Genomic DNA, 56,768 nt, shown 5'->3' with positions numbered 1-56,768 from the left:
GAAAAGCCGCCCGCGCCCTTGATGCGCGGCGCCGAGCGCGGGCTGACCGCGTTGATCAGCTGCACGTCGCCGGAAAGCAGCGCGTTCACGCGCGCCGACTCGTCGCCGATGCCGATCAGTTCCACCTCGTCCAGATGCGGCAGGCCCGGCTTCCAGTATTTCTCGTTCTTCACGCCAACCGTGCGAACGCCCGGCGAGAATTCCTTCACTTTGAACGGACCGGTGCCCACTGCCGTTTTGAAGTCTTTGGTGCCGTCCTTGATGATGAGGAAGTGCGACGTGGCCAGAATCACCGGCAAGTCGGCGTTCGCGCCTTCGAGTGTGATCGTCACTTCGTCCGGACCCGTGGCCTTCACTTCCTTGATCTGATCGGCGAGCGTCTTGGCCTTCGACGCCGTGGCCGGGTCCTTGTGACGCATGATCGAATAGACCACGTCGGCAGGCGCGAGCGACTTGCCGTCGTGGAATTGCACGCCGCTGCGCAGCTTGACGACCCACACGGTCGCGTCTTTCGTGTCGAGCGACGTGGCGAGCGCCATCTTCGCGCCGAGATGCGAGTCGAGTTCGGTCAGGCCGTTGTAGAACATGTTGCAACGGACGTAGTCGGTGGCAAGCGACCCCTTCGCGGGATCGAGCGTGTCGGCAGCGGAGGCCGACTGCGTCGCCACCCGAATCTTGCCGCCCTGCTTCGGCTTCGCCTGCGCGAATGCCGCGCCGCTCGCGCTCAGCAACCCGGCGCCCGTCATCGACATCATTCCGGCCGCGGCCATCGCGCGCAGCACATCGCGCCGCGACGCACCCCTGGCTGTCAATTGCTCCAACCCGTTGCCGAGGTCAAGAGCGCCATGTTTCGAGTTTTCCTTATTCATCGAACTTCTCCGCGAGGGTGGGCAGTTGTGATGGCTGCGTGGGGTTGACTAACAAGCAACAACAACAGGACTTCAATAGAAGATGTCTTTGATACGGTAGTACGTCCCCACGAGCGGGAGGAACCAGGGCTTGCCGGTGTGGCCTGGAATCGCGGGCCATTCGCACTCGCCCCAAGGGTTACGGTCTTCGCGGCCGTCCATCACGTCCGCCATCACCTGGCCCATGTGGGTGGACATCTGCGTGCCGTGGCCGCTGTAGCCCATCGAAAAATAGATGCCGTCGTGTTGCCCGGCGTGCGGCAGGCGGTCGACGCTCATGTCCACGAGACCGCCCCAGCAATAGTCGATGCGCGCGCTCGCCAGCATCGGAAACATCGCGGCGAGACCTTGTTGCAGGATGCGCCCGCTCTTCGCATCCGACGGACGCTCGGAAGCCGTGAAGCGCGCGCGGCCGCCAAACAGCACACGCGAATCGGGCGTCACGCGGAAGTAGTTATGCATCAGGCGCGTGGTCGTGTACGCGCGGCGGTTCGGCAACACCTTCGCCAATAGTTCCGGCGGCAACGGTTCAGTGACGACGATGAACGAGCCAACCGGAGCAAGGCGTCGCCGATACCAGCCGAACGGCCCATGCCGCGACGGGCCGGTCGCGATCAATACCTGTTTCGCGCGCACTTCGCCGCGCGCGGTGACGACGCGATGTGCATCGCCGTCTTTCACGATCGACGTGACCGCCGCGTTTTCATACAGCTTCGCGCCGCGACGAACCGCGGCTTCGGCGAGTCCGACTGTGAACTTGCCCATATGCATCTGACCGCCGTGACGTTGCAGCAGTCCGCCATGAAAACCGTCCGACTGAACCTCGCTGCGAATGCGTTCACCGTCGAACAGTTCGATGTCGGTATCCACCGCGCGACGAATCAGATCGGCGGTCTTCTCCAGATGCGCGAGATGATGCGGTTTCGACGCAAGCTTCAGCTTGCCGGTCGCGATGTAATTGCAGTCGATGTTCTCGTCGCGGATCAGACGCTCGACCGTATCGACCGCATCCGAATACGCGCGATAGCACGCGCTCGCGCGTTCCAGGCCGAGTTGGGCGGCGAGCGCGACGAAGTCTTGCGCGACGCCCGTATTCACCTGACCGCCGTTGCGGCCCGATGCGCCGCCGCCCACGCGCCCCGCGTCCACCACCGTCACCGACGCGCCGCGCGTACCCAACGCCTGCGCCGCCGACAAGCCGGTGAAGCCCGCGCCGATCACCACCACATCGGCGTGGCCGTCGACCGGGCCTTCGCACGCCGAAACGAACGGCGGCGCGGTGTCGAGCCAGTAGGAATCGAGCTTCATCCGCTGTGTCCTTTGTTCGGCAAATGCTTACAGGCCGAGTTCGGCAGCCAGTTGCGGAATACCGTCGACTTCGTAGTACTGGTAATACGGCGTCGACGGTTCATGGCCGCGGTTGATGAACGCCTTGTGCTTGACGCCCATGTCGTGCACCGTCATCAGGTCGTAGCGCAGGCTCGACGACACGTGCAGCACGTCTTCCGGATTGCAGTTGAGCTTGTCGAACATGTACTCGAAGCCTTGCATGCGCGGCTTATACGATTGCGCCTGCTCGGCCGTGAACACTGCATGGAACGGCGCGCCGAGCTTGTCGACGTTGCTCTGGATCTGGTCGTTCGATGCGTTCGACAGAATCACGAGCTTGTACTTCTTCGCAAGGCGCGACAGACCTTCGGGCACGTCCGGATGCGGACCCCACGTCGGCACGGCCTCATAGATCTTCTGTGCACCGGCTTCGTTGAATTCGACGTTCATGCGCACGCACGCACGACGCAATGCATTCACCACGACATCGCGATACGGCTTCCATGCGCCCAGCACTTCGTCGCGACGATAGCCGGCGTAGAACGCGACCAGCTTTTCCAGGTCGTCGGCCTTCAGGATGTGGCCGTACAGTTCGCGCGTCATGTCGGCCATGCGGAATTTGGTCAGCGTGCCGTAGCAGTCGAAGGTGATGTATTTCGGTTCGAATTCGATCATGGTGCAGTCCTATCGTGGTGGTGAACTCGCGTCGAGCTCATTGGCGAAAACACAGTGAATGCTCATCTCTGTGAAAGATTTAATCAGCGCAAAAACATAGATGTTCCTGATTCGCGCGTTGCTTGTGACACAAACCATGCGTTTTGAGGCCGTTGCGCAGCAGAGTCTGCGGTTGCCGGCTGCAAGCCTTGCCAGGCTTGGGCTGGCGTGGTACCAGGAGAGGCTTGGACCGTAGCGTCAGACGCGACATCGCGGGCCGTATGGTGGGCCGAATCGCGGGCCGAAGTCAGGCGATGACGCCGCGCACGCTGCGGCGCTCGTCATTGCCTCAGATCGATCAGCACGCTTTTGAAACGCAGATTGGCCTCATAAGCCTGGCGTCCCAGATCCTTGCCGATGCCCGAGCGCTTGTAGCCGCCCGTTGGAATCATGAAGTCGGACGTGCGGCCATAGCGGTTAACCCATACGGTGCCCGCTTCGAGTCCGCGCACGAAACGCAGCGCCCGGCCCAGGTCGGCGGTATGCACGCCGGCCGCGAGCCCATACTCGGGATGCTGCGCAAGCGCGAGCGCTTCTTCTTCGGTGTCGAAGGTTTGCAGCGTGAGTACAGGGCCGAATACTTCTTCGCGCACGGCTTCCGAGTCGGCGGTGACATCGGTCAGCAACGTCGGCGTATAGAAGGCGCCCGCTAATGCGCCGGACGCAGCGCCGGAGGACGAGCCGCCCGCATCGGCACGCACGCCGCCGTAGCGCAGCGTCGCGCCCGAGCCGAGCGTGCGGCCCACAATGCTTTCGATGCGCGCCGCCTGCGGCTCCGAAATGATCGGTGAGAGCGTCGTGCCCGCAGCCCACGTCGCGCCTGGCTTCAATTCCGCGAAGATCCTGCCGATGCGCTCGGCAAGCGGTTCAGCGAGGCTGCGCTCGACGAGCAGCCGCGAGCCCGCCACGCACACCTGCCCGGCGTTGCCGGTAATCGCGCCCGCGATGCGGCGCGCCACGTCGTCCAGACGCGGCGCATCGGCGAAAACGATTTGCGGGCTTTTGCCGCCCAGTTCGAGCGTCACGGGCTTCGTGCCGCTATTCGCGCACGCCGCCATGATCGCCGCGCCGGTGCGCGTCGAGCCGGTGAACGTGACCTTGCTGATCTTCGGATGACGCACGAGCTCGTCGCCGGTCGTTCGCCCGTCGCCCTGAATCACATTGAAGATGCCCGCTGGCACGCCTGCCTGCACGGCGAGCTCGGCGAGGCGCAGCACCGAGAACGGTGTCATCTCCGAAGGCTTCAGCACGACGGCATTACCGGCGGCGAGCGCGGGCGCGATCTTCCACGAAGCCATCACGAGCGGGAAATTCCACGGCGCGATTGCGCCAATTACGCCGTATGGCTCGGCGATCGTCATGCCGAGATGATCGTGGTCGGTGGCCGCGACGTCGCCACCGAGCTTATCGGCGAACTCAGCGTAAAAGCGGATGCCTTCCGCGGTGAAGGGCACGTCCCACGAAACAGCCTGCGCGACCGGACGTGTCGAGCCGAGCGCTTCGAGGCGGCCGAGCGCGAGCGCGTCGGCTTCCACGAGATCGGCAAAACGGCGCAGGATTTTCGCGCGCTCACGCGGCGCCATGCGCGCCCAGCCGCTCGTGCGGAACGCCTGCCATGCGTTCTCGACCGCGCGATCCACCATGTTCGCATCGGCCACCGGCACGCTTGCGTAGACCACGCCGTCCGACGGCCGCGCGACCTCCATGCGCCGCGCGCCGTGCTCGCCGCCTTCCACATACTCGCCGCCGATGAAATGGCCGCTGCGAACCGTGACTTCGTCCGGATTGAAGCTGTCCATGAGAAAGTGTCCTGAGTGAGGGCTGAATGGAGACCGCGGGCGATGCGCCTGTAGCACGCCATCGCAATGACAAAATCGTAGAGCCGCGCGCCCGGCATATGTCGCCGACAAAATTCGCCGCGCAGCAGAACCCGCTTGTAATGCGCGTCCGGACGGGGCGTTTTGCATCGAATTGCGATGCGGCCCTCCGAAGCGCGCCGGATAAAAAGATCGTCCTAGTCACACTGCGCCCCGGATGACACAGTGACGCGTAAGCCTTTAGCCATTCAGGGAGTGGGGCGTGCCCGATTCGATTACCTATAGACGCTTTACCCTTGACGACATCGCCGCCGCCCATGCGTTGACGGTCGAACTCAAATGGCCGCATCGCGCGGATGACTGGAAATTCGTCGCGCAACTAGGCGTGGGTTTCGTCGCCGAAGACGCGAGCGGCGTGATCGGCACCGCGCTCTGCTGGAAGTACGGCGCGGACCGTGCGTCGCTCGGCATGGTGATCGTGTCGCCGGAGCGGCAAGGGCGCGGCATCGGCAGAAAGCTGATGGAGCTTCTGCTCGAAGAACTCGGCGGCCGCATCACGTTCCTGCACGCGACCACCGCCGGTCAGCCGCTCTACGAAAAGCTCGGCTTTCGCGCGGCCGGCACGCTCGATCAGCATCAGGGGGCGGCATTTCAGCCGCCGCTCGTGTCGTTGCCGCCCGGCGAGCGTCTGCGCCCATTAGGCTCGAGCGATATGGCGCGACTCGTGGAACTGGCTTCGCAGGCAAGCGGACTCGATCGCGGCGAGGTGCTCCCCGCGCTGCTCGAGAACGCCGACGGCATCGCGCTCGACCGCGACGGCGAACTGGTCGGCTTTGCGCTTTTTCGGCGCTTCGGCCGCGGCTTTGCGATTGGCCCGGTAGTCGCGCCCGCGTCCGAGGATTCGAGCCGCGCGAAGGCGCTCATCAGTCACTGGCTCGCGCTCAATGAAGGCGTGTTCGTGCGCGTCGATACACCCGGCGATAGCGGCCTGACCGAATGGCTCGAACAACTCGGCCTGCCGCGCGTGGACACCGTCGTCAGGATGGTGCGCAATGCCACGCCCGAGAGCATCGCAACCAGGGCGGCGCCTTGTTTGCAGTACGGCATCATTAATCAGGCGATTTTCTGACCCGTCATGGCCTTCCTCTATAAAGCCGATCCGGCGCGCGGCGCGCAGTGGGCGAAGCTCTTCGCCGAGAAGGCACCCGACCTGCCGTTTCATATCTGGCCCGATCACGGCGATCCGGCGGCGATTCGCTATCTCGCCGCGTGGCAGCCGCCTGACAATCCCACGCTCACGTTTCCCAATCTGGAAGTCGTGTTTTCCGTGGGCGCGGGCATCGACCAATTCGATCTGTCCGGCGTGCCCGCGCATGTGCCGGTCGTGCGGATGATCGAGCCGGGGATTGTCGAAGGCATGGTCGAATACGTCACGCAGGCCGCGCTGACGATTCATCGCGATCTGTTCGACTATGGTCTTCAGCAACAGCAACAGGTATGGCGCGAACTGCCGCTGAAGCCCGCAGCGCAACGGCGCATCGGCGTGCTTGGGCTCGGCGTGCTCGGCACCGCGGTGTTGGAACGGCTGCGTCTCTTCGGCTTTGCCTGTGCCGGCTGGAGCCGCTCGCCGCGTGAAATAGAAGGCGTCGAATGTTATGCAGGCGAAGGCTCGCTCGACGCATTTCTCGCGCGCACCGACATACTCGCTTGCCTGTTGCCGCTCACGCCGGCCACGCGCGGCCTGCTCGACGCGAAGCTGTTCGCCAGGCTGCCGCGTGGCGCGTCGCTGATTCAGACCGGGCGTGGCCCGCATCTGAATCAGCAGGATTTGCTGGCGGCGCTCGACAGCGGCCAACTGCACAGCGCGATTCTCGACGTGACCGATCCCGAGCCTTTGCCGGCCGGTCATCCGTTGTGGACGCATCCGCGTGTGCGCATCACGCCGCATATCGCCAGCGCGACGCGGCCCGATACCGCCGTCGACGTGGTGCTCGACAACTTGCGCCGTCATCGCGAAGGTCTGCCGATGCTCGGTCAGATCGACCGTACGCGTGGCTACTGAAACGCCGCGCATCTCATCGAATACACGCGCGGCGGCACTTTTCAACGTCCGCAGCACAAAATGCTAAGGGCATGCATCAAAACGCGTTGTGCACGCTTTTCAGGCAATTGTTTAGGCAAGCGGGCAATCGCCGCAGATCAGTAGTATGGAACGGTCAACAGCCCCTTTCCGCGACGAGAACCCACCATGCCGATTCAATCGCTCATCGAAGCCGACCGCCAGCATCTGATCCACCCCGTCATCAACTACCGTGCGCACGAGGCGCGCGGCGTCACGGTTCTCGAATCCGCCAGCGGCGCATTTCTGCGCGACGCGGCGGGCAATGAACTGCTCGACGCCTTCTCCGGCTTGTGGTGCGTGAACGTAGGCTACGGCCAGGAGAGCATTGTCGAAGCCGCCACCGCGCAGATGAAAAAGCTGCCGTACGCGACCAGCTATTTCCATTTCGGCTCCGAGCCTGCTATCGAACTCGCGCAGAAACTGGCGGGCGTGGCGCCCGCTTCGCTGCAACATGTGTACTTCACACTCGGCGGCTCGGACGCGGTCGATTCGGCCATTCGCTTTATCACGCATTACTTCAATGCGACGGGCCGCCCGTCGAAGAAACACATCATCGCGCTGCAACGCGGCTACCACGGCTCGTCGAGCATGGGCGCGGGGCTCACTGCATTGCCCGCGTTTCACCGCAATTTCGATCTGCCGTTGCCGAACCAGCATCATTTGCCGTCGCCGTATGCGTACCGCAATCATTTCGCCGACGACGCCGCGCTGATCGCCGCCTCGGTCGCCGCGCTCGAAGCGAAGGTCGCGGAACTCGGCGCGGACAACGTGGCCGCGTTCTTCTGCGAGCCGATTCAAGGCTCCGGCGGCGTGATCGTGCCGCCGGTCGGCTGGCTGAAGGCGATGCGCGAAAGCTGCCGCAAGCTCGGCATTCTGTTCGTCGCCGACGAGGTCATTACCGGCTTTGGCCGCACCGGTCCGCTCTTCGCATGCCAAGGGGAGAACGTCGAGCCCGACCTGATGACGGTTGCCAAAGGTTTGACCGCAGGTTATGCGCCGATGGGCGCCGTGCTGATGTCTGACGAAATTTATCAAGGCATTGCCGATGGCGACGCCGAAGCGATTGTCGGTCACGGTCACACGTATTCGGCGCATCCGGTGAGCGCGGCAATCGGTCTCGAGGTGCTGCGGCTTTATCACGAAGGCGGGCTGCTCGCGAACGGCGTGGCGCGCGGGCCGCGTTTCGCGCGCGGTCTCGACGCATTGCTCGCGCATCCTTTAGTGGGCGACTCGCGTCACCGCGGGCTGCTCGGCGCGCTGGAACTCGTCGCCAACAAAGACACCAAGGCGCAATTCGATCCCGCGCTGAAACTGTCCGAGCGCATTGCCGCCGCCGCATATGAAAACCGCCTGATCTTCCGTGCCTTCGGCGACAACATTCTCGGCTTTGCGCCGGCGCTCTCGTACACCGAATCCGACTTCGACATGATGTTCGAGCGCCTCGAAAAAACCCTGGACGACGTGCTCGCGCAAGCCGAGGTTCGGGCAGCGCTGAGCGGCCAAACCGCGGTCAACAGCCAGGTCAAAAGTACTGCCGCTGCATGCTAGAGTAGAGGGCACCCCAGAGCCCCTTACCTCAACCGCCGGAGCCACAACGTTACGATGAGCAGCGACTGCAAGCTGGACCGTATTGACCTGCGCATACTTTCGCAGTTGCAGAAGAAAGGCCGCATAACCAACGTCGAGCTTGCCGATGCGGTCGGCCTTTCGCCCAGCCCTTGCCTGATTCGCGTCAAGCGTCTGGAGAAAGCCGGCTACATCATCGGCTATGGTGCGCAAATCCAGCTCGAAAAGCTGGGCGACGTGCAGATCGTTTTCACCGAAGTCACGCTCGCCGATCATCGGCGGGAGGACTTCACCAAGTTCGTGAATGCGATTCGCGATGTCGATGAAATTGTCGAATGCCATCTTGCGAGCGGCGGCTACGATTACCTGCTCAAGTTCGTCACGCGCAGCGTGAGCCATTACCAGAGCATTATCGAAGGCTTACTGGAACGCGACATCGGCATTGAGAAGTACTTCAGCTACGTGATCATCAAGTCGCCATTCGTGAAGAGCCACTATCCGCTTGAAACGCTGTTTTCGCAGAATCATCACTAACTAGGCGCTTTCGTTCGGCGGGCTCCATTGCGCGAATTCCTCGCTCAGAAAGTCCACGCAAACCCGCACTTTTGCGGACTGCGCGAGCCGCGCCGGATACACCGCCCACAAATTCGCCGGTTGCGTCACGTCCGGCAACACCTGCTGCAACTGGCCGCTTTCCAGCAGCGGCCGCACGTCCCACATCGAACGCAGTACGATGCCGCGCCCGGCCAGCGCCCATTGCACCGCCACCTCGCCATGATTGGTCGACAACGGTCCAGTCACCTTGATCGACGCCGCCTCGCCGCGCACGGTCAAGCGCCACAACCCGAACGGATGATCGCGCTCCTTGATCGCGAGACACGCATGCGACGACAGGTCCGCAAGCTGACGCGGCGCGCCATGCCGCGCGAGATAGTCGGGCGACGCGCATAGCACACGATGATTCGACGCAAGCCGCCGCGCGATCAGATGCGGCGCGATGTCGTCGCCGATGCGAATGTCGAGATCGAAACCTTCGCCGGCTACATCGACAAGCCGGTCGAACAGATCGAGCCGCACGCTCAACTGCGGATAGCGCTCCGAAAAGCACGCGAGCGCGGGAGCCACGAAGCGTCGGCCGAAACCGAAACTGCTCGAAATGCGCAGCTTGCCGCCTGGAATGCGCCGCGTGGTGGAGACGTCTTCCACCAGCTGATCGACGTCGTCCAGAATCTTTTCTGCCCACGTATAGACGCGCTCGCCGGCTTCCGTGATCGCGACGCGCCGTGTGGACCGGTGCAACAAACGCGTGCCGAGCGTAGTCTCCAGAACATTGATCCGCTTGCTGACATACGCCGCGGACACGGACAACGCTTCGGCCGCCGCGCTGAAGCTGGCTTTGCGCGCGACTTCGCAAAACACGCGTAAATCGCCGAGATCGGGTGACGGGACGGCATTCATGGGTCGCTCGGTGGCGTCGAGGTTGTATGCGACGTTTGTACACGAATCGTGCACAGTGGCTTAACTAAAGCAATCATTTTAGAGCCAAACAGCAGGAATAAAATAACCGTTATCGAATCAGTACTAGCCCTAATGGAGGAGCACAACATGTCGAAGAAATATCGGATTGCTGTCATTCCCGGCGACGGCATCGGCGTCGAGGTCATGCCCGAAGCGCTTCGCGTGCTCGACACGGTGAAGACGCGCTTCGGCATCGAGCTGGAGTATCAGCACATCGAATGGGCAAGCTGCGAGTACTACGCAAAGCATGGCCAGATGATGCCCGACGACTGGAAAGCGCAACTGCAATCGGCGGACGCCATTCTGTTCGGCGCGGTGGGCTGGCCCGACACGGTGCCCGACCACATCTCGCTGTGGGGCTCTCTGCTCAAGTTCCGCCGCGAATTCGACCAGTACATCAACCTGCGCCCGGCGCGTCTTTTCGCCGGCGTGCCTTCGCCGCTCGCGGGGCGCAAGGCGGGCGACATCGACTTCTGGATCGTGCGCGAGAACACCGAGGGCGAGTATTCGTCGGTAGGCGGTGTGATGTTCGAGGGAACCGAGCGCGAATTCGTGTTGCAGGAATCCGTGTTCACGCGGCACGGCAGCGAACGCGTGCTGAAGTTCGCGTTCGACCTCGCGCAACGCCGCGAGCGCAAGAAGATCACTGTCGCCACGAAGAGCAACGGCATCGCGATCAGCATGCCGTGGTGGGACAAATGCGCGGCTGGCATCGCGGCGCAGTACCCGGACGTCACGTGGGACAAGCAGCACATCGACATTCTCTGCGCGCGCTTCGTGCTGAACCCGGATCGCTTCGACGTGGTGGTGGCCACCAATCTGTTCGGTGACATCCTGTCCGACCTCGGCCCCGCGTGCACCGGCACGATCGGTCTCGCGCCGTCCGGCAATCTGAATCCCGACCGCAAGTTTCCGTCACTGTTCGAGCCGGTGCATGGCTCGGCGCCGGACATCGCGGGCAAGAACATCGCCAATCCGATTGCGATGATCTGGTCTGCCGCGATGATGCTCGACTTCCTCGGCAATCACGAAGGCAAGGAGCGGGAGGCACACGACGCGATTCTGACCGCAATCGAAGCGACGCTGGTTGAAGGCCCGCATACGGGCGACCTCGGCGGCAAGGCGAATACGACGGAAGTCGGCCAGGCCATCGCCGCGAAGCTCGGCTGAGGCCCGTTCAAACTTTTGTCAGGACACTTCCGCATGAGCATGGAAAGCTATCCCATCGAAGTCGAGTTTCCCGATATTTCGGTGCACGAACAATCGTCGTCGGGAATTTCGTACGTTCATACGTTCGACTCCGGCGTGCCGGGCCCGCACGTGATGATCAACGCGCTCACGCACGGCAACGAAGTGTGCGGCGCAATTGTCGTGGACGAACTGCTGCGCCGTGCGTTGCGCCCGCGCTGCGGGCGCCTCACGCTCGCGTTCGCGAACGTCGCGGCGTATCTGAGCTTCGATCCCGCGAAGCCGGACGCCGCCCGTTTTGTCGATCAGGACTTCAATCGCGTGTGGACCACCGCCGTACTCGACGATGCATCGCGAACGTCCAGCGAACTGGCGCGCGCGCGAGCAATGCGGCCGGTGATCGACAGCGTCGATGCACTGCTCGACCTGCATTCGATGCATGAGAAGAGCAAGCCGCTGATCGTCGCCGGGCCGCTGCAAAAAGGCATCGACCTCGCCATACGGCTCGGCACGCCCGCTACCGTCATCTGCGACGAAGGCCACCCGGAAGGCCGCCGCATGCGCGACTACGAAGGCTTCGGCGACACCGCCAGCACGAAGAACGCGTTGCTGATCGAATGCGGGCAACACTGGGAAAAGAGCGCGGTCGCAGTGGCGCGCGACACGACCGCGCGTTTTCTGCTGCTCGCCGGCGCGATCGACAAAAGCGATCTGCCGCCTGCCTGGCTCGCGCCGTTGCCGCCTGTGCAGCACATTGTGCGCGTGACGGAACCGGTCGTCGCAACGAGCATGGACTTTCGTTTTGCGGCGCCGTACACGGGCCTCGAAATCTTCTCGGATGCAGGCGCCGTGATCGGCTGGTCGAACGGCGAAGCGGTCACTACGCCCTACGACAACTGCATGCTCGTGATGCCTTCACTGCGGCAACTGCGCCCCGGTGTGACCGTCGTGCGCCTGGGCAAGATCGAGCAAACCGTTGCCAACACTTCAACCAGCGACCTGTAAGCGGGCGCGCGCATCTATATAAAGGCAGCACAAGCCATGAAGGTTCAACAAATCAAACAAAGCGTGAATCTGCAAAATCTCGAGGACTGGGGTACGGCTGGCCTGCCTGGCACCACGCCGATCCGCGTCTCGGGGGTGCAACGCGTGATCAAGGGCACGGAAGCTATCGACACGGGCATCTTCGAATGCTCGGCCGGCACTTACCGCCGCTCCGTCAAGCAGGCCGAGGTGATGCACATCATCGCCGGGCGTGGGCGCTTTACGCCCGACAACGAGGAGACAGTCCACTTCGCAAGCGGCGACACGCTGTTCTTCGAAGCCAATACAGAAGGTCTTTGGCAAGTGGATGAGACCATGCGCAAGGTCTATGTGATTCTTTGATACGGCTCTTCCCGTTTTACCCCGGCGCGCGCAGCCGCGCCGCGGCCCTCCGCGCTTTTCGCAAACTCCCCGCCCCTTTCCTTTCGACGTGGACCGGCAACAGTGTCGGGTAATCCCGCGTTGACCTGCCGTTATCAAATTACTTACAGTGGCGCTTGTTCGCCAAAAGAATCGTAGTTCTATATACGAACAAATAAAATTGATGGCGACGGCCACCCTGTCCGCATACCATGCATGAATGAAGCGGACAGAGTCGCAGGCGCAGGCATCGCGCGCCGCCCAATGGCGCGCGATCGTAAAGTAAGACGAGGCTCGCTCCGACGGGCCTTTTTGCAGTCAGGAGACGCATCATGAATCGCAGCAACGCTGTGAACGTTCAGACCTTCCTCAACGAGCATCCGTTTTCGCCGTTCCAGTGGCTGGTATTTTTCATGTGCTTCGTGATCGTCCTGCTGGACGGTTTCGACACGGCCGCGATCGGCTTCATTGCACCGTCGTTGCTCGCCGAATGGGGCATCGCCAAACCGGCGCTCGCGCCCGTGCTGAGCGCGGCGTTGTTCGGCCTCGCCTGCGGCGCGCTGGCTTCGGGGCCGCTGTCGGACCGGCTTGGACGTCGTTGGATGCTGCTCGGCTCAGTCCTGCTGTTCGGCGCCGCGTGCCTCGGCTCGGCCTTTTCGACGAGCATCGAGTATCTGACGGCGCTGCGCTTCATCACCGGCGTCGGCCTCGGTGCGGCCATGCCGAACGCCGTCACGATGATGGGCGAATACTGTCCGGACAGCCGCCGCGCAACAGTGATCAATCTGATGTTTTGCGGCTTTCCGCTTGGCGCGGCATTCGGCGGTTTCCTCGCCGCATGGATGATTCCGCATTTCGGCTGGCGCAGCGTGCTGCTGCTCGGCGGTATCGCCCCGCTTCTGCTGCTGGTGCTGTTGATGATCAAGATGCCGGAGTCGGTGCGCTACATGGTCGCCAACAATCAGCCGGTCGCGCGCATTCGCGCCGCGCTATCGCGCATTTCGAGCGAAGCCGCGCAGGCCGACTCGTTCATGATGACCGAAACTGCGCCGCAAACCGGCAGCAAAGGTGCGGGCGTCGTGCTGTCGCGCGCATACATCGTCGGCTCGTTGATGCTGTGGATCACCTACTTCATGGGCCTCGTGATCTTCTACGCGTCGATCAACTGGATGCCGATTCTGCTGAAGGAGGCAGGTCTCACGCCGCAACGCGCGACGCTGATTTCTGCGCTGTTCCCGCTCGGCGGCGTCGGCGCGGTGGTGTGCGGTGTGCTGATGGATCGCTTCAACGCGAACCGCATTATCGCGGCATGCTACGCGCTGACCGCCGTTAGCGTGTACTTCATCGGCCAGGCGGTGGGCAATGTCGGCGCGCTTGTGTTCATCGTGTTCGTGGCGGGTGTGCTGATGAATACCGCGCAATCGTCGATGCCCGCGCTCGCCGCCGCGTTCTACCCGACGCAGGGCCGCGGCACGGGCGTCGCATGGATGCTCGGCATTGGACGCTTCGGCGGCATTGCGGGCTCGTTCCTCGTTGCCGAACTGGCGCGGCGTCATTTCACGTTCGCCGGCATCTTCGCGACGATCGCGGTCGCCGGCGTGATTGCGTGCATCGCGCTGCTGATCAAGCAGGCGGCGCGGCCGCATGTGGCGAATGCGTCGGTGCCAAAAGCGGAGTCGTTCGGACATTGAGCGCCTCGCGCTGGGATCACGTTGCTGATCTGCTGAAGCCGCCTTCCGAGGCGGCTTTTTCTTTTGACGCCAGAACGTGCGCTGCCGGGTTCGAGGATTGCTGCAACCAATGCGGACAATCTTCCGGAGCACACGACATGAACCTCCATTCCCTTGCCTGCGCGGCGCCCGCTCGTCACATTGTCTTTGCCAGCATGGCGGCCGAATCCGATCCACCGACCGGTGAAAACGACGACGACCTCGACGACGAGCTCGACGAAACGGGCGCCGTCACCAATAGAAGCAACGGCAAAAGCGGCACCGACACGGAAGCCGAGCCCGACAAGAAGTGATTGTGCGGCAGCGACGAATCGACGCGGGCAGCGAGCATTCGCTGCCGCGTTAAACTGCGGCCTTTGTGTCAAACAGGATTCGTCGTCATGAAACGCGTAGTGATATCGGCATTGCTTGCCGGATACCTCGTGCTGCCGGCCGCTCATGCCGTGGCACAAACGGTTAGCGATCAGTGCTTTGCTATCGGCGATATTGCCGGTCAGGTCGCTTCATGGCGCGCGCACAAAAAGAGCAAAGCGCAAGCGCTCGATCAGGCCGCAAAGTACTATCACGACGATGCGGACCGCCAGACGTTTGCTGCGATCATCGAAAAAATCTATGCGCCGAACGCGCCCCGCATGACACCGGATCAGGCCAGCATGGCGTTTACGTCCGATTGCGCGATAGCCCGCAAGGAGCAGGCGTTAGCGCGCTAACGCCTGTTTTGCGAAGCGTTAATTCATACACCGAAAACTGTAATCGCAAGCGTTACAGCTGGCGGAACGTATCCAGAGAACTCAACGCGTTGCCGTGAAAATCGAACAACGTATTGTTGTCCCATTGATCACCCGCGCCGACTTTCCACCCGACATTCGGCGTGGGAATCCATTCTGGTTCCCACCAGAACACACCTTTACCATGACCGTCTGGAATGGCCTTCACGACCTCAGCAACTGCCGCGAGGAATTGCGCCTGGCCCGCAGGCGTTTGCGGAAAAGTGGTTGATCCGGTATTGGTCATTGAGTTGGGTTCGGAATCGCCGTCGCTAGTGGTCCACGGATACGCCGTTTCAACCACCATCACGTCCTTGTCGTAGCGCGTCGCAAGATCATTTGCGTTGGTTTGCAGATCGCCGAGCGCGCCCTGCCATTGCGGGTAATACGAAAGGCCGATCATGTCGAAGCTGACGCCTCGCTGTGTCGCGCTGTCGAACCACCAGCGGCTTGTTGCGTTGTTGCCGCCGCTGTCGATATGCAGCATGACCTTGATGCGCTCATCGACCGATTTGACCGCGTCATGCCCCGCCTTCAGCAATTGCGCGAGGTTGTCCCACTGATCGTATTTGCCGAGCGGCCACAACATGCCGCCAGTGATCTCGTTGCCCACTTGCACCCACTCGGGACGAACACCGTCGCGCTTGAGCATGTTGAGCACGTTCGATGTGTACTCCGACAACAGCGCGCAAGTGTCCGCAATGCTCTTGCCGGCCCACGCATGCGGTGGGTACTGCTTGCCCGGATCGGCCCACCAGTCGCTGTAGTGAAAGTCGATCAGGATGCGCATACCGAGCGCGGCCGCACGACGCGCCAGCACGCGTACATGCTCCGCGTTGTTGTAGCCCGCCGCGGGACTCTGGTCGGCGGGGAAAAAGTTCGGGTTGCCAGGATCGTTCCAGACCTTGATACGGATCGAGTCGACGCCGTGACTCCTCAGAAGCTTCAGACAGTCGTGCTGCGTGCCATGCTCGTAGAACCTCGCTCCGTTCGCTTCCAGCTCCAGCAACGTGGAAACGTCCGCGCCTTTTGCAAATCGCCCACCCCGTCCCGGCGATTTCATCTCAGCCGCTATTGCCGGCGCTCCGATCATCGAGCTTGCGCCGGCTGCTGCCGCCGCGGACGCGAGCCATCCCAGCATGTCTCTTCTGTTCATCTGTCATCCTCCGTGTATCGAATGGCGGCTCTTTGATAGGCTCGCCTGGTTTCAGATTGAAGCTTTCGAATACCACTGGTTTGCTGCGCTGCGCTGTGCTTCACGCTTCTCGCCACACGCAAACGTCGCCGGTGCCGAGTTGCGACTGGCCGAGTACAAACGTCGCATTGGCCGGCGCCGGAACGTCCACCAGCTGTGCGCCGAAGTTGAACGCGAACGTCAAATTACCGCGACGACGAATGCGCAAGCCCTCCGGCAGCCATTGCGTCGCGATGCCGGCCTCCTGCGCCGCGTGCTGCAACACCTCGCGATGCAATGCATGCGACAGCCAACCGGCCACATAACGCACTCGTCCATGCGTGAGAATCGCGGGCCACGTATCGTCGAATTGCGCGTCGATGCGTGTCTCGCCGTTAGCCCGCACATGCTCACGCCAATGCATCGCGACACCGTGAGTGCCGCCAACAGAAACCGTCGGCGCGAGCGACGAACGCAGGCTTTCCACTTCGAGCACCTGCATCGGCAGTAAGCGTTGCAGCGCGCCGGGCGGCAGAGTCAGCGGAATCGCAAATGCAGCGGTTTTGGAACCGCTGCGCGGGCCGAACACGCATTGCGCAGTGCCGCGCTCGATCTGCGCGATTAGCGCGTCGTCGATCACCGCAAGGCTCGGCACGACTATCAGCCGATAAGACGAAAGGTCCGCTTTGCTCGAAACAATATCGACGTCTAACGCAAGCTCTCGCAGCGACTCGTAGTAGTCGAATACGAGCGTCTGATAATCGAAGCCTTTTCCATGACGCTGAATCTCGAACATCCATTGCGTCTCGTAGTCGAAAACGAGCGCTGTAGCCGCACGCGCGGGCGCATCGAGTCGCGAGAACTCCGGTACGGACGCAATCTCACGCGCCGCCTGTTGCACTTCGAGGCCGCCAGGCGACAACTCGTTGTTCGGCAGATTGAGGCCCGAATGCATCTGCTCTTGCGCATACGGACACTGGCGCCACCGGAAATACGACACCAGTTCGGCGCCGTGCGCAAAGGCTTCGTATGCCCATAACCGCACCATGCCTTTAGCCGGCACCGGATTCCACGGCGCCCAGTTCACAGGCCCCGCCTGCTGCTCCATCACCCAGAAACGCCCACGGCCAATCGCGCGGTAACGGTCGTGATCGAAAGCAGAGACATCGGGATGCGCGGTGCGCGCGTAACGCGCCTTCTGTTCTTCGGACAATGCAATCGATTCGGTTCGCGCAATCGGATAGCTGTCCCATGCGGCGACGTCGAGCGCATTGTCTTCGGCAAAGCGGTAATGATCGAAAGTGGTGAAGAAACCCATGAAGTTGTGCAGCACGTCGACCATAGGCGCATGGCGCCGCAACACCTCGACTTGCTCGCGATGAAAACTGGCCACTTCGTCCGACATGAAACGGCGAAAGTCGAGCAGGTGAATCGGATTCGCGTCGGTCGGCGTGAGGTTCGGCAATTCGATAGCTTCGAACGACGCGTACTCCATGCTCCAGAACACATTGCCCCACGCGTCGTTGAGCGCCTCGACAGTTTCATAGCGCTGCCGCAGCCACGCGTGAAAACGCTTCAATGCAGCGGGCGAATAGCTCGGCACCGTCTCGTGGCAACCGAGTTCGTTATCCGTTTGCCACGCGACGATCGACTGATGCCGGCCGTAACGCTCGACCATTGCAGTGACGATGCGCAAGCACTCACGCCGGTACGTGTCGCTCGAAATGTCGTAATGACGGCGCGAGCCGAAGTTCCAGCGCGTGCCGTCGGCGCGCATGGGTAATACATCCGGATGAGCGTCGATCAACCACTTCGGCGGGGAGGCAGTCGGCGTGCCGAGGACGATTTTCAGCCCCGCATCCGCAAGCGTGGCGATCGCTTCATCGAGCCATTCCCACACGAATTCGCCCGCGCGCGGTTCCATTCTGCTCCACGCGAATTCAGCGATACGTACATGCGTGATGCCGAGCTCGACCATACGCTTTGCGTCGTCGGCCCACATCGCGCGCGGCCATTGTTCCGGGTAGTAGCAAACACCAAGTTGCATGAGAGTCTCGTTGTGAGTGACGTCGAACAGGCGCTCAGCCCTTGCTTGCACCAAAGGTCAGGCCGGCGACAAAATGTTTTTGCATTGAGAAGAACATCAGTACTGAGGGCAGTGCCGCGAGTACAGAGCCCGCGGCCACCAGGTTCCATGCGGTTGTCCACTGCCCCTTGAGCGCAGCGACGCCGACAGTGATCGGTGCGGCCTCATCGCCTTGCGTAAGACACAGCGCCCAGAAGTAGTCGTTCCAGACGAACGTAAACACCAGAATGCCGAGCGCGGCGAGCGCGGGACGAATCAGCGGCAACACGATGCGCCAATAAATCGTCCATTCGCTTGCACCTTCCACGCGTGCCGCCTCGATCATTTCGAACGGCAACTGCTTGATGAAATTGCGCAGAAAGAGCGTGCAAAAACCGGTCTGGAAAGAAACGTGAAAAATCACCAACGCCCACACGCTATTGAACAGTCCGAACTTCAACGCCATGTCGCGCACCGGAATCATCAGAATCTGGATCGGCACGAAGTTGCCGGCGACGAAGCCGAACAGAATCACCGTAGTGCCCGGAAAGCGATACGTGGCCAACGCAAAGCCGGCCATCGACGCAAGCACGATTGCGCCGAGTACCGATGGCACCGTGATCAGCACGCTGTTGGTGAAATAATGCAGCATCGGCGTTTGCGTGAGCGCCGTACCGTAGTTTTCGATCAACGCAAAGTGCTTGGGCCAGGTCCAGTAATCGCCTTGCGAAAGCTCGTCGGAAGAACGAATCGACGTAACGAGCACCGCGAGCATCGGCAATAGCCAGATCAGTAACGCAATTGGCAACGACGCTTTATAGAGCGTGCGATTGAGTGGTTTCCAACGTTCGACGGGAAGCGGGTACATGACGCGTAACTCCGGTAATCAGCGTTCTTCGCGCAGCATGCGGCGCAGATGGAACACGATGTAGACCAGCATGATGGCGAACAGCACAACGGCGATTGCCGCGGAATAGCCTTCGCGGTAGTACTTGATCGCCTGGTCGTACATGTAATAGGCAAGCACGGTGGAGCTGTCGAACGGACCGCCGCCGCTCATCACCGCAATCAGATCGAAGCTGCGCAGCGCGCCGATCACCGTCAACACGACAGCCATGAACGTGGCGGGCCGCAATTGCGGCAGGATCACGTGCCACAAAAGACGCAGTCCTTTCGCGCCTTCCATGCGCGCCGCCTCCACTACTTCCGGATTGATGCCCGTTAGGCCGGTGAGATACAACACCATGCAGAACGGCGTCTGCGGCCACAGCGCGGCGAAGATAATGCCGAACGTCACGGTCTTCGGATCGCCGAGCACGGGAATGCCGTGACCGACAATCAATCGCAGGAGACCGAATCCAGGATCGTAAAACCAGCTGAACACAAGACCGACCACGACACCGGACAGCACGAATGGCGCGAAGAAAAGCGACTTCACGACGCGCATGCCACGAATGTGCTGATTCAGATAGAGCGCGAACAACAGACCGAGCGGCGGGGCCAGCAGGAACAGCGCGAGCCACAGCAGATTGTTTTTCAGTGCCGTATAGAAAGTGTCCGCGTGAAATAGCTCGATGTAGTTATCAAAGCCCGCGAACGTCTTCGGCGTCATGCCGTCCCAGTGATAAAAGCTGAGCGAAATGCTGCTGATGATCGGATAGATCACGCACAGACAGAACAACGCACAACCCGGCAACAGGAACATCAACGCCGCACGATGCTGATGACGGCGCGTCGTCGAGACGTGACGACGCCGGGCCGCGGGAAGGCGGCGCGCTGCAGAATGAGACATGGATCAGGCCTCGTCGAAAGTCGAAGGCGTGCGCCGGCGCTGCTCTGCGCCGGCGCGGCGACGTTATTTCTTGTAGATGCGCTTGCGGGTTGTTTCGAGGCGGACGAGTATCGCGTCGAGTTGCGACGGATCGCTGTAGAACTGCTGCATCGCTTTCATGCCTTCGTCGGCCATTTCTTTCTGCATGTCGCGATCGTAGAACTGCGCGATGCCGCCCTTGGTATTCGCGAGCGTCTGGAAGCCGACCTTCGAAATGGGATCGTCAGGTTCGGCCGCCTGGCTGTTCGAGGGCAACTGTCCCCATCCGCGCGCGAGATCTGCGTTGATTTGCGGCTGCTCCATGAACGCGAGCAGCTTGTGAGCGTCGGCCTTATTCTTCGCCTTCGCCGGAATCAGCAGTACATTGACTGGGCCATCTTCGGCCATCGGCACATTCGCATCGATCACGGGGAAGCGGAAGAAGCCCGTTTGCGGTTTGATCGACGCGGGAATGCTCGCCGAGAAGAACGTCCCCATCAACATCATCGAAGCCTTGCCGTTCACGAGGAACGGGGCGATCGAATCCAGATCGTAAGAGAGCGCGTTGTCGATATAGTAGTGATCGTCGATCAGCTTCTTCCACGCGGTGTAGACCTTCTTCACGCGAGCGTCGGTGTAGGGCACTTCGCCCGCCATCAGCTTCTGATGGAATTCGTTGCCGTTGATACGCAAGTCCAGATAGTCGAACCACGCGGCGAGTGTCCAGCTATCGCGAGCGGCAACCGCAATCGGCGCGACACCGCTTGCCTTCAACTTCTTGCAGGCGTCGAGAAACTCATCCCACGTCTTCGGCTCACTCTTGATGCCCGCCTTCTCGAACAGATCCTTGCGATAGAAAAAGCCATACGCGTCATAACCGAGCGGCGCTGCGTACTGCTTGCCCTTATATGTCGACGCTTCCTTGACCGACGCGTACTGCTGCGACCAGCCGTTCTTGTTCCAGTCCGGCGTGAGATCTTCGAGCAGGCCGCGTTGCGCGTAATACGCCATGCGTTCGCCGTCGTGCCACGACACCACATCGGGCGGATCGGTCGCGAGCCAGCCGCCCATCTGCACCTTGTACGCTTCCTCGGTGATGTAAGTCACCTTCAGATCGACATCGGGATTGGCCTTTTTGAACTTGTCGAAAGCATCCTGCCATGTCGAACGCTGGTTGCCGCGCGCGGACACGTTGACGGTCAGCGTGGCGGCGTCGGCTATGACGTAGCCGAGCGTGCCCGCTACCAGCGCGGCTGCAATCGATACGCGCGCAAGACGGCGAAGGCGAAGAGCAATCATCTTTTGTCTCCTTGACTACCTTGTTGGCTGGCAGCGATTCGCTGCCAACGTTGTGAACCGCTCTATGGCGGAATCCGACTTGATGAAGCGACTACTGCTTGCAGTGATGCTTGAATCGAAGCACATTCATGCGGCAATACGCTCAGGGTCGAACGTGCTACGGCGCAACGCGATGCCTTGCGCGTCGAACAGATGACATGCGTGAGGCGGTACGTGAATGCGAATGCGCTCGCCCGAGCCAATCGGTGTATCGCCCGGTGCTTTCGCGACGAGCGGTCCCGTCGCGTGATCCGCGTGAATGTAGCTGTGCTCGCCGAGCCGTTCCGACAACACGGTCGTGCACTGAATGAACTGGTCGTCGCCATTCAGACGCACATGCTCGGGACGCACGCCAAGCGTGACGGACTGTCCGCGTTGCAAGCGTTGACCATCCACGTAAGCGCTCAGCTGTTCGCCGCCTTGCGCGAGCGTCACCGACACTTTGCCCGGCTCGATTGAATCGACTACGGCGTCGATAAAGTTCATGCGCGGGGAGCCGATGAAGCCCGCCACGAAGCGCGACTTCGGATGGTGATACAACTCGAGCGGCGCGCCGCTTTGCGCGATGCTGCCGAAGCGCTCGGCGTCGGCGCCCGCATGCAGCAGGACGATCCTGTCCGCAAGCGTCATTGCTTCGACCTGATCGTGCGTGACATAGACCACGCTCGCGTCGGCAAAGCGCTGATGCAGACGCGCGATTTCAACGCGTGTCTGGCCGCGCAACGCAGCGTCGAGATTCGACAGCGGTTCGTCGAAGAGAAACACACCCGGCTCGCGCACAATCGCCCGGCCAATCGCCACGCGCTGACGCTGGCCGCCAGACAGCGCTTTCGGATAGCGGTCGAGCAGACTGTCCAGTTGCAAAATGCGCGCGGCTTCACGGACCTTGCCGTCTATTACGTTCTTCGGCTGCTTCGCGAGCTTCAAACCGAAGGCCATGTTTTCGAACACCGTCATGTGCGGAAACAGCGCGTAGCTCTGAAAGACCATCGCCACACCGCGCGCCGCCGCGGGCACGTCGTTCACAAGGCGTCCGCCGATATGCAATTCGCCGGCGGTCAGATCTTCGAGGCCGGCGATCATGCGCAGCAATGTCGACTTGCCGCATCCCGACGGTCCCAGAAATACGCAGAACTCGTGCTGCGCGACTTCGAGATTGACGCGTCGGATCACCGGCGGGTGGTCGCCGTAAGACTTCTCCACGTTTGTAAGACGAATGGCCGCCATCTTGCCTCCTCCGGATTTAACCGCTTAAATTTCACGGAAAAACAAACGGCCGCCCCTTGTGCAGCAGGCATTTAATCGCTTAAATTCGGGGTCGAGGGGAAAAGTCATGATGAGTGTCTCCGGTGTGTTTTCAGCAAGTTAGCAACGTCGCGCGCTGCTTGCAACATTTGAAGCGCGCTCCCTGAATTTGGGATAAAAACTAAATGGTCACATTGTCCGAAGTTGCAAAGCGCGCCCACGTCACGGCAGCCACGGTCTCGAACGTGCTGCGCAACCGCGAGAAAGTACGCCCTGAAACGGCCGAACGCGTGCTGAAGGCCATCGCGGATCTTGGCTACCGGCCGAACCTGAACGCGCGCGCGTTGGCCGAGGGCCGGTCGTCGACATTGGCTTTGATGCTGTCGAACATATCGAACCCGTTCTACCCCGAGTTCGTGCTAGCCGCCGAACGCGCCGCGCGTAAAGCCGGCCATTTCCTGATGGTCTGCAATACCGACGACGACGCCGAGATCGGCCGCGCGTATCTGAACCAGATCGCGGGTACGTTGGCCGACGGTGTGCTCGTGATGAACACGGACATCGCAATCAACGACCTGTGCGCGTCGGCCATGCATAGCGCGCCGATTCTGCTGGCCATGTGGGAACACCCTGAGACGCCGCCCGCGCTGCCCTGCATCGCCGTGGATTTTGCGCGCGCGGGCGAGCTTGCCGCGCAGCATCTGCTCGAACTGGGCCATCGCGAAGTGGGCCTTTTGATCGGCGACGGTTGCGGCGGTTTGCAGGACGCGCGCTCCAATGGTTTTCGCGCGACGATGCGCGCCGCCGGAGTGGAAGCGGATACGGCCGCGGTATTGCAGATTCGCGACTCGATCGACGCCGGCTACGCCGCGTGCATGCAACTCATGGCGGTGCGGCCATTCGTTACCGCGATCTTCGCAACGAACGACCTGCTCGCGATCGGCGCGGCCCAAGCCTTGATCACGCTGGGGCGAGCGGTGCCCGACGACGTCTCGGTTATCGGCATCACCGATATTCAACTCGCGCATCAGGTGCACCCGGCGCTAACCACTGTCGCAATTCAGACCGCGCAAATCGCCGAGTTGTCGATCGAGAGTCTGATCCGCCTCGTCCACACGCCAGAGCGGCAACCGTCGATGGTGCTCGGGCCGCCGCCGCAACTCGTCGTGCGTGCGTCGACAGGGCCATGCCGCAGGCGCTGACTTCGCAATGCATTCAGCAGAATATGCTGTAGGCGGCCGAAAAAAGCGATGCGCACATCGCGAGCCGCTTTTTGAGGCGATTCATTGACTGTGGGACACGCGTAGCATCGGCTTATTGAACGAGTGCCGCGCGGCACTGCATGCCGCTGCGCACTCTTACGCGAACCGCACGCCTGACCCAGTCAAAGGGCAAACCAAGGAGCCACGCAATGTCTCTCGCATTGACGCGCAATGAACTGATCCGCCCGCTCAATTTCATCGGCGGCGAATGGATGGCCGCCGCGAACGGCGCACGCTTTCCCGTCACCAATCCGGCGACCGGCGAAACGATCGTCGAGGTGGCGAACAGCGGTGCCGCAGACGCACGCGCCGCCACCGACGCCGCGGCCCGCGCGCTGCCTGCATGGCGCGCCAGGCTGCCGCGCGAGCGTGCCGAAATTCTGCGCCGGTGGCACGCGCTGATCGTCGCAAACACCGAAGACCTCGCAAAGCTGATGTCGACGGAACAAGGCAAGCCGCTCGCGGAAAGCCGCGGCGAAGTCGCATACGGCGCATCGTACGTCGCGTGGTTCGCGGACGAAGCAACGCGCATCTACGGCGACATCATTCCGCAGCAGCAACGCGGCAAGCGCATGAGCGCGGTAAAGGAAGCCATCGGCATTGTGGCCGCGATCACACCCTGGAATTTCCCGCTCGCGATGATCGCCCGCAAGATTGCACCGGCACTCGCAGCCGGTTGCACGGTAGTCGCCAAGCCCGCCGAAGACACGCCGCTCACCGCGCTTGCACTCGCCGCTCTCGCACAGGAAGCAGGCGTGCCCGACGGCGTGCTGAACATGCTGTCGGCTTCGCGCGAGCAAGGCATTGAAGCGGTGGCCGACTGGCTCGCCGATGCGCGCGTCCGCAAGATCACGTTCACCGGTTCGACGCCGGTCGGCAAGCATCTCGCGCGCGAGTCGGCCGCCACATTGAAAAAACTCTCTCTGGAATTAGGCGGCAATGCGCCCTTCATCGTATTCGACGACGCCGACCTCGACGCCGCCGTCACCGGTCTGATCGCGGCCAAGTTCCGCAACGGCGGACAAACCTGCGTATGTCCGAATCGTGTGTATGTGCAAGCCGGTGTCTACGAGCGTTTCGCCGATCTGCTCGCGAAACGCGTGGCTGCGTTAAAGGTTGCACCCGCAACGGACACGAGCGCGCAGATCGGCCCGATGATCAACGAACGCGCGATCGACAAGATCGCGCGTCACGTGGAAGACGCAGTAAAACAAGGGGCCAACGTGTTGACCGGCGGCAAACGTCTAACGGAACTGGGCCCGAACTACTATGCGCCGACCGTGCTGACCGACGCGCAGGACGGCATGCTCGTGTGCTGCGAAGAAACCTTTGGACCGGTCGCGCCGCTGTTCCGCTTCAAGGACGAAGCGGAAGCACTGCGTCTCGCTAACGATACGCCGTTCGGCCTCGCCGCTTACTTCTATACGCAGAATGTGCAGCGTATCGACCGTGTCGCCGCTCAACTGGAAGCAGGCGTGATCGGTATCAACGAAGGTGCGGTGTCGAGTGAAGCTGCGCCGTTTGGAGGCGTGAAGGAATCGGGCTACGGCCGCGAAGGCTCGAAGTATGGGCTCGACGATTATCTGTCGATCAAATACCTGTGCCAGGGCGGCTTCGATCAATAAGCCATCATGCTCGCGTTACGCTAAAGCGTTGCGATGGGCTTCCACCAGTTCGGCCATGCTGTTAAAGCGAAAGTCGATCTTCGGCTGGGAGCCCGGGTCCATTGTCGCGCCAAAGCCTTTTTTGGCGTGCCGGCGATAGATCCAGCACGACGTAAGTCCGAATTCATTCGCCGGCTTGTGATCGTGAAAGAGACTTTCTGCCGTGTGCAGAATCTTTTCCCTGGCGAAGCCGCGTTCACCCAGCTTCTCCAGCATGTACTCGAAATTTCGCGGCGAGGGTTTGTATGAGCCGATATCTTCAGCGGTAAATATCGCGTCGAATTCGACGTGCAGCTTTGCATTGCTATAGCTGAAACTCTCGTTGTCCACATTCGAAAGAATAACCAGCTTGTAGTGCTGTTTCAGGTACTGCAAAGCGGCGGCCGAATCGTCGAATGCCGGCCAGTTCTGAATTGACCGGCCATAAGCTGCGCATTCTGCGAGCGTGTACGGCACGCGCCATTCTTCAGCGAGGCGCTTATAGACGATTGGCAACAACTCCTGATAGCGCCGGTAAGGCGTGTACTTCTGCTGCGACGATTCGTGCCGCGCGTGTGCTTCGAGTACCTGATCGCGCGTGAGCGTTGGCCCGACGCGTTCGAGAAGCGGCCGCAAGCCTTCGAAGATGCCGGTTTCCCAGTCGATCAGCGTGCCGTAGCAATCGAATGTGAGCGTGTCGAAGTCGGTCAGTCGCATTGAATGCTCTCCTCTTTTTCGCGGATCAAAAGCCACAGTGTAGGTTATCCTGCGCGTACCGACGTCAAACAGAATCGCTATGAATCTTAGGGCTCTAATATCTGAACGCTGCAACGCTTCTTGAATTCGCGCGTGCCGCAGAGGCGCGCACCACCGCGCCATGCACGTGCACGAAAACGCCGCTCGACGGCTGGCAATCGCAACCGCTTTCTCTCGACGAAACGCAGTTCAGGGAAATCGGCACGCTGTTGCCGGAAGACTATGCCGAGCCGACTTTCAGCGAGTACCTGCCCGGCAAAACGACCTATTGGTCGGCCGACGCACCCATTGCGCCGCGCTACTTTCCATACAACCGCTGTTCAGTGTGGGAATGCGCGCTATGCGGACGTCTCTATCTGCACTACACCGAAGGCGGCGGATATTTTGTCGATCGCAGGATTCGCGCAGTGAAAGCCGGGCTGATCGAGGATGTGCCCTTGCCGCCGTGACGCGTTAGCCGCTCGCCAGTCGAGCGATATGCGTGTCGGAGATCGCGCGAACATCAACGCGGCGCGGCAAAATCGCGTCGCGGTTCGCACTGTCGGCCACTTTCTGAAGCGTGGCAATGTCCGTGTCGTTGACGAAATGCTGTTTGAGCGACGCGCGCCGCGTAATCGTTTTCGCGGCATCGAGCGGAGAGCGGGTCAGCGTTGCATAGATCTGTGCATATGCATCGGGGTTTGCCAACGCCCAGTCTCCTGCACGTTGCAGTCTCAAGAGCACGTCCGCGATGGCCGCGCGTTTGCCCGCGTCCGCGAGCGAGGCACTCGATGCAGTGATAAAGCCGAGCCCGCTGTTGATGCCCGTGCCGTCGCGCAAAATGCGGGCGCCGCGTTGCACCGCAATGCCGTAGTAAGGATCGAATGTCGCCCAGACTTCGATTGAGCCTGACGCGAACGCTGCGAATGCATCGACCGGCAAAATAAATCGCACCGTCACGTCTTCCTTCGATAAGCCCGCTTCGGCGAGCGCACCATACAACTGGAATTGCGAAATGCTGCCGCGTGCCGATGAGACGAACACCGTGCGCCCTTTCAACTCGGCAACCGTGCGTATCGTCGAATTCGGCGCGACCAGAATGCCGAGTTGCGCACCCGAGCCGACGCGAGTTGCAACGATCCTCAGCGTCGGATCGCCGACCGCCGCCGCGAGTACCGGCAAATCGCCTGCCGGCGCGAGATCGACCGCGCCCGCGCGTTGCGCTTCGAATAGCGGCGCCGCGCCCTGAAAATTGGCCCAGCGAAAAGCGTAAGGCGCGCCGTCGAGCACTTTGGCAGCCTCGACGAGCGCACGTGTGCCAGCTGCCTGGTCGCCGAGCACGAGCGTGGTCGATGCGAGATCGCCGGCTCTTGCGCGCTGCGAATGAAGAGTGCCGGTCGCGGCAAGCACGGGCACGGCGCCCAGCAGCTTCAGCATGCGCCGTCGCGTTGAAAAAGATGTCGGAGCAGAAACAGCCATAGACCCTCGCGTTCGGTTGATGCATCAGCGTACCGAGCGGCGAGAGGCATGGGAATCAAGCGATTCAGATAACGTTATCGATGAGTGCGCTTTAGCATCGACGCGTAGCGCGCCCGCGTTGGCGGACGCGCTACGGAGTGTGAAGCGCGAACGAATCGCGCCGTCGTGATTCCAGAATGGATGCGTCAATGATCGTCGTCGTGATCGGGTGCGCACACGTGCTCATCGTGACCACGCCCTTTGCCTCGGCCAACGCCAACGAGCTTTTGCGCGACGTATGCCGGCAACTCGCTCGCGTCCCACGCAAACACGAAGAACCGGTTCGGATTCGCGATACCGGCGGGATGATTCGTGTCGGTGACCGTGCCGATGAAGTCGTTGTCGTTGGCGACAAAGAGCGTGTGCTTTTTCACGCCGCCAACCACGACATCCGGGCCGAATGCGAGGCCCTCGAGCTTCGCCGGAATGTCGTTCGGGCTATAGCCATGCGCGCTCAGTTGCGCGACCACATCGAGAAAGAGTGCTTTCTGCACGGCATACGGTGCGAGGCCGGCCTGGCCACTCGCGCTGCTCACGTCCTGCGCGCCTGCCAGGTCGATGTGGAAAACCCTCTTGAAAGCAGCGGTCGAATTGTCGCCGAGACCTTTGCCGTCGCGCTCGTCCACCAGCAACTCGTGATCGTTGACCGCGACCACGTCGCTGATGGTCGGATATTTCGGCTTCGCCGTCGTGCCGATGTTCGTGAGTGGATACGCGAACTGCATGGTCTTGCCGGTGCGAACGTCGATCTTCACGATGCGCGTGTAGGCGCCATCCGTGCCGCCGTCCTGGATCAGCGGGCTTTGCATCGCGCCGAAAAGCGTCTTGCCGTCAGGCGAAATTGCAAGACCTTCCATGCCCTTGTTCGCGACGCGGCCCGCCGTGTTCTGCGCGATTTCATTGTTGCCGATCGGGCTGAGCGCAGACACTGCAAACATATCCGGGAGCTTGTACGTGTCGATGCGCAGGCCGGTGCGCCGATCGAAACGATAGACATAGGGACCGTACTCGTCCGAGATGAATACGCTATCTCCGTCGTTGCTCACGCGCACGCTCTCGGGATCGAAACGCCCGTCGCGGTCGTTGGTCGAGAGACGCGTGGGATCGAAATTGTCGGAACGGCCCGTGAAGTAATGCGTGCGATGGCGGACGTTGAGCGCGGGCGCGCCGTCGGGCACACCTGCGGCCGCGCCCGTTCCATAGACGAGTTTGTCCGAGGTATGCAGCAACGTCGTAGCGATCAGCTTCGGCGTCAGCGAATACGGCAGCGTGGCGCCGGCGGCGCTCAGTTCCAGATGCAGGCGCAAGGTCTGGAAGCGATTGATGTACGACGCGGTATCGTCGATGGCCGCGTTATACGACACGGCATTCGGGCCGCGGTCGGGTACGGCGACGAACGTATGGCATCCCGCGTACGCAATGCCTGAACCGAGCCCACCGAGCAGATTGCCCGCTACGCCGTTTTCGAGCGGCGCCGCCGTTTCCTTCGACAGATCGCCGGTCAGGCCCCCAAGCTGGCCGACCGCGATGAGATCGACCGCGGCATGCGCCGCCGTCGCGAACATGAGCGACGAGGCGATCGCCGTGACAGCAATCAGTGTTGAACGAGACACGATGTCTTCCTTTGTATGGACGCTTGTTGTAGACGTGTCCGGCGCCGGACTTCATCCAGGTACTTGCCGGCATGGATGTTCAAGCATGAGGAGACATGGCCAGCGCGCAGGCGTTGGCCGAGCAATGGCCGCCGGTAATAGTGAGTGAGGTATATGACCGGATGGTGACGCTTGCGCTGGCCCGGCTCGCGTGTTGGCTGAACGCTTCCGAACAGCGTCCGCGTATCGTCGATCACTGAGCTTTCGGCGACTGCAGCCAATTCGGCCAGATGATGAAATTCCCGTCGCGGCCTTTCCGCGCATGTCCATGCCGCTACAAGGCGCCGTCGGCTAGCGGAGGCTCACGCGCCGCGACCTATTACGGCGCCGTCACCGCGCCGAGCCTCGCCAACTAACCACTTGCGCGAACCCACCGCTCGCCGCGAACCCGCCTGCCGGGAACGTTCGCTGCGAGCGTGAAGCAGGGTGCCCGCCATCGCGACGACGCAAGTCCTCCGCGAATCGGGCGCCGGTCACTTTTTTCAACGCTTCATGTAACCCTTTCACGCGATGCTTTCGCGTGAAGATTTTCAGCGGACTCCGCGAAACGGAAATAGCGGCCGGCGTTGCGCGCCGCCTACCGTCGAGTCCCTAACGGCAGGAGTAGCGACATGCAGAACGCAGAACAGAATCCCTCGCAAAATCAGCAGAATGAAATGGCCGCAAAGAGTCCGGCGCATACACCGGCCACCGGCACGGCCTCTCCGGACGCTCGCACTCAAGCGAAGGAGTTCGGCAGCTCGCCCAATGCTGGCGCAGCGGAGCCGACAGGACGCACGAACAACCTCACCGTCGATTCCCCTGACCCGGTGCAGCGAGCAAGCAGCCGCACCGTCTCGGTCGATGCAGCCAACACGGCCTCGACCGACAACACGGTCGACACCGACGGCAAGAGCCTCGAAGCGAAGCGAGGACTTTCCTCATGGCACGACAACGTGATCTCGTCGAACGCGACGCTGGAAAACAACGTCCCCGCGCCCGCGACGGGCCTCGGCGGCATCGACAGCCGCGCCGGCGGAAACCTGCCCATGATCGCGCCGCGCGACGGCTGGCATGTGACGCATCGCGGCACCGTCTACATCGAGCGAAGGAACGGCTCATTGGCGGAGCACGTCGTTCAGTTCGACGCGCCGGGCACAGACGGCGCCAACGAAACCTGACCCGCTGCAATACAGGGTTCCGGAGTTGCCGCGCAAGGCACGACCCTTGCGTAATCTCTTCGCCGGTCACATGGAACGCCTCCTTCCCCGGAAGCAAACCTTGTCGCCTGCCGGCGCGCAAATTCGGGAAGGGCACCATGCAACTCGTCGACGAGAGCGATCGGGGCCGCGCGAGCCGCGTGCGCGGGCGGCGGCGCTCGCGCGTTCTGTCCCGCTATGCGGGTCGGCCGCTGCGGCTCATCTGGCGCTACGTCGGGCGCCATAAAGTGGCTCACGCCGTCGTGCTCGGTAGCGTCGTGGCCGCGGTCGGTTTCGCGCTCGCGTCGCAATACGGCATCCGCAATCTGATCGATGCGCTCCCGCGCGGACACTCGCATCCCGAGGCGCTCGGATACGCGTTTGCCGTGCTGGTCGGCCTCATTCTCGCGGACAATTTGATGTGGCGCGTCGCGGGCTGGGTTGCCGCGCGTGCGTTCGTGCGCGTGACGGGCGACATTCGCCAGGACATGTTCGACTATCTGCTCGGACACGCGCCGTCTTTTTTCGCGGATAAACAGCCGGGCGTCCTGTCGAGCCGTGTGTCGGCCACGGCCAACGCGGTGTATGTGATCGAAAACACGGTTGCATGGACCGCGTTGCCGCCGACGCTCACGGTGATCGGCGCGATTGTCATGGTCGCAACCGTGAGCCTTCCGATGAGCGTCGCGCTCGTCGCCATCGCCGCGCTGCTCACCGCGTGTCTGTTCTGGCTCGCGCGCAAGGGCACCTCGCGGCATGAGGCCTTCGCGAGCCAGGCCGCTGCGGTGGACGGCGAACTCGTCGACGTGATCGGCAACATGGGACTCGTGCGCGGGTTCTGCGCAGTAAATGCGGAGCTGCGGCGTTTCGACGGCCATCTGCACGCCGAGGCCGTGGCACGCAAGCGCAGCCTGTTGTACCTGGAGAAGCTGCGCCTGCTGCATGCGCTGGCCACCGCGTTGCTGTCGGCCGGCGTGCTCGGCTGGACCATCTGGCTATGGACGCAAGGTAGAGCGACCACCGGCGACGTGGTTCTCGTCGGCTCGTTGGGCTTTGCGATCCTGCATGGTTCGCGTGACGTTGCGGTGGCATTCGTCGACTTGACGCAGCACGTGGCGCGTCTCGCCGAAGCATCGCAAACCTTGCTCACGCCTTATTCGATGCCCGAAGCACCGAAGGCGATACCGCTGACGGTGCGTGAAGCGACGGTCGATTTCGACAAGGTCTCCTTCGCTTATCCGGGCCGCAGACCCGTATTGAGCGAGCTCACGCTGCATATCGAAGCGGGCGAACGCGTGGGACTGGTCGGGCCGTCCGGCGCGGGAAAATCGACTGTGCTCGCGTTGCTTCAGCACTTCTACGAGCCGGCCGCCGGATGCGTGCGCATTTCCGGTCAGGACATTTCGCAAGTGACGCTGGAAAGCCTGCAAGCGGCGATTTCGGTGGTGCCGCAGGACGTGACGCTGCTTCATCGCTCACTACTCGAGAACATCCGCTATGGCTGTCCCGATGCAAGCGAAGCCGATGTGAAGCGCGCCTGCGAAGACGCGAGCTGCATGGATTTCATTGCGGCATTGCCGGACGGTTTGAACACGATAGCGGGCGACCGCGGCACGAAGCTCTCCGGCGGGCAACGTCAGCGCATCGCGATTGCCCGCGCGATCCTGAAGGACTCGCCAATACTTCTGCTCGACGAGGCGACCTCCGCGCTGGACACCGCTTCGGAAATCGTCATTCAAGCCGCGCTCGAACGCCTGATGAAAAATCGCACGGTGATTGCGATTGCGCATCGGCTATCGACGTTGCAGTCATTCGACCGCATCATCGTGATGAACCGGGGCCGCGTCGTTCAGGAAGGCACGCCTGCCCGGCTGGCTCAGATACCCGGCATTTATCGCGATACGCTGGCGCGCCACGGCCGGCGCACCCCGGCGCATACGCTGAACTGAGCGCGAGTTGCTCGACGCCTGCGCCGCAATGCGGGGCGAACGCTAGCCGTCCATGCGCTCGCCTTCTGCCCTCATCAACTCGATCAGACGCTGGGCGGATATCCGGTAAGTGGTGAGCTGCTGAACGCCCCATTCCGAGCGCTCCGTTTCGACCAGCAAAACGAACCGGCCGTCCGGGCTCGCCTCCAGGTGCTGCATGTTGAGCATTTCCTCGCCGGCAATATCTGTTTCCTGCCCGAGCGTCATGACACCCTTCGCGCCACATCCCATGCCACGCCTCCATGCCGTTGCCACCAGCAATCGCGGGCCTGCTTCGTCGTCTGCATCGACCCGAAAAAAAGCCAGCAAAGCGCGTACCGGCGAAGCAGTTGTCCAGCTTTGACGGATAATCACGGCTGCGTGTGCGCAGTTGCTGCGCCGCAGCCAGGCTGCTTTCATGGCTTACCGCACTGTTGCGCTCGCCTTTGCAATGCGAGCATCGGCAACGCTTCATAACCGACACTCAGAAGACTTCGCCATGCGCATACCACCCGTCAAAGCCATCATCGCTTTCGAGAGCGTGGCCCGAACCGGGAGCGTCAATCGTGCGTCGGAGGAGCTTGGGTTGACCGCTTCCGCGGTGAGCCATCAGATCAGCAATCTCGAGTCGATCATCGGCCAGGCACTGTTCTATCGCTCCGGCCGGGGCCTCGTGCTCACGCCGACAGGCGAGCGCTATCTGTCGGACGTGACGGGTTCTCTCGCGGATCTGAGCCGCGCGACCGAGCGCGCATCGAGCCGTAGAGAAGTCGAGATTCTGCGTGTGCATTCGAGCCCAAGCTTCGGGCTCATGTGGCTGCTGCCGCGGCTCGCGTCGTTTCAGGAAGCGAATGGGGACATTCAATTAAACCTGGCCTGCTCATACGAAGACGTGTCGTTCACAAGCGGCTATTACGACATCGACATACGTCACGGTTACGCGAACTGGCGCGATCTCGAAGTGCGGACGCTGCGCAACGAGTTCATCGCGCCGCTCGCATCGCCGGCATATTTGCAGAACCACCCGGTGAAGACGCCGGAAGATCTGCTCGCGCATCGCCTGATCTACTCGGAGACACCGCTCGTTCAGTGGAAGCAATGGTTCGGGCGCACCGGGGTGTCCGCCGCACACAAGACCTTCGATTTCTCTTTCGACCGTTCGTACATGTCGCTCGAAACCGCGGCGCTCGGGCTCGGCATCGCGCTCGAAAGTCTGATGCTTGCGTCGGTGCGGATCAAGGAAGGCGCGCTCGTGCCGGTGTTCGATCACTCGCATGCAGTCGAGGTCGGCGCGCATCATCTCGTATATCCGCCACAAAATGCGGAGTTGCCGCGCGTCGCGCGATTCATCGCGTGGATCGAGCGGGAGATCGGTCATAGAGCGCGCGCGGCCTAGAAGTCGCCGGCAGATCGACACCAGGGTATTCCAGCATCTTCCTCGTTCGTGGATAGGTTCGCGGCCCGCAAACCGTGGCGCAGCAAGCGCCCCGCTCTCCCAGACGGACACCTGAAAATTTCTCAAGCATAGTTGAGCCGGACCGCGTTGATGCGACGCGCGGCGTGCCGGACACTTGCGCCATCACATCAACATTCAGGAGACAAGTGATGCTGCTCGAGAACAAGGTGGTTATCGTCACGGGCGCGGCTTCCCCGCGTGGAATCGGCAAAGCGACTGCCCAAGCACTGGCAGCACAGGGCGCGCGCGTCGTGATTCTCGATCTGCGCGAGGAAGACGCCAAAGCAGCCGCCGCCGACCTCGGCGCGGCACACCTCGGCCTCGGCTGCGACGTCACCGACAAAGCCGCGTGCGTGAAAGCCGCAACGGCGACGCTCGAACGCTATGGCCGCATCGACGGCCTCGTCAATAACGCAGGCATCACACAGCCGGTACGCACGATGGATATCACCGCCGACGGCTTCGACGCGATCGTCGATGTGAATCTGCGCGGCACGCTCTACATGTCGCAAGCCGTATTGCCGGCGATGAAGGAACAGAAGCACGGCAGCATCGTGTGCATGTCGTCGGTGTCGGCGCAACGCGGCGGCGGCATTTTCGGCGGCCCGCATTACAGCGCGGCGAAAGCCGGTGTGCTCGGTCTTGCGCGTGCGATGGCCCGCGAATTCGGTCCCGACAGCATTCGCGTCAACTCGATCACGCCGGGTCTGATCCAGACCGACATCACCGGCGACAAGCTCACCGCCGAGATGCGCGTGGACATCATCAAAGGCATTCCGCTCGGCCGTTTAGGCGACGCCGCCGATGTCGCGAACGCGTGCCTCTTTCTCGTGAGCGACCTCTCGACGTATCTGACGGGCATCACGCTCGACGTGAACGGCGGCATGCTGATTCATTGACGACAGCCGCCCGCCTGCGAGGCGGCGTGGTGTTCGCGGCACCCGGGCGAACCCGGGGCTCATGGAAGGAGACAAACATGAAATCGAAGTACAGTGCTTCGCCCATCGACGGCGATCTGTTGACACACGCGGACTCGACGAGCTTCGAGTCGCGCACCTATGCCAAAGTAAGCCGCAGGCTGATTCCGTTTCTCATGCTGTGCTATCTGGGCGCATATCTGGACCGCGTCAACGTCGGCTTTGCCAAACTACAGATGCTCAATGATCTGCGTTTCAGCGAAACCGTCTACGGCATGGGCGCGGGTATCTTCTTTCTCGGTTACTTCCTGTTCGAGGTGCCGAGCAATCTTGTGCTCCATCGTGTCGGTGCGCGCAAGTGGCTCGCGCGAATCATGCTGACGTGGGCGGTAATTTCGGCATCCTTTGTTTTCGTGAAGTCGCCCACCGCGTTCTATGTATTGCGCTTTCTGCTCGGCGTTGCGGAAGCGGGCTTCGCGCCCGGTGTGATTCTTTATCTGACGTACTGGTTTCCCGCTGCGCGCCGGGCCAAGGCGCTTTCGCTCTTTTTTATGGCGATTCCGCTTGCGGGCATAGTCGGCGGTCCGGTGTCGGGCTGGATCATGCATTCGCTTCACGGCGCAATGGACATGGCCGGCTGGAAGTGGCTGTTCATGCTCGAAGCGCTGCCGTCGCTCGTGCTCGGCGTCGCGATTCTTCTTTATCTCGACGACGGCATTGCCAAGGCGAAATGGCTCACCGAGTCGGAAAAGAATCTGCTTGCACGCAATGTCGCCGGCGATAACGCGCACACCACCGCTCACGTTTCGATCCGCTCGTTCATCGGCGACCGCCGCTTGTGGCTGATGGCCGCGATCTATTTCTGCGTGGTACTCGGCCAGTACGGGCTGACTTTCTGGCTGCCGACGATCATCCGTAAATCAGGTGTCGCCGATCCGCTGTGGGTGGGCGTGTTCACCGCGATTCCGTATCTGTGCGCGATCATCGCGTTGCCGCTGATCGGCATGAGCGCGGACCGCCGCCGTGAACGCAGGCTTCACCTGGCCATTCCGATGCTGATCGCGGCAGCGGGCTTTGCGGTCCTGCCTACGCTCAGCAGCGTGCCCGCGTCGATCGTGTGTTTGAGCATTGCGGCTGCCGGCATCCTCGCGTCGTCCTCGCAGTTCTGGTCGCTGCCGACGGCATTGCTCGGCGGCATGTCGGCCGCAGCCGGCATCGCAGCCGTGAACTGTTTCGCCAACCTCGCGGGCTTCTTTTCTCCCGCAATCGTGGGCTGGCTCAACGATCTGACAGGCCGGTCGACCGCGGGGCTGATCTTCATTTCGGTTGCAGTCACGCTTGGCGCCTGCCTCGTCTTTCTGGTGCCCGCGAAATCCGTCAACCGCTGACCCTTTTCAACTACTCCGCTGATCACAGGAGACGACATGAACAATCCAACTGATGCGTCGACGGCATCGCTTGCCGAGCACGCTTATCGCATCCGAAAAAACGCGCTGTTAATGGGCGAGGTGCAGGGCCAGGGCTATATCGGCCAGGCGCTCGACATTGCCGACGTGCTGGCCGTCGCGTACTTCGGCGCAATGCGCTATCGCCCGGAAGATCCCGAGTGGGAAGAACGCGACCGCTTTCTGCTCTCCAACGGACACTACGCGATCGCGTTGTACGCGGCGCTGCTCGAAGCCGGCATTCTGCCCGCCGAAGAACTGGAGACCTACGGCAGCGACGACAGCCGTCTGCCCATGTCCGGCATGGCGAGCTACACGCCCGGCATGGAGATGTCCGGCGGCTCGCTCGGACACGGCCTGACGATCGCGGTCGGCCGGTGCCTCGGACTCAAACGCAAGGGCTCGAAGTCGTTCGTGTATACGCTGTTCTCCGACGGCGAACTCGATGAAGGCGCGATTTGGGAAGGCATCATGTCCGCGAGCCACTGGAAGCTCGACAACCTGATTGCAGTGGTAGACGTGAACAACCAGCAGGCCGACGGACCGTCGACGCAGATCATGGCGTTCGAACCGCTAGTCGAAAAGCTCGAAGCGTTCGGCTGGTTCACGCAACGCGTGGACGGCAACGATATCGGTGCCGTGGCCGCCGCGTTCGATGCAGCCCGCAAGCATTCCGGCACGCAGCCGCGCATGATTGTCGCGGATACGCGCATGGGTTGCGGAGTGCCGTTCCTCGAAGAACGCGAAAAGAACCACTTTATCCGCGTCGATGCGCACGAATGGCAATTGGCGCTCGAAGCACTGGAAGCAGGGAGACAAGCATGACAAGCATCAGCAACGCAACCACGAGCAAACCGCGCCTGAAGACTTCGGCGATGATCGCGTCCATTGCCGGTGAAGGCCAGCTCACGCGCTCGGCGCCGTTCGGTCACGCGCTCGTCGAACTGGCTCGACAGAAGACGAATGTTGTCGGCATGACCGCCGACCTCGGCAAGTACACAGACCTGCACATCTTCGCGAAGGAGTTTCCCGAGCGCTATTACCAGATGGGCATGGCCGAACAATTGCTGATGGGTGCGGCGGCGGGTCTCGCGCACGAAGGCGCGCAGCCGTTCGTCACGACCTATGCGGTGTTCGCGACGCGCCGTGCGTATGACTTCATGCACCAGGCCATCGCGGAAGACAATCTCGACGTGAAGATAGTCTGCGCATTGCCGGGTCTGACGACGGGTTACGGCCCAAGCCACCAGGCCGCTGAAGACCTCGCGCTGATGCGCGCAATGCCGAACATGACCGTCATCGATCCGTGCGATGCGCTCGATATCGAACAGATGGTGCCCGCGATTGCCGCGCACAACGGCCCTGTATATGCACGCCTATTGCGCGGCAATGTGCCTGCCATGCTCGACGAATACGACTACACGTTCGAACTCGGCAAGGCAAAGATGCTGCGCGACGGTGCCGAAGTGCTCGTCATCTCGTCGGGCATCATGACCATGCGTGCACTGGAAGTCGCGAAGGCGCTGGAACGCGAGCACATCGGCGTGGGCGTGCTGCACGTGCCGACCATCAAGCCGCTCGACACGCAGACGATTCTGCGAGAAGCGAAGCGTTCCGGCAGGCTCGTCGTGGTGGCGGAGAACCATACGACGATTGGCGGGCTCGGTGAAGCGGTTGCAGCCGAACTGATGCGCGCCGGTGTGTCGTGTGCGTTCAAACAGGTCGCGCTGCCCGATGCGTTCCTCGCTGCCGGGGCATTGCCGACGCTGCACGACCGCTATGGCATTTCGACATCGGCGATGATCGAGGCGATCAAGGGCTGGCTGGTTTAATCCGCGTATGGCGATTCCATTACCTGCGAGGTAATCGACACACGGCCGGACGAAGGCAATCATACGCAGCATGCAAGTTCGAATTTCTCCATGCGTAAAGGAGTGACCATGACTGCGTATGCGATTGCCCATTTGCACGAGGTTGATATGTGCGCCGAAATCGTCGAATACCTTGAACGTATCGACGCCACGCTCGCGCCGTTCGGCGGCCATTTCATCGTGCACGGTGCACGACCGGAAATCGTCGAAGGCGAGTGGCACGGCGACCTGATCGCAATTGCGTTTCCCGATCTCGCGGCAGCGCGCGCCTGGTATGCGTCGGACGCGTATCGGCGCATCCTGCCGTTGCGCATGCAGCATGCTCGCGGACCGGTGATTCTCGTCGACGGCGTGGACGGGAATCACAAAGCGACCGACATCCTGCGTTGAATCCTGCGCCGGGCACGATGCGACGCGGCGCTGCCCGAAGCCCACAGCCCGCGGCCCGGCTGGCGGCCCGGCTCGCGGCCAATCCGCAGCGCAACGAGTCCACAACCCTCATAATGCGATCATTCGAAGCCACAGATTCGCGCCACGATGATCGACACTCAAGCTCAAGCCAGCTCCTCGCCCCGCCTGACCAGCCTGTCGCACGGCGGCGGCTGCGGCTGCAAGATCGCCCCCGGCCTGCTCGCAGATCTGCTCAAGCGTAGCGCGCCGCTGCCGTTCTTCCCCGACCTGCTGGTCGGCAACGATACTGCCGACGACGCCGCCGTCTACAAGCTCAACGACGAGCAGGCCATTGTCGCGACCACGGATTTCTTCATGCCGATCGTCGACGATCCGTTCGACTTCGGCCGCATTGCCGCGACCAACGCACTCTCCGACGTCTATGCAATGGGCGGCAAACCGCTGATGGCACTCGCCATCGTCGGCATGCCGATCAACGTGTTGCCGCACGACGTGATTGCGGCGGTGCTCAAAGGCGGCGAGTCGGTGTGCGCCGACGCAGGCATTCCGCTCGCGGGCGGGCATTCGATCGACTCAGTGGAGCCGATCTACGGTCTCGTCGCGATTGGCGTGGTCGATCCGCGGCGGGTGAAGCGCAACGCGGGCGCGCAGGCCGGCGACGTGCTGATTCTCGGCAAACCGCTCGGCGTCGGCGTGCTTTCGGCCGCGCTGAAGAAAGACCGGCTCGACGCAAGCGGCTACGCCGCGATGATCGGCGCGACGACCAAGCTCAACCGGCCAGGCGCCGAACTCGCCGCGCTCGACGGCGTACATGCGCTCACGGACATCACCGGCTTTGGGCTGCTCGGCCATACGCTGGAACTGGCGCGCGGCTCGAATCTGACCGCACGTGTGCGTTACGCCGATCTGCCGTGGCTGCCGGGCGTCGTCGAATTTGCTGACGCGGGCGTTTTCACGGGTGCGTCCGGTCGCAACTGGAACGCCTACGGTAAAGACATCACGTTGCCGGCGACGTTACCGGCGAGCGCGCGCACCTTGCTCACCGACCCGCAAACCTCGGGCGGCCTGCTGGTTTCCTGTTCGCCGGATAGTGTGGACGACGTCCTCGCGCTTTTTCACGCCGACGGTTTCGGCGACGCTCGCGTGATCGGCCAGATGGTGGCAGGCGAAGGGCGCGTCGAAGTGGTCTGAGAGAAAGTGGTCGAGGAGAAATCAGCGGCTGGCAAGGCGCCTGAAAGGTCCTGGAAAGCAGCGCCCTGCCGCCACTCGCGCCGCATGCGATAATTTCGGCCTTTCCGGCGTCCTTTGTCCGCTTTTCCTCCGTACACCCTTGAAAAACCTACTCGTCAGTCTCGATCAAGCAGGTGATTTCGATGAAATCATCGACGTACGCACGCCTCTCGAGTTCGCCGAGGACCATATTCCGGGTGCGATGAACGCGCCGGTGCTGAGCAACGAGGAACGGGTTCTGGTTGGCACGATGTACAAGCAGGTGTCGCCGTTCGAGGCCACGAAGGTCGGCGCGGCGCTGGTGGCCCGCAACATCGCGCGTCATCTGGAAACGACGTTCGCCAACCGGCCGCGCAACTGGCGACCGCTTATTTATTGCTGGCGCGGCGGCAAGCGCTCGGGCTCGGTCACATCGCTCTTCAACATGATCGGCTGGCCCGCGCGTCAACTCGACGGCGGCTACAAGACCTATCGGCGCGCGACCGTCGAGGCGCTCACCACGCTGCCGAGCCACTTTCGCTATGTCGCGCTGGTCGGCCCGACCGGCAGCGGCAAGACGCGGCTCCTCGCCGCGCTCCACGAAGCACGTGCACAGACGCTGGACCTCGAAGCGCTCGCCGCGCATCGCGGCTCGCTGCTCGGCGCGTGGGCGGGCGTCGCACAGCCGTCGCAAAAGGGCTTCGACACGTTGCTCGTGAGCGCGCTGCGCGGCTTCGATCCCGCGCGGCCGGTATTCGTCGAAGCGGAGAGCCGTCGCATCGGCGCGATCACGCTGCCGGTCGCGCTGCTCGAAACATTTCATCGCGGCGATTGCGTGGAAGTGGCGACGAGCCGCGAAGACCGCTCGGCGTTTCTGCTCAACGACTACGCACAGCTGTTCGACGATCCCGAATCGCTGAAGGCGCAACTCGAACGTTTGATCGGCTTGCATAGCCGCGAGCGCGTCGCCGGCTGGCAAAAACTCGTCGACGAAAACCGGCGCGCCGAACTCGCGAACGAGCTGATTGAACTGCACTACGATCCCGCCTACGCGCGCAGCAGCCATCAGCATTTCACACAACTGCCGCACGCGCTGCAAATCCAGTTCCGGCCGAACGACGCCGACGTCGTCGATCAGGCTAAAGCGCTGCTCGCGCAACTCGAAAAGCGCTCACCCATTCTTGTTTGATCCAACACCAACGCTCACAACAACATGCAATCAACCCTTCGACAACCCCGCGTCGCACTTGGCTGGGTGGTGTTCCTCGCGATCGCGGTCATCGGACTCTTCTACGTGAAGTGGTTTCCGTATTACAACCGCGCGTTCGTCGCCGCGAGCCAGCATTCGATCGGCAAGTCGATTCTGATGGGTACGTCGGCGAGTGCGCCGCAAGCGTCGTGGCAGTCCGCAATCGACTACGCGTTCGCCTACGGCAAGGCCATCTGGCAGGCAATGGTGCTGGGGCTTCTGCTTGGCTCCGCGGTGCAGGCGCTGATTCCGCCGCAATGGGTCGCACGCGCGCTCGGCCGCAGCGACTTCAGCAGCGTGGTAAAAGGCGGCCTGATGTCATTGCCCGGCATGATGTGCACGTGCTGCGCCGCGCCGGTGGTAGCGGGACTGCGCGCGCGGCAGGCGGCGCCCGGTGCTGCCATCGCATTCTGGCTCGGCAATACCGCGCTCAATCCCGCCACGCTGATCTTCATGGGCTTCGTGCTCGGCTGGCAGTGGATGGGCCTGCGGCTCGCTCTCGGTCTCGTGATGGTATTCGGCCTCGGCTATCTGGCGAACCGCATGGTGACGCCGAAGGAAGCCGAGGCGTCGCGCGAAGCCATCGCGCAACTCGTCGCCGCTGAAGAACCGGGCACCGCATTCACGCGCTGGGTGAAGATTCTCGGCAGGATGACGCTGCGTCTCGTGCCCGAATACATCGTGCTGGTGCTAATTCTCGGCGCGGCGCGCGCGTGGCTCTTTCCGCACATCGGGCCGGATATCGACAACAGCGCGTTGTGGATCGTCGCGCTGTCCATCGCCGGCACGCTGTTCGTGATTCCGACGGCGGGCGAAGTGCCGATCATTCAGGCGATGCTGTCGTTCGGCATGGCAGCCGGCCCGGCCGGCGCGCTGCTCATGACGCTGCCGCTGATCAGCGTACCGTCGATGGCGATGCTCGGGCGTTCGTTCCCGAAGCGCGTGCTGACCGTCGTCGCGTTCGCGGTGGTGGTCTGCGGCGTGGTGAGCGGCCTGCTCGCGGCGGGCCTGGGGCTCCGATGAAAAAGCTTGCCGTCTTTTCGCTCTCGTCGTGGTCGGCCGCGGCGCTTCTCTACTTCGGCCAACATTCGGTGGCGCTGATCGCCGTGACCGGTGTGGTCGTGCTGGCGAGCTTCGATCTGCTTCGCCCTTGAGGCGATTCAACAGCGTGTTATCGCGGCCGGGCGCACGCACGGCCGCTTCTTTATCCAGTGTGTCTTAACTAGACCGCACCGCGCCTGCTTCGAGTGTCATACGACGGCGCGCGCCGATCATAGCGGCAATGGCCGTACCGATCCCCAAGGTCAGCAGACATGCGGTGGGCACCAGCATCGGCGCGATCTGGCTGTGCGCGGTCTTGCCGACATAAGGCATCAGGTTCTGTCCCGCGAAGCCGCCCAGATTGCCGATCGCATTGATCGCCGCGACGCTCGCCGCCGCACGCGCGCCCGAGAAAAAGCGCGGCGGCAGCGACCAGAAGCACGGATACAGCAACGGAATGCACGCCCCGCCCAAGCACAACGCCGCAAAGCGCAGCGTCGCGGTCGGCAGCACGAGGCTCGACGCGAAGCACACCACACCAACGCCTGCCACGCTGCTCATCGCCTTCAGCACCACGCGCTCGCGCTTGAGCTTGCCGGGAAGCCACAACAGAAGCAGCGTCGCCAGCCCCCACGGAATCATATTGAGCACGCCATTGAGCGACGACGACACGCCATCGTTTTTCAGCAGCGTCGGCATCCAATATGTGACGCCGTAGAGCGACGTCGACATCAGCATGTAGGTCAGCGCGAACATCAGTACCTTGGGATCGAGCAGTGCGGCCCACGGATGCGTCGCCTTTGCATCGTCCGATGCCTCGCGCTTGAGTGCGGCGATCACCACATCCTTTTCCTGTTGCGAGAGGAACGGCGCGTCGCTCACCGAATTCGGCAGATACTTGAGCGCGACAAATGCAATCACCACGGCCGGCAAGCCGGTCGCGATAAATACCCACTGCCAGCCGGCAAATCCCCATGTGCCGCCTAGCGTGAGCAACAGGCCGCCGATCAGCGAGCCGAGCATGTTCGCAAGCGAACTGCCGAGCGTGAAGAAGCCAAGCACCTTCGTGCGATAGCTTTGCGGAAACCACTGCGTGAGGTAATAGATGACGCCCGGATAGAAACCGGCTTCAGCAACGCCCAACGCGAAACGGAACGAATAGAACACCGGCAGCGAACGGGCAAACGCCATCAGCACCGTCACGATGCCCCACGTCATCATGATGCGGGCGAGCCAGGCGCGCGCGCCGAAGCGATGCAACGCGAGCGTGCTCGGCACCTCGAACAGCAGATAGCCGATGAAAAAGAGCGACGCGCCCAGTCCGTACGATGCTTCGGTCATGCCGAGGTCGTGCACCATCTCCAGCTTGGCGAAGCCGACGTTCTGGCGGTCAATGAACGAAATCAGGAACATGACGATGAGAAGCGGCATTAACCGCCACGCCATCTTCTTCATGACCTGCTGCTCGAATGCTAGTTGTGTGGACATGGTTTCTCCGCTTGCCCGGCCCAATCGGCAAGTCAAATTCATGCAGTCATATATATGACTGCATGAATTGCGCACCGAGCGCCATGAGGTGATACCCGCATAGCGGGCCGAGTCGCCTCTGAATCGGAGTGCCCTCGCTCGAAAAAGCCAGCGAACGCAGGCCTAGCGGATTTCGACCTGATACTGGAATGTATCGGCCGCGCCGCGCGTGCTGCGCCATTCGAACGGCGTGCCGGCGAAGTCGGAGGCAACGCGGTGAACCAGGATCACCGGGCTGCCCGTTTTGATGCCGAGCAGGGAAGCTGTTTCGGCGGTAGCCTGTTCAACGCGGAGTACTTCCGTCGCCGACGCCACCATCTGCTTGCAGAGCCGTTCGTAGAGCGGGTACAGCAGGTCTTCGAATTTGTCGAGCGGCAACGTGGCAAGCGCTTCGAAACGCGAGCGCGGCAGCCAGATTTCCTCCGACAGAACCGTGCGCCCTTCGATCATTCGCACGCGCGACAGATGAATTGCCTTTTCCGACGCCTTCATCCCCAGAGCGTTGCGGACCTCTTCGTTGGGCTTCACCACTTCGCGCTTTAGCACGCGCGCAGTGGGCCGCACCGGCTCGCCGTCGCGCGAGACGAAGCGAAAGAAGCGGAACAGCGACGAGTCGAAGCGCGGCCGCCGCACGAACGTACCCTTGCCTTGAGTGCGCGTCAGCACGCCGTCGCTCACCAGCAGATCGATCGCCTTGCGCACGGTGCCGGTTGAAACGTTGTAGAACTGGCCGAGCTCGGCCTCGGTCGCGATGGCCTTTTCGGGCGCCCACTCGCCGGCCGCAATGCGGCTGACGAGATCGTCGCGCAACTGCTGGTAACGGGGTAGCCGGTCATCCGGCCTGGACACGAAGGACGCCGTATTCATGGATTCATACAGTTATGCAGAGGAGTAACTACTGTACCGCATTGCGCGATCCGCAGGTGAGCAAGGGTTATCCCCCAATGACCCGGCGCCGGATCGCGCGCAAGATACATACAGTCCTATATATGAATAGAGAAACGGCAGGAACGAACGGACGGAGATGGCTATGTTCACGTGGTACAAGCAAAGCACGCGAGTCGAGCGCAATACCTTCTGGGGATGTTTCGCGGGATGGGGACTCGACGCGCTCGATGTGCAGATGTTCACGCTCGCCATTCCGGCGATCATCGCCGCCTATGGTATCGACCACACGCAGGCAGGCGCTATCAGCAGCGTCACGCTGATCTCGTCGGCTCTGGGCGGCTGGATTGCAGGCGCGCTGTCGGACCGCTTCGGCCGCGTGCGCACCTTGCAGATGACGATTCTCTGGTTCGCCGGCTTCACCTTCCTATGCGCATTCGCGCAAAGTTTCCCGCAGTTGTTGCTGCTTAAAGCGATGCAAGGCTTTGGCTTCGGCGGCGAATGGGCTGCGGGCGCGGTCTTGATGGCGGAGACGATCCGCACCGAACATCGCGGCAAGGCAATGGGCGCGGTGCAAAGCGCATGGGCCGTGGGTTGGGGTGCCGCGGTCCTCGTCTACGCCGCGGTATTTTCATGGCTGCCCGCCGACACCGCCTGGCGCGTGATGTTCGCAGTCGGTCTGCTGCCCGCCGGCCTCGTGCTGTTCGTGCGGCGCAATCTGAAAGAGCCGGTGCGCGTTGCGTCCGTCGGCGCCGGCGCCGGCGTGGGGCCCAAAGTCTCTGCGTTCGGCCAGATCTTGCAGGTATTCCAGCCGCGCGTGCTGCGAACCACGATCGTCGGTGCCGTGCTGGGCACCGGCGCTCACGGCGGCTACTACGCGATCATGACGTGGCTGCCCACGTTCCTCGCGAAGGAGCGCCATCTGTCGGTGTTGAATACGGGCGGCTACCTCGCCGTCGTGATCGTCGCGTTCTGGTGCGGCTGCATGCTGAGCGCGTATTTGCTCGATCGCATCGGCCGGCGCCGCAACATCGCGTTGTTCGCTTTGTGCTGCATCGTCACCGTGCTCGCGTACGTCATGCTACCGCTGACGAACACGCAGATGCTCGTGCTCGGTTTTCCGCTGGGCCTCTTCGCCGCGGGCATTCCAGCAAGCCTTGGCCCGCTCTTCAACGAACTGTATCCCGCCGACATGCGCGGAACCGGCGTCGGCTTCTGCTACAACTTCGGGCGTATTGCGTCCGCGGGCTTCCCGGTTCTGGTCGGCTACATGAGCCATTCGATGTCGCTCGGCGCGGCCATCGGCATCGACGCAGCCATTGCGTACGGGCTCGCGATGATCGCGGTGCTGCTGCTTCCCGAAACGCGCGGCAAGCGTCTGCGTGGCGTAGCGCCGGAGCAGTCCGCCGATGCCAACGATGCCACCGACGCAGCGCGTCTGAACCTGAACTCTCCACGTAGTTGAACATGAACGCCTTTGCATCCTCACCTCCGTTTGCACGAGGTGGCGTCGACACGCACGCGCATGTTTTCGAGCAAGGTTTGCCGTTGACGTGCGACCGGCGCTACGCGCCCACCTACGACGCAACGCTCGACGACTATTTGCCGCTGCTGAACGAGCATGGAATCACGCATGCTGTGCTCGTGCAGCCGAGCTTTCTCGGCACCGACAATCGCTATCTGTTGCAGGCGTTGTCCGCGAACAGTCAGCGTCTGCGCGGCGTCGCCGTCGTGGCGCCCGAGATAACCGCCAATGAACTGGCGGACCTGCACCGGCGTGGCGTGACGGGAATTCGCCTCAATCTGATGGAGCAGGCGCTGCCGGACCTGCGCGCGCAGCCGTGGACCTCGTTGCTCGACAACGTTGCGCGACTAGACTGGCATGTCGAACTACACAGAAACGCAGCGGATCTGGCGCCGATGATCGACCGGCTCCTGGAGCGCGGCCTGCGCGTCGCCGTCGATCATTTCGGCCGGCCCGATCCCGCTTTGGGCACACAGGACAGCGGCTTCAAAGCGTTGCTCGGTTTTGGCAAGACGGGGCGCGTGTGGGTGAAGGTGTCGGGAGCGTATCGCTGTGCGGCGCCGGGCTCGCCGTTCGTTCGCGATGCAACGACGCAATTGATCGAGCAGTTCGGCGCAGAGCGTTTGATGTGGGGCAGCGACTGGCCGCACACGCAGTACGAAACGGTGACGAGTTACGGCGACGCTTTGTCGACGCTGCTTAATGTCGGTCTCGATTCGGTCGCTCTCCATTCGGTCGGTCTCGATTCGGCCGCTCTCGGGGCGATTTTGCGAACCACTGCTCTTTCGTTCTATGGATTCGACGTTGAGCCCGTCGCGCACAATGCATCGCCAACGACCGCCGCTTTGCAACGCGCGACGTATTGATTACAGGGAGAAGAAAGCGAGGAGTTGAAGCGGCTGTTTCGACAGGACAGTAGACGAAAGCGGAGCCGCTTCCGTCTACGCCACTGATGCGTTGGTAGGCTCGATTGGATTCGAACCAACGACCCCCACCATGTCAAGGTGGTGCTCTAACCAACTGAGCTACGAGCCTGTAGAGGCGCGAATTATAGAGAGTCTCTCGGAACTGCACAAGAGCCGGACGGCATTGATGCTATCGATGCTCGCGACGCTCAATGCGACGCTTCCCACTCGGCGTGTGCATCGAGTGGAAAGACCGGGCGCTTGACGTTCCTGAAAGCGAACAGGCCATAGTCGGAACTCGTCACGCCGCGGCTATCGCACTCCACGAGCCCGGCGGAGATCGGTACGAAAACCGGGCGGCAATACATGCGCGATTTGAGCAGCAGGAAGCGCGCGCGACGCGGGTCGATGCCTACGCTTTCGAACACGCCGAGATCCCACGGTTCATGGGTGTGCTCGGTCACGACGAGTTTCACCATGCCCGTGTCGAGCACCGCAGCGCGTCCCATGTGGGCCCGCTGCCCGGTGTAAGTCGGCCCGCTGATCACATACTCGCCGTCGGTCAACGCTCGTACAACACCGGTCATCGCGACGGGCGCACGCGGCGTCACCGCACTGCTTCCCACCTTGTTGCCGATCGTGATGGTCACGGTGCTGCCGACACCCGCGGCCATCAACGCGGCCACTGCTTGCGGATCGCACAACGGCCCGGTGACGATGCCGTCGAGTTTCTGGCGGAGCGCTTCTTCGAGCAGGTCCATTGTGTCGCACGTGCCGCCCGACATGCAGTTGTCGCCATGATCCAGCAGCAGCACCGGCTTGTCGGCGTCTTTTGCAAGCGCAGCGGCTCGTGCCACCGATTCCGCGAGCGGCGCGCTGCGATAGACGAACTCCTCGCGCTCATTCCAGATTTGCCGCGCGATGCGCTCGGCCACCGCTTCTGCTTGCGCGAGTTCGCCGTTGCCGACGACCACGACGCTGATACACGGCGCCTCGATATCCGCAAGCGAAAAGCCGGACAACACCGAAACCGCGAGCATGCCGTCTGCTTCGGCGGCGCGAGCTGCATCGACGGCACGCTTCATCGCACCTTCAGCGGTCGCGCTGCGCAGCGTGTGCGTGAGCAGTGGCGGCCGACGCCAGGCGATCACCGGCTTCGCTTCGCCATGCATGAGAGCAAACAGCAGACGCGCCGCATGTGCGCCGGTTTCATACATATCGACGTGCGGATAAGTCTTGAAGCTAACGATCACGTCAGCGTTGTCGATCATTTTCTGCGTGACGTTGCCGTGCAAATCGAGCGCGACGGCAATTGGCGCATTGGGCAGTGCAGCGCGCACGCGTTCCAGCAGATCGCCTTCGCCGTCGTTCGAATTCTCCGCGACCATTGCGCCGTGCAAATCGAGCATCACCGCATCGCAACCGCGTGCGGCTGCAAGAATCGCGTCGCAGATCGCGTCGTATGCGGCGGCCTCGACGGGTCCACTCGGATTGGCCGCCGCCGACACCGGCGTGACGACCTGCGCGCCTTCGCGCGCAGCGGCGTCAATGAACGCAGCCATCGCGGTCTGCATGCCCTTGTTGTCGTTGAACGCGTCGTCGCCGAAACTCGGGCCGATGTTCGTACCGTTCTGTCCGAAAGCGGACAAGGGCGTCGCCACCGGCGAGAATGTGTTGGTCTCGTGATTCATCCGCGCGATGAGGATTTTCATACGTTCGAGCCCTCCGACACTGGCGCTGTCTGGACAGTTTGCGCCGCTTTCAACATCGCGTGCAACAGCACATTGCAGCCGGCTTCCAGATGATCCGCGCGCGCGTCCTCGATCTCGTTGTGGCTGATGCCGTCCTTGCAAGGCACGAAGATCATCGCAGCAGGCGCGACGCGCGCGAGATACACAGCATCGTGGCCCGCACCGCTGATCACGTCCATCGAAGACAGGCCCAGCATATCCGCGCCTTGCTTGACGGCGGCCACCAGTTCCGCGGCGAACGGTTGCGGCGCGAAGTACACGACCGGCTCGATATCTACAGCGATACCCGCTTTGTCGCTCGCGACCGCGCACGCTTCGCGCAGCGCGCTATCCATTGCGGTGAGCGTGGTGTCGTCGGCAGCGCGCAGGTCGACTGTCAACTTGACGCGACCTGGAATGACGTTGCGCGAGTTCGGATGCACGTCGACGCAGCCGACCGTGCCGCGGCCATGCGGCGCATGGCCGAGCGCGATACGGTTCACGGCGTGAATCAGATCGGCGGCAACGAGCAGCGCATCGCGGCGCAATTCCATCGGCGTGGGTCCTGCATGCGCTTCCATGCCGTGTACAGTCACGTCGTACCAGCGTTGACCGAGCGCGCCCTGCACGATGCCGATGGTTTTATCGTGCGCTTCGAGCACCGGACCCTGCTCGATGTGTGCTTCGAAATATGCAGCAACGGTATGCGGTTTCGCATTTTCGCCAATGTAGCCGATTGCCGCTAACGCATCGCGCACGCAGACGCCGTCGCGATCGCGCTGCGCAAGCGCATGTTCGAGCGTGAAGGCGCTGGCGAAGACACCCGACCCCATCATCACCGGAACGAAGCGCGAGCCCTCCTCGTTGGTCCAGACAGCGACTTCGAGCGGCGCTAGCGTCGTGACGTTTGCATCGGCCAGCGTGCGCAGCACCTCGAGACCGGCGAGCACCCCATAATTGCCGTCGAACTTGCCGCCGGTGGGTTGCGTGTCGATGTGGCTGCCAGTCATCACCGGTGGCAGGTCGTCGCGCAAGCCCGCGCGGCGCGCGAAGATATTGCCGATCGCGTCGATCCGAACCGTGCAGCCAATTTCCTTTGTCCACCTAACGAACTGATCGCGCGCGATGCGATCGAGTTCGGTCAGCGCTAGCCGGCAGACACCGCCCTTCTCCGTCGCGCCAATTTGTGCGAGCTGCATAAGGCTGTTCCAAAGCCGTTCGCCGTCGACGCGCAAACGACCGAGTGCCTCGCTGCGTTGGGATTCATGAACTTGCATCAATGCTTCCTTGTAGTGATGTCCGCGCGAGCTCAGACCACGCCGACGCCCAGATAGCGATCCTTGATCGAATCGTCGGCGGCGAACGACGCGTTGTCGCCCGAATAAACGATCACGCCCTGTTCGATGATGTAGTGACGATCCGCGAGTTGCGTGCAGACTTCGAGGTTCTGCTCGACAAGCAGAATCGCCACGCCGGCCTTTCGAATGAGCCTGAGTTGCGCGACGATTTCTTCCACGATCACCGGCGCGAGACCTTCCACCGGTTCATCGAGCATCAGAAGGCGCGGATGGTTCATCAGCGCACGGCCAATCGCGAGCATCTGCTGTTCGCCGCCGGACAGCTGTCCGCCGCCGTTCGTGCGCCGCTCTTCCAGCCGCGGGAAAATACGGTAGATGTCGTCGAGTTGCCACGGCNAGTCCTTGCGCGCGCCCAGGCGCAAGTTCTCCTCCACGGTCAGCAAGCGAAAAATACCGCGGTGTTCGGGCACGAAGCACACGCCGCGCGATGCGATCCGATGTGGCTGCAGCCCGCTTATCGTCGCGCCGTTGAACTTCACGCTGCCGTTCTTCGGCGCGACGATGCCTGCAATCGCCTTGAGCGTGGTGGATTTTCCGGCGCCGTTGCGGCCCAGCAGCGTGACTGTCTCGCCTTCCGCGATCTGCAAGGAAACACCTTGCAGGATGTGACTTTTGCCATAGAAGCCGTGAATGTCCTGCACGTCGAGAATCATGCGCGGCCTCCGGTGATCATGTTGCCGAGATAGGCGCTGCGCACGCGCTCGTCGCCGCGAATTTCATCGGGCCGCCCTTCCACCAGCACGCGTCCTTGCTGCATGACGGTGATCGTGTCGGAGATGTCCATCACGATGCCCATGTTGTGCTCGATCAGCACGACGGTGTAGTCGTCGCGCAGACCGCGAATCAGTTGCTTCATATCGTGGAGATCGTCGATGCCCATTCCCGACGTCGGCTCGTCGAGAAAGATGGCCTTGGGTCGCGCGGCGAGCGCCATGCCGACTTCGAGCCGCCGCTGCTGACCGTGCGAGAGCGCGCCTGCCGCGACTTTGCTGAAGCGCTGCAACGCGAGGCGTTCGAGCACGCCGTCGACGGTATTCGTGTGAGCCAGTGCGCCGCGCGGCGGCGTCCATGCATTGAGCGCGCGCACCGAATCGACGCCTTGTGCCGCGAGCCGCAAGTTTTCCTGCACGCTCAGGTTCGCGAACAGACTCGTCACCTGGAACGATCTCGCGACGCCGCGACGTACACGCTTGTGGTCGGGCTCGTGCGTCACGTCGTGTCCGTCGAACACGATCGTTCCCGCGGTGATCGGCAGTGTGCCGGTCAGCACATGAAAGAGCGTGGTCTTGCCCGCGCCATTCGGACCGATCACCGAATGTACGGTGCGCGGCATGATGCGCAAGTTGACTTCGGAGAGCGCCGTGAATTTGCCGTAGCGCTTCACCACGCCGGTTGCGTTGAGAATGGCCTCGGTCATACGCGCCCCTTTGCGGCGTCGTCGTCGGCTGCTGCGTCTGCGTCTGCATCGGCTTGTGGATTGCGGCGCAGCGCTTGCCAGATCCGTTCGCCGAGTCCCCACAGACCGCGCTGCATATACAGGCTCACGGCCATCAGCACGACGCCGAGCAGCAGCAGCCAGCGTGGCCACAACGTTGAGAGCCAGTCGGCGAACAGCACGTAGAACGCGGCACCCAACACGGACGCAAACAGATTACCGGTGCCACCGATCACGGTCATCACGAGGATCATCTCGCTCGTGTGATAGTCGATGTTGGACAAAGGCGCGATACCGGTCATCAAAGCATGCAATGCACCCGCCAACCCTGTCACCGCGCCGGACACCACGAACGCCATCAGCTTGAAACGCTTGACGTCGTAGCCGACGGCGGCAGCGCGCGCTTCGTTATCGCGGATCGCGAGCAGCGTGCGGCCGAATAAGGAGTGCGAGACACGCATCAACAGCCAGAACACGATGAGGAAAAGCACCGCGACGAATCCGTAGTACTGCCAGGGCGAAGTGAGCGGAATCAGCTCTTTGCCGGGCAATCCAAGCGCCGGTCGTGGAATGTCAAGCAGACCATTGTCGCCGCCGGTGAGATCCGGCGTGGTGTATGCGAGGAAGTAGAACAGTTGCCCGAATGCGAGCGTCAGCATCACGAAGTATGTGCCGCGCTGTCTGATCGAAAACCATCCGACAAGTGCGGCCGCGATCGCACCAGTCGCGATCGCAGCAAGCAGCGCGACGGGCACCGGCAACGCAGCTTTGGTCAGCACGAGCCCCGCGCTATAGCTGCCTAGTCCGAAGAAGATGCCCTGCCCGAACGACAGCAGTCCCGTGTGGCCGAGCAGAAGATTGCAGCCCAACGCGGCGAGCGCGAACACGAGCACTTCCGTGGCGAGCGAGCCCGAGCGCAGCGTCAGCGGCAAGAGGCAGACGACGAGCAACGCGAGCAACATAAACCGATAGCGATGCAGCGCGTGTCTGAGCGCGCGCTCCGACGCGCGCGGAGCCGCTTTGCTGACGGCGGATTCTGGAGTGTCGATCACGCGGCTCTCCCGAGTAGGCCATTGGGCCGCAGCAGAAGAACGGCGGCCATCGCGACGTAGATCATCAAACGTGCGCCCTCGGGCCACAATGTGCTCATCACGCTTTGCACGATGCCCACCAGCAGGCCGCCCACCAGCGCGCCGAGGAAATTGCCCATGCCGCCCACCACGACAACGACAAACGCGACGCCGAGCGCCTCGATGCCCATGAACGGATCGACGCCGCGAATCGGTGCAGCCAGCACACCTGCGAGCGCGGCCGTGGCGGCACCGAGCGCGAACACGAGACTGAACACGCGCAACACGTTGATGCCGAGCAGCGAGACCATCTCCGTCGATTCGCTGCCCGCGCGCACCGCGCTGCCAAGACGCGTGCCCTCAAGGATCCACCAGAGCAGCGCGGCGAGCACCGCTGTAAAGCCGATCACGAACAGCCGGTACTTCGGATAGACGAAACTGCCCCAGATCACTACGCCGTTCAGCATGTCTGGAATGGCCACGTTGTCGCCGAGCGGACCCCACACGAGGATCGCGCATTCCTGCACGACGAGCGCGAGCCCCACCGTCACAAGGATATGAAACTCGTGCTGTTGCGCGTAGACGTGCCGCAAGACGAGTTTTTCGACGACCCATGCCAATGCGCCAACTGCAATCGGCACCACGATCAGCGCTGTCCAGAAGCTCATCGACCACTGCATCACCTGATAGCAGAAGTACGCGCCGAGCAGATAGAAGGCGCCGTGCGCGAAGTTCACGAAGCGCAAAAGTCCGAACACAATCGACAAACCGACCGCGAGCAGGAAATACAGCATCCCTACCCCAATGCCGTTGACGATCTGCAAGAGGTAAACGTTCATGGCGTCCGTGTGAGGAATTGACGAAACTTCACCGCGTATGTGCGTGCCGCGATGCCTGCGGCGCAGCGACGCCCGCGCGCATCAAGCGAGCTTGCAACCGGTCTTGTCGAGCGGCAGGAACGATTGGCCTGAACTCACGATATCCGCGTAATCGTCGGCGTTTTTCATCTTGTTCTTCGCCTTGCCCTTCAACAGATAATAGTTCTTCAGCACCTGATGATCGCCCTTGCGAACTTGTTCGGGACCTGTCAAACCGTCGTATTTCATACCTTCGAGCGCGGCGACCACTTTCTTGGGATCGACGTTGCCGGCCTTCACAATGCCGTCCAGCAAAATCTTTGTGCAGATGTACGATCCTGCGAGGCTGTAGTTAGGATTGCTCTTGAACGCCGCTTGCGTGCGTTTGACGAGATCGCGGTTGAGCGGCGAATCGATTGCGTGCCAATACTGCGCGCCGAAATACACGCCGTCGCACAAGTCCGCGCCGAGCGACTCGAACTGCTCCAGACCGGAGGCCCACGCGAGCAGAATCGTGCAGTTGTTCTTCATGCCGAAGCTCACGGCCTGGCGCAGCGTGTCGGAAGATTGGGAACCGAAGTTGAGGATCAGCAAGACGTCCGGCTTTGCGGCGACCGCGTTCGTCAGATAGCCGCTAAATTCTTTCTCGTTCAGCGAGTGATAACTGTTGCCCACGTGCTCGATGCCTTTCTCCTTGAAGACGGCTTTCGCGGCGGAAAGCAGGCCGTCGCCGAACACGTATTGCGGTGTGATCGTGTACCAGCGTTTGGCCTTCGGCATCATCTGGATCAGGGGACGCACCGTCTGTTCGATCGCGCCATACGTGGGCACCGACCAGCGGAACGTCGCGTCGTTGCAGTCTTTTCCTGTGATTTCGTCCGCGCCGGCTGTGGTGATGAAGACACCGCCGGCCTTCTGCACTTCCTTGCCCATCGCCAATGATTCGGAGGACAAAATACCGCCCGCAAAGAAGCGAGCATTTTTCTGCTGCGCGATTTCCTGAACCCGGCGCACGGCTGTCGCCGGCTTGCCTTCCGTGTCGAGCACCGAATAGGCGAGTGGTTCGCCAAGCACCTTGCCGTATTGTTCGATGGCGAGCTTCATACCGAGGTCGGCGTACTTGCCGTTCGCGGCGAACGCGCCCGACATCGGCACCGGACAGGCGAATTGCACGCTGCCTGCCTGCGCAAAGGCACTGCGCGCGACGAGCGAGCCCAGCGTGCCCGGAACGGCCGACAACGCGGCCAGCTTCAACATATTTCGGCGATTCAAAATGACGCTCCTTGGAAGAGACACGCACTGAACGACTGCGAAAACTTGCTGGCCACGGTGAAGTTTTCACCACATCGGCGTTGTTCTATTTATCATGATAAATAGGTTTGATTCGATCGTAGGTACAATAAATTCCAGTGTCAATAAGGCAAAATTCCTGGCGGCTGCGAGACAGCCTTCCTTGCGCCGCGCTTGGCGCCCGTGGAACGCTTGATGGTGCAGTACACAAATGGGAGCAATGAAAATGGCGATGGATCGAGCCAAGGCTGGCGCCGCTATTGAGATCAAGCAGCAAAAGCGCGGCGATCTGGTCGCGGAAGAAATCAAGCGGCTGATCACGGAAAAGGATCTGAAGCCGGGCGATCGCCTGCCACGCGAGGTCGAGTTGCAGCAGCTGTTCTCGGTGAGCAAGAGCACGATCCGCGAGGCGCTGAAGTCGCTCGAGGTTCAGGGACTCATCAAGGTGACGACCGGGCCGACTGGCGGCGGCATGGTGGTGGAGGTGCCGCTCGACCGGACCTTGCAGCTTCTGCAGAACTATCTGTTCTTCAAGGACGTTTCCATCGACGACATTTACACCGTGCGCAAATTGCTCGAACCGGAACTCGCGGCGGGCGCGGTGCCGTACCTGACGGAGCAGGATTTCGAAGCGCTGGACGCGAGCATTGCATGCTGCGATCGGCCCGCTTCGGCGCACGGCGGCCAGGACATCGTGCGACAACGTCAGGAGGATGTGAACTTCCACGACATTCTGGCGGCAGCGAATCCGAATCCGTTCCTGCGCTTTAGCTGTGAGTTGATCAACGAAATGATCCGGCAGCTCATCGAGTTTCGTAACGATACTCCGCAGGTGGAGCATGAGCGGTTCGGCCAGGCCAACGTCAAGATTCATAAGGCGATCACGAAGGCGGCGCGCGAGCGCGACGTCGAAAAGGTACGCGAGCTGATGACGGTCCATATGACCGAGGCGCCGCGGTACGTGAAGCGGATGAAAGGGAAGCTGCGCGGGAGATTGATTCTTGATTCGGAGATTCGTCGCCGCGTGCGCGCGCGAAGCGTTGCTCCTGTGGGTCCGGAGGCTGATGCGGTTGACGGCGGGGAATGATTGAGGTGGGGCGGGTTGGCGGCGGAGTTTGAGCCGTGGATGAGGGGATCGTGTGCATGGCGGGCGCCGGTGTGCTTGAGGCCGGTTCGCGGCGAGTGGATTGTTCGTTGATGCGCTTCGCGTCGGCAGTGGGGCGTTGGCGGTGAGGCGCTCGTGGTGGGTTGGCGGTTGGGGTCGCCCGTGGGGTCGCCGGTATGGCTGCAGGCGGCGTTGCCCGCGACCTGGCCGGTGGTTTGCCGGTGGTTTGCCGGTGGTTTGCCGGTGGTTTGCCGGTGGTTTGCCGGTGGTTTGCCGGTAGTCCGGTGGTCCGCCGATGAGTGCCGTTGGGTCGACGGTGAAGTGACGGCGCGGACACGTGTGATCTCGTTGCCACACCCGCCGGACGCCGACGCGGACCAAGCCGTTCGCGCCAATTGGTTCGCTGACACAAAAGCGCGATCCACAGCAATTGACGGGCAGTGACGTCGACAATCCGATTTGTCGCATGGCGCCGCCGAAGCTGATGATACGATTGCCGCCGCCAACGGGTGCTGACGCCGACGCCAAGACGCGGTTAGTCGCGGACGGCGGATCGCAGTGGGTGGCTTTCTGTCGGGCGAATAGCTATTGGCGGCGTCGGAACGTTGGGCCAGCTTTCGGTTCATTGCGGCAGCTTTGCCATTTCGCAGGGCGGAGGTGTCAGAAATTTCGTGTGCTGAGGCCGGTTAAAAATCTCAGCTGATGGCGGCGGTGAATCGCTCACCGAACAGGATGGCGAACTGATTGACAGCTTGCCGCCAGGTGATAGGCGGCATCTTCCAATCCTTTTCAATGTTGCGCAAGGCCAGATACAGCAGTTTGCTGGCGGCTT

Annotated in this window: 53 protein-coding genes, 1 tRNA gene and 1 pseudogene (1 of these 55 running past the window's edge); 29 read left to right on the top strand and 26 right to left on the bottom strand. The window is 62.0% G+C overall.

All coding sequences use genetic code 11. The features are described from left to right. From F759_RS0127065 to F759_RS0127050, 4 genes are all read right to left on the bottom strand, one after another. A protein-coding gene (locus F759_RS0127065) for an ABC transporter substrate-binding protein (RefSeq protein WP_027802617.1) crosses the window boundary here: on the bottom strand, positions 1 to 869 show its 5' portion. Its footprint begins 748 nt before the window's first position; 869 of the gene's 1,617 nt are visible here — the first part of the coding sequence; its start codon is at positions 867 to 869; its stop codon lies off the left edge, out of view. 72 nt (positions 870 to 941) lie between these two features. Beyond that, a complete protein-coding gene (locus F759_RS0127060; RefSeq protein ID WP_027802616.1) occupies positions 942 to 2,216 on the bottom strand; it encodes an NAD(P)/FAD-dependent oxidoreductase in 1,275 nt (424 codons plus the stop codon). A gap of 27 nt (positions 2,217 to 2,243) precedes the next feature. After that, the gene (locus F759_RS0127055; RefSeq protein WP_027802615.1) at positions 2,244 to 2,912 is read right to left on the bottom strand and encodes a haloacid dehalogenase type II; all 669 of its coding nucleotides are present in this window, start codon (positions 2,910 to 2,912) and stop codon (positions 2,244 to 2,246) included. A 320-nt stretch (positions 2,913 to 3,232) separates the two neighbouring features. After that, positions 3,233 to 4,750 (bottom strand): aldehyde dehydrogenase family protein, encoded by a 1,518-nt coding sequence (locus F759_RS0127050; protein WP_027802614.1) that lies wholly within the window; start codon positions 4,748 to 4,750, stop codon positions 3,233 to 3,235. A 280-nt stretch (positions 4,751 to 5,030) separates the two neighbouring features. Between F759_RS0127050 and F759_RS0127045 the strand changes: the two genes are divergently transcribed. The 4 genes from F759_RS0127045 (at position 5,031) to F759_RS0127030 (ending at position 8,990) form a co-directional block, all read left to right on the top strand. Continuing rightward, positions 5,031 to 5,897 carry a GNAT family N-acetyltransferase gene (locus tag F759_RS0127045; RefSeq protein ID WP_027802613.1) on the top strand — a complete coding sequence of 289 codons (867 nt, stop codon included), beginning with the start codon at positions 5,031 to 5,033 and terminating at the stop codon, positions 5,895 to 5,897. Positions 5,898 to 5,903: 6 nt separating this feature from the next. Beyond that, positions 5,904 to 6,830: a 2-hydroxyacid dehydrogenase gene (locus tag F759_RS0127040; RefSeq protein ID WP_027802612.1), complete on the top strand. Its 927-nt coding sequence runs from the start codon at positions 5,904 to 5,906 to the stop codon at positions 6,828 to 6,830. A gap of 186 nt (positions 6,831 to 7,016) precedes the next feature. Beyond that, positions 7,017 to 8,438, top strand: a complete 1,422-nt coding sequence (locus F759_RS0127035) for an aspartate aminotransferase family protein (RefSeq protein ID WP_027802611.1) — start codon at positions 7,017 to 7,019, stop codon at positions 8,436 to 8,438. A gap of 54 nt (positions 8,439 to 8,492) precedes the next feature. Continuing rightward, a complete protein-coding gene (locus tag F759_RS0127030) occupies positions 8,493 to 8,990 on the top strand; it encodes an Lrp/AsnC family transcriptional regulator (protein ID WP_020071324.1) in 498 nt (165 codons plus the stop codon). Here the strand turns inward: F759_RS0127030 and F759_RS0127025 are convergent, their stop codons facing one another. Then, the gene (locus F759_RS0127025) at positions 8,991 to 9,914 is read right to left on the bottom strand and encodes a LysR substrate-binding domain-containing protein (protein ID WP_027802610.1); all 924 of its coding nucleotides are present in this window, start codon (positions 9,912 to 9,914) and stop codon (positions 8,991 to 8,993) included. It lies immediately after the preceding gene. 147 nt (positions 9,915 to 10,061) lie between these two features. Here F759_RS0127025 and F759_RS0127020 point away from each other — a divergent pair, with 147 nt between their 5' ends. The 6 genes from F759_RS0127020 (at position 10,062) to F759_RS0126995 (ending at position 15,006) form a co-directional block, all read left to right on the top strand. Continuing rightward, entirely contained in the window at positions 10,062 to 11,144 is a 1,083-nt protein-coding gene (locus F759_RS0127020; RefSeq protein ID WP_027802609.1) for a tartrate dehydrogenase, read from the top strand. Between the two features lie 33 nt (positions 11,145 to 11,177). Beyond that, entirely contained in the window at positions 11,178 to 12,167 is a 990-nt protein-coding gene (locus F759_RS0127015; protein WP_027802608.1) for a M14 family metallopeptidase, read from the top strand. Positions 12,168 to 12,203: 36 nt separating this feature from the next. Next, a complete protein-coding gene (locus F759_RS0127010) occupies positions 12,204 to 12,548 on the top strand; it encodes a cupin domain-containing protein (RefSeq protein WP_027802607.1) in 345 nt (114 codons plus the stop codon). A gap of 350 nt (positions 12,549 to 12,898) precedes the next feature. Further along, positions 12,899 to 14,257, top strand: coding sequence for an MFS transporter (locus F759_RS0127005; RefSeq protein ID WP_027802606.1), 1,359 nt, complete (start codon positions 12,899 to 12,901; stop codon positions 14,255 to 14,257). Next, positions 14,254 to 14,589 carry a hypothetical protein gene (locus tag F759_RS44360; protein ID WP_244438922.1) on the top strand — a complete coding sequence of 112 codons (336 nt, stop codon included), beginning with the start codon at positions 14,254 to 14,256 and terminating at the stop codon, positions 14,587 to 14,589. Before F759_RS0127005 ends, F759_RS44360 begins: the two co-directional genes overlap by 4 nt. A gap of 87 nt (positions 14,590 to 14,676) precedes the next feature. After that, positions 14,677 to 15,006, top strand: coding sequence for a hypothetical protein (locus F759_RS0126995; protein ID WP_027802604.1), 330 nt, complete (start codon positions 14,677 to 14,679; stop codon positions 15,004 to 15,006). Positions 15,007 to 15,058: 52 nt separating this feature from the next. Here F759_RS0126995 and F759_RS0126990 read toward each other — a convergent pair whose 3' ends face one another. The 6 genes from F759_RS0126990 to F759_RS0126965 form a co-directional block, all read right to left on the bottom strand. Next, the gene (locus F759_RS0126990; protein ID WP_027802603.1) at positions 15,059 to 16,219 is read right to left on the bottom strand and encodes a glycoside hydrolase family 53 protein; all 1,161 of its coding nucleotides are present in this window, start codon (positions 16,217 to 16,219) and stop codon (positions 15,059 to 15,061) included. A gap of 100 nt (positions 16,220 to 16,319) precedes the next feature. Continuing rightward, complete coding sequence (locus tag F759_RS0126985; RefSeq protein ID WP_027802602.1) at positions 16,320 to 18,284, bottom strand: beta-galactosidase; 1,965 nt, start codon at positions 18,282 to 18,284, stop codon at positions 16,320 to 16,322. Between the two features lie 34 nt (positions 18,285 to 18,318). Further along, positions 18,319 to 19,170, bottom strand: coding sequence for a carbohydrate ABC transporter permease (locus tag F759_RS0126980; protein WP_027802601.1), 852 nt, complete (start codon positions 19,168 to 19,170; stop codon positions 18,319 to 18,321). An 18-nt stretch (positions 19,171 to 19,188) separates the two neighbouring features. Further along, positions 19,189 to 20,094, bottom strand: coding sequence for a carbohydrate ABC transporter permease (locus F759_RS0126975; RefSeq protein WP_027802600.1), 906 nt, complete (start codon positions 20,092 to 20,094; stop codon positions 19,189 to 19,191). Positions 20,095 to 20,157: 63 nt separating this feature from the next. Then, positions 20,158 to 21,411 (bottom strand): ABC transporter substrate-binding protein, encoded by a 1,254-nt coding sequence (locus F759_RS0126970; protein ID WP_027802599.1) that lies wholly within the window; start codon positions 21,409 to 21,411, stop codon positions 20,158 to 20,160. 126 nt (positions 21,412 to 21,537) lie between these two features. After that, on the bottom strand, positions 21,538 to 22,677 hold the full coding sequence (locus F759_RS0126965; RefSeq protein ID WP_027802598.1) for an ABC transporter ATP-binding protein: 1,140 nt from the start codon (positions 22,675 to 22,677) through the stop codon (positions 21,538 to 21,540). Between the two features lie 203 nt (positions 22,678 to 22,880). On the opposite strand from F759_RS0126965, the gene F759_RS0126960 reads away from it, so the two are divergent. Both F759_RS0126960 and F759_RS0126955 read left to right on the top strand, forming a co-directional pair. Beyond that, positions 22,881 to 23,897 (top strand): LacI family DNA-binding transcriptional regulator, encoded by a 1,017-nt coding sequence (locus F759_RS0126960; protein WP_027802597.1) that lies wholly within the window; start codon positions 22,881 to 22,883, stop codon positions 23,895 to 23,897. A 209-nt stretch (positions 23,898 to 24,106) separates the two neighbouring features. Further along, positions 24,107 to 25,582, top strand: a complete 1,476-nt coding sequence (locus F759_RS0126955; protein WP_027802596.1) for an NAD-dependent succinate-semialdehyde dehydrogenase — start codon at positions 24,107 to 24,109, stop codon at positions 25,580 to 25,582. A gap of 15 nt (positions 25,583 to 25,597) precedes the next feature. On the opposite strand, the gene F759_RS0126950 is transcribed toward F759_RS0126955, so the two are convergent. After that, positions 25,598 to 26,317, bottom strand: a complete 720-nt coding sequence (locus F759_RS0126950) for a haloacid dehalogenase type II (RefSeq protein WP_027802595.1) — start codon at positions 26,315 to 26,317, stop codon at positions 25,598 to 25,600. Between the two features lie 101 nt (positions 26,318 to 26,418). Between F759_RS0126950 and F759_RS0126945 the strand changes: the two genes are divergently transcribed. Further along, entirely contained in the window at positions 26,419 to 26,805 is a 387-nt protein-coding gene (locus F759_RS0126945; RefSeq protein ID WP_027802594.1) for a hypothetical protein, read from the top strand. Positions 26,806 to 26,809: 4 nt separating this feature from the next. Here F759_RS0126945 and F759_RS0126940 read toward each other — a convergent pair whose 3' ends face one another. After that, entirely contained in the window at positions 26,810 to 27,772 is a 963-nt protein-coding gene (locus F759_RS0126940) for an ABC transporter substrate-binding protein (RefSeq protein WP_407668556.1), read from the bottom strand. A 227-nt stretch (positions 27,773 to 27,999) separates the two neighbouring features. Further along, a complete protein-coding gene (locus F759_RS0126935; RefSeq protein ID WP_027802592.1) occupies positions 28,000 to 29,466 on the bottom strand; it encodes an esterase-like activity of phytase family protein in 1,467 nt (488 codons plus the stop codon). Between the two features lie 95 nt (positions 29,467 to 29,561). Here F759_RS0126935 and F759_RS42905 point away from each other — a divergent pair, with 95 nt between their 5' ends. From F759_RS42905 to F759_RS0126920, 3 genes are all read left to right on the top strand, one after another. Next, positions 29,562 to 29,705 (top strand): hypothetical protein, encoded by a 144-nt coding sequence (locus F759_RS42905; RefSeq protein ID WP_154670920.1) that lies wholly within the window; start codon positions 29,562 to 29,564, stop codon positions 29,703 to 29,705. Positions 29,706 to 30,116: 411 nt separating this feature from the next. Beyond that, positions 30,117 to 30,665 (top strand): DUF3005 domain-containing protein, encoded by a 549-nt coding sequence (locus tag F759_RS0126925; protein ID WP_027802591.1) that lies wholly within the window; start codon positions 30,117 to 30,119, stop codon positions 30,663 to 30,665. Positions 30,666 to 30,802: 137 nt separating this feature from the next. Then, positions 30,803 to 32,632 carry an ABC transporter ATP-binding protein gene (locus F759_RS0126920; RefSeq protein ID WP_027802590.1) on the top strand — a complete coding sequence of 610 codons (1,830 nt, stop codon included), beginning with the start codon at positions 30,803 to 30,805 and terminating at the stop codon, positions 32,630 to 32,632. A 42-nt stretch (positions 32,633 to 32,674) separates the two neighbouring features. On the opposite strand, the gene F759_RS44355 is transcribed toward F759_RS0126920, so the two are convergent. Next, positions 32,675 to 33,070 (bottom strand): hypothetical protein, encoded by a 396-nt coding sequence (locus F759_RS44355; protein WP_244438921.1) that lies wholly within the window; start codon positions 33,068 to 33,070, stop codon positions 32,675 to 32,677. A 79-nt stretch (positions 33,071 to 33,149) separates the two neighbouring features. Between F759_RS44355 and F759_RS0126910 the strand changes: the two genes are divergently transcribed. The 10 genes from F759_RS0126910 (at position 33,150) to F759_RS44880 (ending at position 42,362) form a co-directional block, all read left to right on the top strand. Further along, positions 33,150 to 34,046 (top strand): LysR substrate-binding domain-containing protein, encoded by an 897-nt coding sequence (locus tag F759_RS0126910; protein ID WP_027802588.1) that lies wholly within the window; start codon positions 33,150 to 33,152, stop codon positions 34,044 to 34,046. 209 nt (positions 34,047 to 34,255) lie between these two features. Continuing rightward, positions 34,256 to 35,005: an SDR family NAD(P)-dependent oxidoreductase gene (locus tag F759_RS0126905; RefSeq protein ID WP_027802587.1), complete on the top strand. Its 750-nt coding sequence runs from the start codon at positions 34,256 to 34,258 to the stop codon at positions 35,003 to 35,005. A 77-nt stretch (positions 35,006 to 35,082) separates the two neighbouring features. Continuing rightward, the gene (locus tag F759_RS0126900; RefSeq protein ID WP_027802586.1) at positions 35,083 to 36,411 is read left to right on the top strand and encodes an MFS transporter; all 1,329 of its coding nucleotides are present in this window, start codon (positions 35,083 to 35,085) and stop codon (positions 36,409 to 36,411) included. A gap of 36 nt (positions 36,412 to 36,447) precedes the next feature. After that, positions 36,448 to 37,293 carry a transketolase gene (locus F759_RS0126895; RefSeq protein WP_027802585.1) on the top strand — a complete coding sequence of 282 codons (846 nt, stop codon included), beginning with the start codon at positions 36,448 to 36,450 and terminating at the stop codon, positions 37,291 to 37,293. After that, a complete protein-coding gene (locus F759_RS0126890) occupies positions 37,290 to 38,300 on the top strand; it encodes a transketolase family protein (RefSeq protein ID WP_036025356.1) in 1,011 nt (336 codons plus the stop codon). Before F759_RS0126895 ends, F759_RS0126890 begins: the two co-directional genes overlap by 4 nt. Before the next feature lie 108 nt (positions 38,301 to 38,408). After that, entirely contained in the window at positions 38,409 to 38,729 is a 321-nt protein-coding gene (locus F759_RS0126885) for a DUF1330 domain-containing protein (RefSeq protein ID WP_027802583.1), read from the top strand. A gap of 147 nt (positions 38,730 to 38,876) precedes the next feature. Next, positions 38,877 to 39,941, top strand: coding sequence for a selenide, water dikinase SelD (gene selD, locus F759_RS0126880; protein ID WP_027802582.1), 1,065 nt, complete (start codon positions 38,877 to 38,879; stop codon positions 39,939 to 39,941). A 139-nt stretch (positions 39,942 to 40,080) separates the two neighbouring features. Beyond that, positions 40,081 to 41,148 (top strand): tRNA 2-selenouridine(34) synthase MnmH, encoded by a 1,068-nt coding sequence (gene mnmH, locus F759_RS0126875; RefSeq protein ID WP_027802581.1) that lies wholly within the window; start codon positions 40,081 to 40,083, stop codon positions 41,146 to 41,148. A gap of 24 nt (positions 41,149 to 41,172) precedes the next feature. Next, positions 41,173 to 42,231 (top strand): permease, encoded by a 1,059-nt coding sequence (locus F759_RS0126870; RefSeq protein WP_027802580.1) that lies wholly within the window; start codon positions 41,173 to 41,175, stop codon positions 42,229 to 42,231. Continuing rightward, on the top strand, positions 42,228 to 42,362 hold the full coding sequence (locus tag F759_RS44880) for a hypothetical protein (RefSeq protein ID WP_027802579.1): 135 nt from the start codon (positions 42,228 to 42,230) through the stop codon (positions 42,360 to 42,362). The genes F759_RS0126870 and F759_RS44880 overlap by 4 nt, the downstream gene beginning before the upstream one ends. A gap of 64 nt (positions 42,363 to 42,426) precedes the next feature. Here F759_RS44880 and F759_RS0126860 read toward each other — a convergent pair whose 3' ends face one another. Together F759_RS0126860 and F759_RS0126855 are read right to left on the bottom strand one after the other, a co-directional pair. Further along, a complete protein-coding gene (locus F759_RS0126860; protein WP_036025353.1) occupies positions 42,427 to 43,737 on the bottom strand; it encodes an MFS transporter in 1,311 nt (436 codons plus the stop codon). Positions 43,738 to 43,899: 162 nt separating this feature from the next. Then, the gene (locus F759_RS0126855) at positions 43,900 to 44,643 is read right to left on the bottom strand and encodes a GntR family transcriptional regulator (protein ID WP_027802577.1); all 744 of its coding nucleotides are present in this window, start codon (positions 44,641 to 44,643) and stop codon (positions 43,900 to 43,902) included. Between the two features lie 163 nt (positions 44,644 to 44,806). Here F759_RS0126855 and F759_RS0126850 point away from each other — a divergent pair, with 163 nt between their 5' ends. Next, positions 44,807 to 46,126 carry an MFS transporter gene (locus tag F759_RS0126850; protein ID WP_027802576.1) on the top strand — a complete coding sequence of 440 codons (1,320 nt, stop codon included), beginning with the start codon at positions 44,807 to 44,809 and terminating at the stop codon, positions 46,124 to 46,126. Positions 46,127 to 46,128: 2 nt separating this feature from the next. Further along, on the top strand, positions 46,129 to 47,052 hold the full coding sequence (locus tag F759_RS0126845; RefSeq protein WP_027802575.1) for an amidohydrolase family protein: 924 nt from the start codon (positions 46,129 to 46,131) through the stop codon (positions 47,050 to 47,052). A gap of 92 nt (positions 47,053 to 47,144) precedes the next feature. On the opposite strand, the gene F759_RS0126840 is transcribed toward F759_RS0126845, so the two are convergent. The 8 genes from F759_RS0126840 to F759_RS0126805 all read right to left on the bottom strand — a co-directional run bounded on the left by F759_RS0126840 (position 47,145) and on the right by F759_RS0126805 (position 54,813). Further along, a tRNA-Val gene (locus F759_RS0126840) sits at positions 47,145 to 47,221 on the bottom strand. Positions 47,222 to 47,300: 79 nt separating this feature from the next. Continuing rightward, positions 47,301 to 48,803 (bottom strand): M81 family metallopeptidase, encoded by a 1,503-nt coding sequence (locus F759_RS0126835; protein ID WP_027802574.1) that lies wholly within the window; start codon positions 48,801 to 48,803, stop codon positions 47,301 to 47,303. After that, complete coding sequence (locus tag F759_RS0126830) at positions 48,800 to 50,098, bottom strand: Zn-dependent hydrolase (protein ID WP_027802573.1); 1,299 nt, start codon at positions 50,096 to 50,098, stop codon at positions 48,800 to 48,802. Before F759_RS0126830 ends, F759_RS0126835 begins: the two co-directional genes overlap by 4 nt. Positions 50,099 to 50,130: 32 nt before the next feature. Then, positions 50,131 to 50,832, bottom strand: coding sequence for an ABC transporter ATP-binding protein (locus F759_RS0126825; protein ID WP_027802572.1), 702 nt, complete (start codon positions 50,830 to 50,832; stop codon positions 50,131 to 50,133). Further along, the gene (locus F759_RS0126820) at positions 50,829 to 51,596 is read right to left on the bottom strand and encodes an ABC transporter ATP-binding protein (RefSeq protein ID WP_027802571.1); all 768 of its coding nucleotides are present in this window, start codon (positions 51,594 to 51,596) and stop codon (positions 50,829 to 50,831) included. The genes F759_RS0126825 and F759_RS0126820 overlap by 4 nt, the downstream gene beginning before the upstream one ends. Beyond that, a complete protein-coding gene (locus F759_RS0126815) occupies positions 51,593 to 52,666 on the bottom strand; it encodes a branched-chain amino acid ABC transporter permease (protein ID WP_027802570.1) in 1,074 nt (357 codons plus the stop codon). Before F759_RS0126815 ends, F759_RS0126820 begins: the two co-directional genes overlap by 4 nt. Further along, the gene (locus F759_RS0126810; RefSeq protein WP_027802569.1) at positions 52,663 to 53,523 is read right to left on the bottom strand and encodes a branched-chain amino acid ABC transporter permease; all 861 of its coding nucleotides are present in this window, start codon (positions 53,521 to 53,523) and stop codon (positions 52,663 to 52,665) included. Before F759_RS0126810 ends, F759_RS0126815 begins: the two co-directional genes overlap by 4 nt. Positions 53,524 to 53,604: 81 nt before the next feature. After that, the gene (locus tag F759_RS0126805; protein ID WP_027802568.1) at positions 53,605 to 54,813 is read right to left on the bottom strand and encodes an ABC transporter substrate-binding protein; all 1,209 of its coding nucleotides are present in this window, start codon (positions 54,811 to 54,813) and stop codon (positions 53,605 to 53,607) included. Between the two features lie 244 nt (positions 54,814 to 55,057). Between F759_RS0126805 and F759_RS0126800 the strand changes: the two genes are divergently transcribed. Further along, the gene (locus tag F759_RS0126800; RefSeq protein WP_027802567.1) at positions 55,058 to 55,918 is read left to right on the top strand and encodes a FadR/GntR family transcriptional regulator; all 861 of its coding nucleotides are present in this window, start codon (positions 55,058 to 55,060) and stop codon (positions 55,916 to 55,918) included. Between the two features lie 713 nt (positions 55,919 to 56,631). Here F759_RS0126800 and F759_RS43075 read toward each other — a convergent pair. After that, a pseudogene (locus tag F759_RS43075) lies at positions 56,632 to 56,768 on the bottom strand (IS256 family transposase); the annotation flags it as partial.

Source organism: Paraburkholderia dilworthii (assembly GCF_000472525.1).
Lineage (GTDB): Bacteria > Pseudomonadota > Gammaproteobacteria > Burkholderiales > Burkholderiaceae > Paraburkholderia > Paraburkholderia dilworthii.
Note: the sequence above shows the minus strand (reverse complement) of the source record. Positions and strands in the feature narration are given on the sequence as shown.

What these genes read in the sequence shown, in the direction of transcription:
- F759_RS0126925 (WP_027802591.1), top strand. Translation starts at nt 30,117, where the DNA reads ATGCAGAACGCAGAACAGAATCCCTCGCAAAATCAGCAGAATGAAATG.
- F759_RS0127040 (WP_027802612.1), top strand. Translation starts at nt 5,904, where the DNA reads ATGGCCTTCCTCTATAAAGCCGATCCGGCGCGCGGCGCGCAGTGGGCG.
- F759_RS44355 (WP_244438921.1), bottom strand. Translation starts at nt 33,070, where the DNA reads ATGAAAGCAGCCTGGCTGCGGCGCAGCAACTGCGCACACGCAGCCGTG.
- F759_RS0127035 (WP_027802611.1), top strand. Translation starts at nt 7,017, where the DNA reads ATGCCGATTCAATCGCTCATCGAAGCCGACCGCCAGCATCTGATCCAC.
- F759_RS0126810 (WP_027802569.1), bottom strand. Translation starts at nt 53,523, where the DNA reads ATGAACGTTTACCTCTTGCAGATCGTCAACGGCATTGGGGTAGGGATG.
- F759_RS0126990 (WP_027802603.1), bottom strand. Translation starts at nt 16,219, where the DNA reads ATGAACAGAAGAGACATGCTGGGATGGCTCGCGTCCGCGGCGGCAGCA.
- F759_RS0127005 (WP_027802606.1), top strand. Translation starts at nt 12,899, where the DNA reads ATGAATCGCAGCAACGCTGTGAACGTTCAGACCTTCCTCAACGAGCAT.
- F759_RS0126855 (WP_027802577.1), bottom strand. Translation starts at nt 44,643, where the DNA reads ATGAATACGGCGTCCTTCGTGTCCAGGCCGGATGACCGGCTACCCCGT.
- F759_RS0126985 (WP_027802602.1), bottom strand. Translation starts at nt 18,284, where the DNA reads ATGCAACTTGGTGTTTGCTACTACCCGGAACAATGGCCGCGCGCGATG.
- F759_RS0127055 (WP_027802615.1), bottom strand. Translation starts at nt 2,912, where the DNA reads ATGATCGAATTCGAACCGAAATACATCACCTTCGACTGCTACGGCACG.
- F759_RS0127015 (WP_027802608.1), top strand. Translation starts at nt 11,178, where the DNA reads ATGAGCATGGAAAGCTATCCCATCGAAGTCGAGTTTCCCGATATTTCG.
- F759_RS0126860 (WP_036025353.1), bottom strand. Translation starts at nt 43,737, where the DNA reads ATGTCCACACAACTAGCATTCGAGCAGCAGGTCATGAAGAAGATGGCG.
- F759_RS0126845 (WP_027802575.1), top strand. Translation starts at nt 46,129, where the DNA reads ATGAACGCCTTTGCATCCTCACCTCCGTTTGCACGAGGTGGCGTCGAC.
- F759_RS0127010 (WP_027802607.1), top strand. Translation starts at nt 12,204, where the DNA reads ATGAAGGTTCAACAAATCAAACAAAGCGTGAATCTGCAAAATCTCGAG.
- F759_RS0127020 (WP_027802609.1), top strand. Translation starts at nt 10,062, where the DNA reads ATGTCGAAGAAATATCGGATTGCTGTCATTCCCGGCGACGGCATCGGC.
- F759_RS0126835 (WP_027802574.1), bottom strand. Translation starts at nt 48,803, where the DNA reads ATGAAAATCCTCATCGCGCGGATGAATCACGAGACCAACACATTCTCG.
- F759_RS0126895 (WP_027802585.1), top strand. Translation starts at nt 36,448, where the DNA reads ATGAACAATCCAACTGATGCGTCGACGGCATCGCTTGCCGAGCACGCT.
- F759_RS0126830 (WP_027802573.1), bottom strand. Translation starts at nt 50,098, where the DNA reads ATGCAAGTTCATGAATCCCAACGCAGCGAGGCACTCGGTCGTTTGCGC.
- F759_RS0126920 (WP_027802590.1), top strand. Translation starts at nt 30,803, where the DNA reads ATGCAACTCGTCGACGAGAGCGATCGGGGCCGCGCGAGCCGCGTGCGC.
- F759_RS0126995 (WP_027802604.1), top strand. Translation starts at nt 14,677, where the DNA reads ATGAAACGCGTAGTGATATCGGCATTGCTTGCCGGATACCTCGTGCTG.
- F759_RS0126955 (WP_027802596.1), top strand. Translation starts at nt 24,107, where the DNA reads ATGTCTCTCGCATTGACGCGCAATGAACTGATCCGCCCGCTCAATTTC.
- F759_RS0126960 (WP_027802597.1), top strand. Translation starts at nt 22,881, where the DNA reads ATGGTCACATTGTCCGAAGTTGCAAAGCGCGCCCACGTCACGGCAGCC.
- F759_RS0126800 (WP_027802567.1), top strand. Translation starts at nt 55,058, where the DNA reads ATGGCGATGGATCGAGCCAAGGCTGGCGCCGCTATTGAGATCAAGCAG.
- F759_RS0126905 (WP_027802587.1), top strand. Translation starts at nt 34,256, where the DNA reads ATGCTGCTCGAGAACAAGGTGGTTATCGTCACGGGCGCGGCTTCCCCG.
- F759_RS0126975 (WP_027802600.1), bottom strand. Translation starts at nt 20,094, where the DNA reads ATGTCTCATTCTGCAGCGCGCCGCCTTCCCGCGGCCCGGCGTCGTCAC.
- F759_RS0126820 (WP_027802571.1), bottom strand. Translation starts at nt 51,596, where the DNA reads ATGACCGAGGCCATTCTCAACGCAACCGGCGTGGTGAAGCGCTACGGC.
- F759_RS0126900 (WP_027802586.1), top strand. Translation starts at nt 35,083, where the DNA reads ATGAAATCGAAGTACAGTGCTTCGCCCATCGACGGCGATCTGTTGACA.
- F759_RS0127050 (WP_027802614.1), bottom strand. Translation starts at nt 4,750, where the DNA reads ATGGACAGCTTCAATCCGGACGAAGTCACGGTTCGCAGCGGCCATTTC.
- F759_RS0127030 (WP_020071324.1), top strand. Translation starts at nt 8,493, where the DNA reads ATGAGCAGCGACTGCAAGCTGGACCGTATTGACCTGCGCATACTTTCG.
- F759_RS0126970 (WP_027802599.1), bottom strand. Translation starts at nt 21,411, where the DNA reads ATGATTGCTCTTCGCCTTCGCCGTCTTGCGCGCGTATCGATTGCAGCC.
- F759_RS0127025 (WP_027802610.1), bottom strand. Translation starts at nt 9,914, where the DNA reads ATGAATGCCGTCCCGTCACCCGATCTCGGCGATTTACGCGTGTTTTGC.
- F759_RS0126980 (WP_027802601.1), bottom strand. Translation starts at nt 19,170, where the DNA reads ATGTACCCGCTTCCCGTCGAACGTTGGAAACCACTCAATCGCACGCTC.
- F759_RS0126870 (WP_027802580.1), top strand. Translation starts at nt 41,173, where the DNA reads ATGCAATCAACCCTTCGACAACCCCGCGTCGCACTTGGCTGGGTGGTG.
- F759_RS0126950 (WP_027802595.1), bottom strand. Translation starts at nt 26,317, where the DNA reads ATGCGACTGACCGACTTCGACACGCTCACATTCGATTGCTACGGCACG.
- F759_RS0126890 (WP_036025356.1), top strand. Translation starts at nt 37,290, where the DNA reads ATGACAAGCATCAGCAACGCAACCACGAGCAAACCGCGCCTGAAGACT.
- selD (WP_027802582.1), top strand. Translation starts at nt 38,877, where the DNA reads ATGATCGACACTCAAGCTCAAGCCAGCTCCTCGCCCCGCCTGACCAGC.
- F759_RS42905 (WP_154670920.1), top strand. Translation starts at nt 29,562, where the DNA reads ATGGCCAGCGCGCAGGCGTTGGCCGAGCAATGGCCGCCGGTAATAGTG.
- F759_RS0126940 (WP_407668556.1), bottom strand. Translation starts at nt 27,772, where the DNA reads ATGCTGAAGCTGCTGGGCGCCGTGCCCGTGCTTGCCGCGACCGGCACT.
- F759_RS0126910 (WP_027802588.1), top strand. Translation starts at nt 33,150, where the DNA reads ATGCGCATACCACCCGTCAAAGCCATCATCGCTTTCGAGAGCGTGGCC.
- F759_RS44880 (WP_027802579.1), top strand. Translation starts at nt 42,228, where the DNA reads ATGAAAAAGCTTGCCGTCTTTTCGCTCTCGTCGTGGTCGGCCGCGGCG.
- F759_RS0126965 (WP_027802598.1), bottom strand. Translation starts at nt 22,677, where the DNA reads ATGGCGGCCATTCGTCTTACAAACGTGGAGAAGTCTTACGGCGACCAC.
- F759_RS0126850 (WP_027802576.1), top strand. Translation starts at nt 44,807, where the DNA reads ATGTTCACGTGGTACAAGCAAAGCACGCGAGTCGAGCGCAATACCTTC.
- F759_RS0126885 (WP_027802583.1), top strand. Translation starts at nt 38,409, where the DNA reads ATGACTGCGTATGCGATTGCCCATTTGCACGAGGTTGATATGTGCGCC.
- F759_RS0127060 (WP_027802616.1), bottom strand. Translation starts at nt 2,216, where the DNA reads ATGAAGCTCGATTCCTACTGGCTCGACACCGCGCCGCCGTTCGTTTCG.